34 protein-coding genes and 2 pseudogenes (1 of these 36 only partly in view) are annotated in these 40830 nt (G+C 73.5%); 15 read left to right on the top strand and 21 right to left on the bottom strand.

From position 1 onward, the window contains the following. Nucleotides 1-96: pseudogene (locus tag ACWC9T_RS15430) on the bottom strand (GNAT family N-acetyltransferase); the annotation flags it as partial. Between ACWC9T_RS15430 and ACWC9T_RS15425 the strand changes: the two are divergent. Further along, on the top strand, nt 62-1513 hold the full coding sequence (locus ACWC9T_RS15425) for a carboxylesterase/lipase family protein (RefSeq protein ID WP_449821552.1): 1452 nt from the start codon (nt 62-64) through the stop codon (nt 1511-1513). The pseudogene ACWC9T_RS15430 and the gene ACWC9T_RS15425 overlap by 35 nt on opposite strands. Nucleotides 1514-1554: 41 nt before the next feature. Here ACWC9T_RS15425 and ACWC9T_RS15420 read toward each other — a convergent pair whose 3' ends face one another. The 13 genes from ACWC9T_RS15420 to ACWC9T_RS15360 form a co-directional block, all read right to left on the bottom strand. Continuing rightward, nucleotides 1555-2388: an ABC transporter permease subunit gene (locus tag ACWC9T_RS15420; RefSeq protein ID WP_449821551.1), complete on the bottom strand. Its 834-nt coding sequence runs from the start codon at nt 2386-2388 to the stop codon at nt 1555-1557. Then, complete coding sequence (locus tag ACWC9T_RS15415) at nt 2385-3329, bottom strand: ABC transporter ATP-binding protein (protein WP_449821550.1); 945 nt, start codon at nt 3327-3329, stop codon at nt 2385-2387. Before ACWC9T_RS15415 ends, ACWC9T_RS15420 begins: the two co-directional genes overlap by 4 nt. Before the next feature lie 133 nt (nt 3330-3462). Beyond that, nucleotides 3463-4890, bottom strand: a complete 1428-nt coding sequence (locus ACWC9T_RS15410) for an RtcB family protein (protein ID WP_449821549.1) — start codon at nt 4888-4890, stop codon at nt 3463-3465. Between the two features lie 48 nt (nt 4891-4938). Further along, nucleotides 4939-5346 (bottom strand): archease, encoded by a 408-nt coding sequence (locus ACWC9T_RS15405; protein WP_449821548.1) that lies wholly within the window; start codon nt 5344-5346, stop codon nt 4939-4941. Nucleotides 5347-5522: 176 nt separating this feature from the next. Continuing rightward, the gene (locus ACWC9T_RS15400; RefSeq protein WP_449821547.1) at nt 5523-6761 is read right to left on the bottom strand and encodes a styrene monooxygenase/indole monooxygenase family protein; all 1239 of its coding nucleotides are present in this window, start codon (nt 6759-6761) and stop codon (nt 5523-5525) included. A gap of 96 nt (nt 6762-6857) precedes the next feature. Further along, nucleotides 6858-7610 carry a thioesterase II family protein gene (locus tag ACWC9T_RS15395; protein WP_449821546.1) on the bottom strand — a complete coding sequence of 251 codons (753 nt, stop codon included), beginning with the start codon at nt 7608-7610 and terminating at the stop codon, nt 6858-6860. A 141-nt stretch (nt 7611-7751) separates the two neighbouring features. Continuing rightward, complete coding sequence (locus ACWC9T_RS15390; protein ID WP_449821545.1) at nt 7752-7967, bottom strand: hypothetical protein; 216 nt, start codon at nt 7965-7967, stop codon at nt 7752-7754. Then, entirely contained in the window at nt 7964-8422 is a 459-nt protein-coding gene (locus ACWC9T_RS15385; protein WP_449821544.1) for a hypothetical protein, read from the bottom strand. The genes ACWC9T_RS15390 and ACWC9T_RS15385 overlap by 4 nt, the downstream gene beginning before the upstream one ends. Before the next feature lie 76 nt (nt 8423-8498). After that, entirely contained in the window at nt 8499-9044 is a 546-nt protein-coding gene (locus ACWC9T_RS15380; RefSeq protein ID WP_449821554.1) for a GNAT family N-acetyltransferase, read from the bottom strand. Nucleotides 9045-9179: 135 nt separating this feature from the next. Beyond that, nucleotides 9180-9437, bottom strand: coding sequence for a transposase (locus ACWC9T_RS15375; protein ID WP_449821543.1), 258 nt, complete (start codon nt 9435-9437; stop codon nt 9180-9182). Nucleotides 9438-9496: 59 nt separating this feature from the next. Beyond that, a complete protein-coding gene (locus ACWC9T_RS15370; RefSeq protein ID WP_449821542.1) occupies nt 9497-10123 on the bottom strand; it encodes an AAA family ATPase in 627 nt (208 codons plus the stop codon). 178 nt (nt 10124-10301) lie between these two features. Beyond that, on the bottom strand, nt 10302-11015 hold the full coding sequence (locus ACWC9T_RS15365) for a hypothetical protein (protein ID WP_449821541.1): 714 nt from the start codon (nt 11013-11015) through the stop codon (nt 10302-10304). 365 nt (nt 11016-11380) lie between these two features. Further along, nucleotides 11381-12325 (bottom strand): NADP-dependent oxidoreductase, encoded by a 945-nt coding sequence (locus ACWC9T_RS15360; protein WP_449821540.1) that lies wholly within the window; start codon nt 12323-12325, stop codon nt 11381-11383. Nucleotides 12326-12435: 110 nt separating this feature from the next. On the opposite strand from ACWC9T_RS15360, the gene ACWC9T_RS15355 reads away from it, so the two are divergent. The 3 genes from ACWC9T_RS15355 to ACWC9T_RS15345 all read left to right on the top strand — a co-directional run bounded on the left by ACWC9T_RS15355 (nt 12436) and on the right by ACWC9T_RS15345 (nt 15563). After that, the gene (locus ACWC9T_RS15355; protein ID WP_449821539.1) at nt 12436-13443 is read left to right on the top strand and encodes a GlxA family transcriptional regulator; all 1008 of its coding nucleotides are present in this window, start codon (nt 12436-12438) and stop codon (nt 13441-13443) included. Nucleotides 13444-13685: 242 nt separating this feature from the next. Continuing rightward, nucleotides 13686-15230 (top strand): AMP-binding protein, encoded by a 1545-nt coding sequence (locus ACWC9T_RS15350; RefSeq protein WP_449821538.1) that lies wholly within the window; start codon nt 13686-13688, stop codon nt 15228-15230. Nucleotides 15231-15380: 150 nt separating this feature from the next. After that, nucleotides 15381-15563 (top strand): hypothetical protein, encoded by a 183-nt coding sequence (locus ACWC9T_RS15345; protein ID WP_449821537.1) that lies wholly within the window; start codon nt 15381-15383, stop codon nt 15561-15563. Nucleotides 15564-15570: 7 nt separating this feature from the next. Here the strand turns inward: ACWC9T_RS15345 and ACWC9T_RS15340 are convergent, their stop codons facing one another. The 3 genes from ACWC9T_RS15340 to ACWC9T_RS15330 form a co-directional block, all read right to left on the bottom strand. Continuing rightward, complete coding sequence (locus tag ACWC9T_RS15340; RefSeq protein WP_449821536.1) at nt 15571-16560, bottom strand: ABC transporter ATP-binding protein; 990 nt, start codon at nt 16558-16560, stop codon at nt 15571-15573. Nucleotides 16561-16681: 121 nt separating this feature from the next. Next, the gene (locus tag ACWC9T_RS15335) at nt 16682-19492 is read right to left on the bottom strand and encodes a hypothetical protein (RefSeq protein ID WP_449821535.1); all 2811 of its coding nucleotides are present in this window, start codon (nt 19490-19492) and stop codon (nt 16682-16684) included. Then, on the bottom strand, nt 19489-22806 hold the full coding sequence (locus tag ACWC9T_RS15330) for an ABC transporter permease (RefSeq protein WP_449821534.1): 3318 nt from the start codon (nt 22804-22806) through the stop codon (nt 19489-19491). Before ACWC9T_RS15330 ends, ACWC9T_RS15335 begins: the two co-directional genes overlap by 4 nt. Before the next feature lie 403 nt (nt 22807-23209). Between ACWC9T_RS15330 and ACWC9T_RS15325 the strand changes: the two genes are divergently transcribed. Beyond that, nucleotides 23210-23947, top strand: coding sequence for an ABC transporter ATP-binding protein (locus ACWC9T_RS15325; RefSeq protein WP_449821533.1), 738 nt, complete (start codon nt 23210-23212; stop codon nt 23945-23947). Nucleotides 23948-24002: 55 nt separating this feature from the next. Here the strand turns inward: ACWC9T_RS15325 and ACWC9T_RS15320 are convergent, their stop codons facing one another. The 3 genes from ACWC9T_RS15320 to ACWC9T_RS15310 form a co-directional block, all read right to left on the bottom strand. Further along, nucleotides 24003-25523, bottom strand: a complete 1521-nt coding sequence (locus ACWC9T_RS15320) for an FAD-dependent oxidoreductase (protein ID WP_449821532.1) — start codon at nt 25521-25523, stop codon at nt 24003-24005. Nucleotides 25524-25865: 342 nt separating this feature from the next. Beyond that, nucleotides 25866-27488: an alpha/beta hydrolase gene (locus ACWC9T_RS15315; RefSeq protein ID WP_449821531.1), complete on the bottom strand. Its 1623-nt coding sequence runs from the start codon at nt 27486-27488 to the stop codon at nt 25866-25868. 249 nt (nt 27489-27737) lie between these two features. Continuing rightward, the gene (locus tag ACWC9T_RS15310; protein ID WP_449821530.1) at nt 27738-28070 is read right to left on the bottom strand and encodes a hypothetical protein; all 333 of its coding nucleotides are present in this window, start codon (nt 28068-28070) and stop codon (nt 27738-27740) included. 131 nt (nt 28071-28201) lie between these two features. Here ACWC9T_RS15310 and ACWC9T_RS15305 point away from each other — a divergent pair, with 131 nt between their 5' ends. Beyond that, nucleotides 28202-28876 (top strand): TetR/AcrR family transcriptional regulator C-terminal domain-containing protein, encoded by a 675-nt coding sequence (locus ACWC9T_RS15305; protein WP_449821529.1) that lies wholly within the window; start codon nt 28202-28204, stop codon nt 28874-28876. Nucleotides 28877-28880: 4 nt separating this feature from the next. On the opposite strand, the gene ACWC9T_RS15300 is transcribed toward ACWC9T_RS15305, so the two are convergent. Beyond that, nucleotides 28881-29495, bottom strand: a complete 615-nt coding sequence (locus tag ACWC9T_RS15300) for a TetR/AcrR family transcriptional regulator (protein WP_449821528.1) — start codon at nt 29493-29495, stop codon at nt 28881-28883. Nucleotides 29496-29711: 216 nt separating this feature from the next. Here ACWC9T_RS15300 and ACWC9T_RS15295 point away from each other — a divergent pair. From ACWC9T_RS15295 to ACWC9T_RS15255, 9 genes and pseudogenes are all read left to right on the top strand, one after another. Next, nucleotides 29712-30047: pseudogene (locus tag ACWC9T_RS15295) on the top strand (FAD-dependent monooxygenase); the annotation flags it as partial. A 62-nt stretch (nt 30048-30109) separates the two neighbouring features. After that, nucleotides 30110-30631, top strand: a complete 522-nt coding sequence (locus ACWC9T_RS15290) for a MarR family winged helix-turn-helix transcriptional regulator (RefSeq protein WP_449821527.1) — start codon at nt 30110-30112, stop codon at nt 30629-30631. A 125-nt stretch (nt 30632-30756) separates the two neighbouring features. After that, nucleotides 30757-31245 carry a hypothetical protein gene (locus tag ACWC9T_RS15285; protein ID WP_449821526.1) on the top strand — a complete coding sequence of 163 codons (489 nt, stop codon included), beginning with the start codon at nt 30757-30759 and terminating at the stop codon, nt 31243-31245. Next, nucleotides 31242-32108, top strand: a complete 867-nt coding sequence (locus tag ACWC9T_RS15280; protein ID WP_449821525.1) for an NmrA family NAD(P)-binding protein — start codon at nt 31242-31244, stop codon at nt 32106-32108. The genes ACWC9T_RS15285 and ACWC9T_RS15280 overlap by 4 nt, the downstream gene beginning before the upstream one ends. Nucleotides 32109-32471: 363 nt before the next feature. Continuing rightward, nucleotides 32472-36362, top strand: coding sequence for a Pls/PosA family non-ribosomal peptide synthetase (locus ACWC9T_RS15275; protein ID WP_449821524.1), 3891 nt, complete (start codon nt 32472-32474; stop codon nt 36360-36362). Continuing rightward, a complete protein-coding gene (locus tag ACWC9T_RS15270; protein WP_449821523.1) occupies nt 36344-37780 on the top strand; it encodes a M1 family metallopeptidase in 1437 nt (478 codons plus the stop codon). The genes ACWC9T_RS15275 and ACWC9T_RS15270 overlap by 19 nt, the downstream gene beginning before the upstream one ends. Nucleotides 37781-37851: 71 nt before the next feature. Then, nucleotides 37852-39231 (top strand): serine hydrolase domain-containing protein, encoded by a 1380-nt coding sequence (locus ACWC9T_RS15265; protein ID WP_449821521.1) that lies wholly within the window; start codon nt 37852-37854, stop codon nt 39229-39231. A gap of 373 nt (nt 39232-39604) precedes the next feature. Next, a complete protein-coding gene (locus ACWC9T_RS15260) occupies nt 39605-40435 on the top strand; it encodes a GNAT family N-acetyltransferase (RefSeq protein WP_449821520.1) in 831 nt (276 codons plus the stop codon). Then, nucleotides 40432-40830 carry the 5' end (the start) of a lysophospholipid acyltransferase family protein gene (locus ACWC9T_RS15255; RefSeq protein WP_449821519.1) on the top strand. The gene runs 429 nt beyond the window's last position, so only the first 399 of its 828 coding nucleotides appear in the window; it begins with the start codon at nt 40432-40434; its stop codon lies off the right edge, out of view. The genes ACWC9T_RS15260 and ACWC9T_RS15255 overlap by 4 nt, the downstream gene beginning before the upstream one ends.

Here is a 40830-nt window from a genome sequence, read left to right as displayed (position 1 = left end):
GTCGAGCTCGCGACTGAAGGCCCGGTAGCCCAGGCGTTCGTAGAGGGCGCGAGCGCGCGGGTTGCTCTCCTCGACGCCGAGTTCGGCGCGGGTCATCCGCGGCATCCGCTACGCCCAACCGCCGGTCGGACCGCTCCGCTTCGCCGCCCCCGCCCCGCCCGACCGCTGGGACGGCGTCCGCGAGGCCTACGAGTTCGGCCCCGGCGTCCCCCAGTCCGGCCCGCTGCCCGCCGAACCAGCCCGGGGCACCGACTGGCTCACGCTCAACGTCTGCACCCCCGACCCGGGCACGGCGGGGCTGCCGGTGCTGGTCTGGATCCACGGCGGCGGGTACATCTCCGGCACCTCGGGCGACCCGCTGTACGACCCCACCGAGCTGGCCCGGGCCGGGCTGGTCGTGGTGAGCGTCAGCTACCGGGTGGGCGCGGAGGGTTTCGCGCTGCTGGCGGGCGCCCCGGCCAACCGCGCCTTCCTGGACCAGATCGCGGCCCTGGAGTGGATCCAGCGCAACATCGCCGCGTTCGGCGGCGATCCCGACCGGGTGACCGTCGCCGGCCAGTCCGCCGGTGCCGGATCGGTCGCCGCGCTGCTGACCACGAGCCGGGCCGGCGGCCTGTTCCGCCGAGCCGTCGCCCACAGCGTCCCGGGCAACCTCTGCACCCCCGCGCTGGCCGCCGAAGTCACCGCCGCCCTGGCCGGACAACTCGGCACGGCCCCCACCGCCACCGCCCTGGCCGAGGTCGACCCCTGGCGTCTGGCCGCCGCGGTCACCGACCTCGGAACCGCGCTCCCGAGGCACCTCGCGCGCTGGGGACGGCTGGCGCAGAGCGGCATCGCCACCACCCCGGTGGTCGACGGCGAGCTGCTGCGCGAGGAGCCGTGGGCCGCCCTCGCCGCCGGACGGGCCGACGGGACCGAGCTGCTGGTCGGCCACACCCGCGACGAGTTCCGGCTGTTCAGCGTCCTCGCCGGGCGACACGGCAGTTTCACCGACGAGGAGGCCCGAACCGCCTTGGACCTGTTCGCCCCGCACCCGGCCGGCCCGGACGCCTACCGCACCGCCCACCCGGGGGCCGACGCCGGGGAACTGCTCGAAGCAGTCAGCTCCGACGCCCTCTTCCGGATGCCCTCGCTCCGCCTGGCCGAGGGCAATGCCGCGGCCGGCGGCAGCTCCTACCTCTTCGAGCTGGCCTTCCCCGCCCCCGCCATGGGCGGAGTGCTCGGCGCCTGCCACGGGCTGGACATCCCGCTGGCCTTCGGCACCCTGGACACCGCGATGGGCAGGCAGTTCCTCGGCGACCCGCCCGGCCCGGAGGCCGTTGAGGTCTCCTGCGCACTGCGACAGGCGTGGATCCGCTTCGTCTGCACCGGCGACCCCGGCTGGGCCGCCTACGAGCCGGAGCAGCAACCCACCCGGGTGTTCGACGTCCGCTCCGGGACCGTCCGCTACCCCGAGCAGTCCTCCCGGGCCATCTGGGCGGGGCACACCCCCACCGCCTTCGACCTCGTCTGAGGAGAACGGCGAGAACGGCGAGAACGGCGGGCTCAGCGGAGTCAGATCGCCAGATCCCGTCGCTCCAGCAGCCGGAACGCCGCCAGCAGCCCCAGCAGCCCCACCCCGAGCAGCACTCCCAGCGCCGCCCACGGCACCCCGCCGTGCGCGAGCACGTCGCCCGGCGCGTAGTAGTGGAACGGGCTGAGGTAGCGCAGTGGTTCGGCCGGGGACCAGGCCAGGGCGACGAAGTTGAGCGCGAAGCCGACCGCGCCGAGGGCGACGGCCGCGCCGATCACATGCGCCCGTCTCCGGCTGAGCGCGGACACCGCCAGCACCGGCCCGGTCAGGCAGAACGCGAAGGCGCAGCCCAGCAGTCCCGCGGTGAACACCCCGCCCTCCGGGACGGCGTCGCGCAACTTCGGGGAGAAGGCCACGCCGAGTGCGACGGTCAGCGTGGCGGCGGCGTTGAGCAGCACCGAGGCGGCGACCAGCGCCCCGGCCCGCTCGGCGAGCAGTCGGCGCCGGGAGACCGGACGGGTCATCAGCAGCTCGATGGTGCCGGACTCGACGTCGGCCGCAACGGCGGCGGCGCCGAGCGCGCCGATCGCGGTGAGCTGGAGCGCGATCCAGAACGGGTGGGTGAGCCCGGCGCCGAGCAGGCCCGGGTAACTGGCGATGGAGACATCGCCGTTGGAGCCGCTGAAGGCCTTGAACGCGCCGGGCGGGGTGCGGCGGGCGCCGAACAGCTCGGTGGGCGGGACGGTTCCGGCGATCACCACGATCAGGGTCTCGAAGACCACCATGCCGAGCAGCAGGCTGAGCAGCATCCGGCGCCGCCGGTGCAGGGCGAGCCAGACCAGGGGGAGGCGGCGGCTGACGGTGGCCGCGGTCATCGCGCCTCCTCCCCTTCGACGGCCTCCTGGTCGGTCGAGCGGTAGAGGTCGAGGAAGGCCTCGTCCAGGCCCGCCTCCTCCACGGTCAGGTCGGCGACCGGCAGTTCGGCCAGCAGGCTCCGTACGGCCGGGACCACCTCGTCGGGCGGCACCAGCAGCTCCACCCGTCGGCCGTCCCAGCGCGGCGACCAGCGTTCGGCGGCGCCGAGCGGACGGGCGCCCTGCCCGTCGGCGAAGACCAGGCGCACCCGTCGCGCCCGAGCCTGGCGCAGCTCGGCCACCGAGCGGACGGTCACCAGCCGGCCCAGGCGGACGATGGCGACCCGGCCGCAGGTCCGCTGCACCTCGGGCAGGACGTGGCTGGAGAGCAGTACGGTGCGGCCGGCCACGGTCTCCTCGGCGAGCAGTTCGAAGAAGGTCTCCTGGACCAGCGGGTCCAGCCCCTCACTGGGTTCGTCCAGCACCACCACGGCGGGCCGGTGCTGGAGCGACTGGACCAGCCCGAGCTTCTGCTTCATGCCGCGCGAGTACTCCCCCACCGGGCGGGCGAGGTCGGCCGGTGAGAGTTTCAGTCGTTCGCACAGCTCGCGTTGGCGGGGCACCGGGGCGCCCTGGAGGGCGGCGAGCAGGTCGAGGGTCTGCTGCCCGGTGAGTTCGGGGTAGAGGCGCAGCTCGCCGGGCAGGTAGCCGAGCGCGGGGGCGAGCCGTCGGTGGTCGGCCACCGGGTCCAGGCCGAGCACCCGCACCCGGCCGTCACTGGGGCTGAGCAGGCCGACCAGGCAGCGCAGGGTGGTGGTCTTGCCTGCGCCGTTGGGGCCGAGCAGGCCGAACACCTCACCGGCCCCGACCGTCACGTCCAGGTCCTCGATGCCGATCGTGGCACCGTACCGCTTGGTGAGCGCGGTCAGTTCGATCACTGGTGCGGTTGCGTTCCCCGGCATGCCCACCTCCTGTGGCCGGCTCCTCGGATGCGTGTGGGACATCCAAGCGCGGGCGCCCCGGGCGAGTCGAGAGACACGGCCGGAACTTGTGCCCGCCCTCCTCGCCGTTCCCCCGTTGCCGTCCCCTTGCCGCTCACCCCTTGCACACGCCCAGTGGCACCAGGCGGGCCACCTGCCGGGCCAGCCCCGCGGCCTCGGTGACGGCAGCCACCGCGTCCACGTCCTTGTACGCCTCGGGCGTCTCCTCGGCCAGCGCCCGCATCGAGGTGGGCCGCACCGCGATGCCGCGCGCCTCCAGGTCGCCCTTCAGCCGCTCGCCGCGCACCATCCGCAGCGCCTGGTGGCGGCTCCACACCCGCCCGGCGCCGTGGCAGGCGGAGCGGAAGGCCTCGTTGCCGGGCAGCCCGACCATGACGTACGAGGCGGTGCCCATCGTCCCCGGCACCAGCACCGGCTGCCCGGCCTCGGCCAGGTCGGCGGGCAGGTCGGGGTCGCCGGGCGGCAGGGCGCGGGTGGCGCCCTTGCGGTGGACGCACAGCTTCCGCGCCACCCCGTCCACCTCGTGGGTCTCCAGCTTGGCGAGGTTGTGCGACACGTCGTAGACCAGCTCCAGCCCGACCCCGAGCGCGGTGGCGAAGGCGCGGCGGGCGGCCTCGGAGAGCAGCTGGCGGTTGGCCCGCCCGTAGTTGGCGGCGGCGGTCATGGCGCCCAGGTAGGCGCGGCCGCGCGGGGAGTCGACCGGGGTGCAGGCCAGTTGGCGGTCCGGGAGCTCGATCCGGTAGCGGTGCAGCTCGCGGTCCATAGCGCGGACGTGGTCGGTGCAGATCTGGTGGCCCAGGCCGCGCGAACCGCAGTGGATCATGACGCAGACCTGGCCCGGCCGCAGCCCGAAGGCGGCCGCCGTCCGCGGGTCGTGCACCTTGTCGACGGCCTGCACCTCCAGGAAGTGGTTGGCCGAGCCGAGGCTGCCGACCTGCTGGAGCCCGCGTTCGACGGCCCGGGTGCTCACCTCGCCGGGGGCCGCGCCCGCCAGCACGCCGCGGTCCTCGCAGCGCGCCAGGTCGCGCGGCACGCCGTGGCCGTGCTCCACGGCGTAGCGGGCGCCGCCGAGCAGCAGCTCGTCCAGTTCCTCCGGCCCGGCGAGGTGCCACAGGCCGCCGCGGCCGAGCCCGCGCGGAACGGTGTGGTCCAGCAGGTCCATCAGGCGGCGGATCCGCTCGGCGCCGAGTTCGTCCCGGGAGACCCCGGCGGCGAGCAGCCGGACCCCGCAGGAGATGTCGAAGCCGACCCCGCCGGGCGAGACCACCCCGCCCTGCTCGACGTCGGTGGCGGCGACCCCGCCGATCGGGAAGCCGTAGCCCCAGTGCACATCGGGCATCGCGAAGGAGGCCCGGACGATCCCGGGCAGCGTCGCCACGTTGGCCACCTGCTCCAGCGCCTTGTCCCCGGCGGCCTGCGGCAGCAGCACGTCGGTCGCGAACACCACGCCCGGCACCCGCATCGGCGGGCGCTGCTCGATCCGCCAGCGGCAGCGGCCCGCCTCGGTCAGTACGATCTCCACCTCGCTCACCCCGCTCCCGCAGTGCGCGCCGTTCGCACAGCGCACGTCCTAGACGTCCACGGTGGCCGAGCAGGTCCAACCGTCCGGCCCGGCGCTCAGCTCCAGGCCGTGCAGCGAGACGGCCTTCGGCACGGCGCCGACCACCGCGGCGGTGGCGGCGTCGGCCATCCGGAACCGGACCTCGACGCTCCGGGCGCCGTCCAGGCCCCTGATCGGGCCGAAGGCGAGCGCGACCGGCAGTTCACCGTCGGCGTCCATCCGGTAGATGACCTCCTCCAGCACGCCCGCGAGCAGGTCCGGGTCGCTCACCGCGAGCACGATGCACCCGCGCTCGCCGACGATCCGCGCGCCGGACAGGTCCGCGAAGCTGCCCACGACGGCGAGCACCAGCTCGCCGATGCAGCCCTCGGCCGTCGGCGCCCAGGCCTCCACCCGCAGGTCCGCCGTGTGCGGCACGCTCCGGTGGCCGCGGCCGGACCGGCCCGCGGGCCCGTGTCCGTCCACGAGCGACGCCTCCCGCACCCGTTGCCGTCTTCCCTCCAGCGTCGTCCCAGGGGCCGTCCGGGGGCAAGTGCGGCCAGGTCCTGCCTTGCGGATCCCTGCCGGGTCCGCCAAGACCCACCGGACAGTCCCTAGTTCCCGACCGACGAGAGGTACGCGGCGGTCAGCTCGGGCGTGGCCAGCCAGGCGGCGTGGTCGCTCGGCTCGGCGGAGGTGTTGGCGAGCCGACGGGCGACCTGCTCGTGCTCGGCGGCGGCCGCGAAGACGCCCTGCAGGTGGTCCGGCACGGTCAGCATCGCTGCCGTGAACTCGACGGTGTGGCGGGCGTGTTGCTGCCAGAATCGCTCGGCGGTGCGGCACATCCAGTCCGCCGTGAACGGGGCGTCGCCGTGCTCGACGATCGCCCGCCGGTACGCCTCCGCCGCACGCGCCGCACCGTTGGCGCCCTGGCCGGTGATCGGGTCGTTGACCACCACGGCGTCGCCGAGGCCCAGCACATGGACGGCATCCACACCCGAGCCCAGCTCCGCCACCGGCCGGCGGACCGTCGGGGTCACCGCGCCGCAGAGCCCGGCCCGGGCGTCGGTCGGCTCCGCCTCCCGCCAGAGCTCCGCCTCCCAGGGCAGGTACTCGGCCAACAGCTCGCGGAGCCGGGCCAGTTGGACCTCGGGCGTCGGGCCGTCACCGAACGCGTCCAGCGGCCCGCCGGGCAGCGCCTCCCAGAGCAGGATGTCGCAGGGCCCGGAGAGCGTCAGGGCCGGCTGCAGGTACAGCTCGCCGAGGCCGGGCAGGGCGTGCATCCGCGCCCTGGGGCCGGCGGCCGGGTCGGGCGAGCCCACGCCGTGCGCGTACAGGCAGGAGAGGGATCGCTGCGGCCGGTCGAAGGGCGAGCGGACGGTGTGCCGCTCGAAGATCCCGGCCAGCTCTCCGCGACCGGCCGCGACCACGGTCAGCTCGTGCCCGTGGGCCAGCTCGTGCAGCCCGGCCCGGTCCAGCGAGCGGTACTCGACCCGGCCGCCGCGCTCCGCGAGCAGTTCCAGCCAGCGGGCCAGCTTGATCCGCTGGTCCACCGACTGGGCCGGCTCGTCCAGGGTCATGATGAACTCCAGCGCCCGGGTGGCCGGCGGCGCCGCGAGCACCGCCTCCACCGAGGAGACCGCCGGCGCCTCGCCCGCCCACAGGTCCAGCCCGGCGGCCGCCTCGATCCGCAGCGCCGGGCCGAACATCGCCTGGGTGGACAGCACCCGCCCGCCGCGCACCTGCTCCGGCGTGCGCTCGGCCACCAGCGTCACCCCGTACCCGTCGGCCACCAGCCCGAGCGCGAGCTGCAGGCCGCCCTGGCCCGCTCCGACGACGGCGATCCGACGCATGGGGGCCTCCCGAGGGTTCGCTGACGTGACGTCAGCGAACCCTAACCCAGCCGCCAGGCCTCCGGCAGGGTTCTGACGGCGGTTCCGACGGCGGTTCTAACCGAGCAGATGTGCGATGATCACCCGCACCACGGCATCGACCTGGTCCGCCACGTAGAAGTGCCCGCCCGGGAAGACCCGCAGGTCAAAGCCGCCGGTGGTGTGCCGCTCCCACTGGGCGACCTGCTCGACCGTCGCGTTGCCGTCGCTCTCCCCCACCAGGCCGACGATCGGCTGGGTGACGACGGCGTCCGGGGCGGCGCAGTAGGTCTCGATGGCGGTGTAGTCGGCCCGCAGCGCCGGGACGATCAGCTCGCGCAGCGCCGGGATGGTGAGGATCCGCTCGTCCGTCCCGCCGAGCCGGACGATCTCCTTGAGCATGCCGTCGTCCGACAGCTGGTGCATCCGGCTGTCCCGGGGCAGCGAGGGCGCGCGGCCCGCGGACACGAACAGCCGCTCGGGCCCCGCCAGACCGTCCCGGGCGAAGCACCGGGCCACCTCGAAGGCGACGGCCGCGCCCATGCTGTGCCCGAAGAAGGTGAGCGGCCGGTCCGCCCACTCCCGCAGCTCCCGGTAGGCCTGCTCGGCGAGCTCCGGCACCGAGTCGATCGGCGGTTCCGCGAAGCGGTTCTGCCGCCCCGGGTACTGGACGGCGAGCACGTCCGCGTACGGCGCGAGCGCGTTGGCGTGGTCCAGGTAGTAGCTGGCCGAGCCACCGGCGTGCGGGAAGATCACGACCCGGGCGGGTGCGGAGTCGGACGGGTTGAACCGGCGGAACCACGGGTTGTCGACGGCGGCGCTGCTGGGCATGCGGGGTGTGGCCTCTCTCCGTGACGGACTCTGCTCTTCCCAGTTTCGCAGTGCGCTCGCGGCGATGGGGGCGATTACGGTGTGTTACCCGGATCACGCCCTCAGGTCACACCCGTCCGTCACGCGCCCTCAGCCCCCTCCTCAGTCCTCCTCCGACTCGTCCACCAGGCCCGCCCAGGGGTCGACGGCCGGGTCGGGTTCGGTCACCCAGCCGGCCGCCAGGACCAGCCCGGAGAGGCGGTGGACGGCGAGGAACCCGAAGGGGCGGGCGAAGCTCACCCGGGCGAGCCGCTGAAGGTACGGCGGCGGCCGGTAGGCGCCCGCGGCGCTCCCGGCCGCCGCGCTCAGGGCGGTCACCGAGGAGGCCCGGAACCCGCGCCGGCCGAAGGTCGCGGTGGCCCGCTGGCGGGCGCTGTTCCGTCGGTCTCCCGCACCGCCCAGGCGTCCAGCCGCTTGCGGTCCTGCTCGGCATCGCCGGTCAGCCGCCCGTGCACGTCCGCCGGCAGCCCCGCCCGCCACTCCGGGCGCAGCCGCAGCCGGTCGTTCGTCCAGAGCCCCAGCGCCGTCCGAACCGCCGGGATCCCCCGCAGCAGGCCCAACATCTCACGGGCGCGCTCCGCGGCGACCACCGACGGCAACCCGAGCGCCTCCACCAACTCGCCCTGAACGGGGACGCTCCCGGCCGGTGCCAGCAACCCGAGCAGCGGCCACACCCCGGCCGGCATCAGCACCGTCCCGCCCTGCGGGTCGAGCTGCTCCAGCCAACGCTCTCCCAACCCGTTGGCTGCCCGTACGACCTCGGCCCTGCTCATGCGCTCCCCCGTGCTCGGCCCTTCAGCGCACCGAGCGTAGGGCCGAGCGACTACGCGCGGCGAACGGATTTCCCGCTCACGCCTGACGACGGGCCAGATATTCCACGCGGGTCAGTTCGTGGACCCGCACGACGCGGCCGTTACCCGGGACGGTCGTCTCGCGTTCGGGCCGCAAGCCGAGCTTGGCCATGACACGCTCGGAGGCGGAGTTGCCAGCCTGGGCGATGCTGATGATCCGCTCCAGGTCGCGCCCCTCGAACGCGAACCGCAGCACCGCCGTCGCCGCCTCGGTGGCGATGCCCCGACCCCAGAACGGTCGGCCGAGCCGCCAGCCGATCTCGACGGCGGGCAGCACCTCGGGCAGGAAGGACGGAACGGCCAAGCCCGTGAACCCGACGAGTTCACCGGTCGCCCGCAGCTCCACCGCGAACAGGCCGAAGCCCTCGATGTCCCAGCCCTTCTCAATCCGCTCGATCGCCAGCCGCGTCTCCTCCAGGGTGAGGACCCTCCCGTCGCGGATCCACCGCATCACCTCGGGGTCCGCATTCACCGCGGCCATCGCCGGCACATCGCTCTCGCGCCAACGACGCAGGACCAGACGGGAGGTATCGATCGTCACCATCCATCCATCCTCCCCTTCCGCCACCGCGATTCAACGCGATCGAGCCAGGAATCCCGTGGCTTTAGCCATCAGGAGGAACGGCTTCCCTGAGCTGGGCGGCGCGGAGCGCCGCCGCGTCGCTCCGAGTCGCCCAGCTCAGTCGGGACGCTTCCGGTCCTCGATGTATTCCTTGGTGATCGACAGCGGGGCAGCGCCGCAGGATGCGGCGAAACAGGCAGGGGACCGGAAGTGGTCTCCCCACAGGTACTTGCGGATGTGGTCGTCGTACTCCTGGCGGAGCCTGGGGGCAGAGACGCCCTTGAGGCTGCCGGCCGCGCTCGCCGTTGAACTCGCGCAGCTCGGCGCGGAAGTGGGCGCACACGTCCCGCGCGGCCGGTTGGGCGCTACCTGCAAGCTCGGCCGTCCACGGCCGAGAAGCCGACGCCCTCTGGACTCCGCGCCCGCAGCCAACCTCAACGCGCGGCACCGAACCGAACCGCCTCCGCCCGCGAACGGGAGACCCCATCAAGCAGCAGCACCGACACCGCCTCCGGCGTCGGCATCGACCCGCCCACTGCAAACGCCGCCAACAGCCGCTCCAGCCCCCGACGGTGCCGGGCGAACACCCGGGCCGAGGCATGCCGCCCACGCGCCCGCTGCCCATCAAGCGCGGCGTCCGCGCCGACATCCAACAACACCAGATGCAGCTCACGCCCCTGCCGCTCGGCCTCCCGCGCGAGCCACCGCCGCATCCACGCCCGGCTGCCGCAGTCATGCACCAACATCGGCCCACCCCGCCGCACCGACCTGCGCAACAACCGGAAGTGCTCCACCCGCGCCCACGGACGGTACACCCCGTACGGCAGCCACCCCGGCATCACCGCCTCACAAGCCTCGTGCACCGCCCGCGGATCCACCGCCCGCACCACACCCCCTCCCCCGCACCAGCGCCGCAGCAACGTACTCTTCCCAGCCCCCGGCAGCCCGGACACCACCACCACAGCATCAGTCGGATACGCCACCACGAAGCCCGCCCCACCAGCTCCCCGCAGGTCCACCACCCCCCGCGGCGCCACCATCACATCCACCTCGCCGCCCACCACTCCCCGTTCGCATCCGACCGGGAACCCTAACAACACCCTCTGCCCGCCCGTCACGCCCGATCTGCGGTCCCCGTGGCGCCGCGGCCGCCACGGATGACCGAAGAACTCGGCGCGTGGATCGTGAACGGGATCGTGACGGGCGGGGCGAACGAGTGGCTGAGCCGCGTGAGTTCGGTCATCTCCGGGCAGGTCGCGGTGAGGGTCCCGAATCGCCGCTCGACGCGGACGGCAACGCGCACCCGCCGCCGTCATTCACAAGATCGCCATCGCGATCTGGCACGTCCTGCACGACAAGGCCGGATACCGCGGTCTCGGCACCGACCACGTCACCCGGCGCGACCCCGAACGCGCCACGCGCCGCGGTCAGCGTCAGTCCAGTCCCGGGTAGTAGCCCCGTTGGTACGGCGACAGCCCCGAAGACGGTCAACTGGCCCCCGCCGCGGCGGATCTGGCAGACCTGTTCCCTGCGGCATTCGGTGCAGTTGGTCCGTCCACGGGGCTCGCTGGGCACCCACCCACGGCCACCGCATCCGCGGCACCACCCGAGGCCTCCGCACTCGTAGCAGAGTACGTAACCGGGCGTGACAGTCTCCGGCGTCCGCACCGGATCCGGCCACTGGAACGGTTCCGGCGGGTGAAGCGCCAGCGCCGGCGTCTGCCCGCTGAACATCACGGCGGACGTGTGGTCGCCCGTCCGGATGCGGATGCCATTGCCGTCACGGCGGGCGACGACCACGCTGCAGCGCTTCCCGCCGTCGTATTCCTGCGACGTCGTGACGCCCCAACCGGCCGAACCGAGGAGGACGGCCGCACGGGAGGCGGTCTCGGCAGCGGTGACGGTCACGGGACGTTCGCCGCGGAACACGGCCGAATAGTCCTGCGCGCGCACGCCGCCGAGCTGGGCAACGCAGCGGCTCGTGCCAGTCGGCGACCGACGGCTCGTCGAGGAACAGCCGGCTGAGGTCGGCGCCAGGGGTCAGGTCAGTGATCAGGTCGACCAGTTGCCCACGCAGGGACCGGCCCAGCCGGTCCAGCTCGCCCCGCGCTCCTGAAGTCTCAGCCACGACAGCCCCTTGGTGCCGGAACGCATCACGGGGCCCGGCGCCCGGGCCCCTTCCGGGTCTTCGCCCCGAGCGAAATCACCCTGCTCACGCTGCGCTCGGGCGGCACGTCGCCGGCCGCGTGACGCACCGGAGCCGTCGGAAGAGTCGGCTGGCGCGTCTCGTCAGGCGACGGGCGATGGATGGCGTCCCGTCAGTCGATGGTGAGCACCAACTTCCCCGTGACCCTTCCGGTTTCGCCGAGCTCGTGGGCCTTGGCGGCGTCCGCCAGCGGGAAGACGGCGTCGACATGGACCTTCAGCCTGCCGGTCTCGACCAGCTCCGTGATGGCCAACAGCGCCCTCCGGTCGGGCTCGACCAGCATGAAGCCCGAACGGATGGAGCGCGCGGCCGCGGCCGCGGCGAGCGCCTCGGTCTCGCGGGCCGGGAGGGTGATCAACGTGCCGCCGTTCCGCAGGACCGACAGCGAGCGTTCCTGGTAGGCCCCGGCGATCGGGTCGATCACCACGTCCACCTCGGAGACCACCGACGCGAAGTCGACATCCCGGTAGTCGATCACCTCGTCCGCGCCCAGGCCCCGTACGAATTCGTGCTTGCCCGCGCTGGCCGTGCCGATGACGTGCGCGCCGTACGCCTTGGCGATCTGAACCGCCAGGTGCCCGACGCCTCCTGCCGCCGCGTGCACCAGGACTCGCTGCCCCTCCCGCAGGGCCGCCGTGTCCACCAGGGCCTGCCAGGCCGTCAGCGCGGCCAGCGGCAGGGCCGCCGCCTGTACGTGGTCGAGTCCGGCCGGCTTGGGGGCGAAGTGGCGTGCCGGAGCGGCCACGTACTGGGCGTAGCCGCCGACCATCCGCGGGAAGCCCGGCATTCCGTACACCTCGTCGCCCGGCCGGAAGATCGTCACACCGCGGCTGACCGCCTCCACCACGCCCGAGACGTCCCACCCCACGATGCCGTCCCCGGGGACGTACAGGGCGCCGACCGCCCGGGTCTTCCAGTCCACCGGGTTGACGCCGGCCGCGTGCACCCGGACCAGGATCTCCGTCGGACCGGGTACCGGCCGCTCCCGTTCCACGACCTTCAGGACCTCCGGCCCGCCCGGCTCTTCGAAGGCCACGGCCAGCATCTTCTCCGCCATCCTGAATCACTTCCCGTCTCGTTCGCGGTTGATCAGCGCTTGCTCCAGCCTGACGCCGCCGATCAACCGAAACCAGTGGCCAGATTGCCAATAAGTGAGAGAATCTGGCCATGCAACAGGCCAGGCACCGCGTCGTCATCCTCGCCCTCCCCGGCGTCATGCCCTACGAACTCGGCATCCCCGCAAAGGCCTTCGGTCTCGCCTACGGCCCGGACGGGAGCCGGCTCTACGAGGTGCTCACCTGCACCCCGGACGGCCGGCCGGTGCAGACCAGCAATGACTTCTCGATCGCCGTCGAGCACGACGCGAGCGTGATCGCCACTGCCGACACCCTGATCGTGGCGCCCATCAACGACCCGATCGGCAGCAGCGACCCGCTCGCGGAACCGGTCGCCGCCGCTCTGGCCCAGCTCAGGCCCGGGACCCGCCTGGTGTCGATCTGTACGGCCTCCTTCGTCCTCGCCGCCACCGGACTGCTCGACGGCCGGCCCGCCACCACGCACTGGTGGTACACCGAGCGCTTCCGCAAGCTGTACCCGCGGACCCCGCTCGACCCCGATGTGCTCTACGTGGACGACGACGACGTGCTCACCTCGGCCGGCGCCGCCGCCGGGATGGACCTCTGTCTGCACCTGATCCGCCGCGACCACGGCAGCGAGATCGCCAACCAGGTCGCCCGCATGTGCGTCGTTCCGCCATGGCGCGAGGGCGGACAGGCGCAGTACATCGCCCGCCCCGTCCCCGATGCGACCGGCAGCGACACCGCCCGGGCCCGCGAGTGGGCCCTCCGACAACTGCACCAACCCATCCAGCTGGCCCAGTTGGCCACCCAGGCGGGCATGAGCGTGCGCACCTTCAGCCGTCGTTTCCTCGCCGAGACCGGCCAGACCCCCGGCCAGTGGCTCACCACCCAGCGGCTCGAACTCGCCCGCAGGCTACTGGAGTCCAGCGACCTGCCGGTGGACCAGGTCGCCGAGCACGCCGGGTTCGGCAGCGCCTCCTCCCTGCGTCAGCACCTGGCCGCTGCGATCGGCGTCTCACCTGCCGCGTACCGCCGCACCTTCCAGGGCCGGAACCACGACCCGACCGGCCCTCAGCCAGTCAGCCCCACCGGCTGACCCCGGCGACGGCGATACCGGAGGAGTCCCACCGCCTCCGCGGCACGAGCGCGTGTTCACCGTTTTGACGAAGCCGACGAGCGGAAGTCCTGGCAGCGGCCGTTCGTCCTGCTGGTCGTCGCCCTGGTGTGATCCCCCCGCTACCGCCGCAACCCCCGCTACCGCCGCGACCGCCGCGACCGTGGCGCACTCGCGGCGCCGGCACCACTAGGCTGACGCTCCGTCAGACAGGGAGGGTGGGCATGACAGAGGCAGGTCCGACGTACACCGGGCTGGTGCTGGACGGACTGGCGCGGGACCCGGGGCGGGTGGCGCTGCGACGCGGGGACGAGGCGCTGACCGGCCAGGACTGTCTGGACGCGGTGTTCCGGATGGCCCGTGCGCTGGAGCGGGCGGGGTTGGGGCGCGGGGACGGAGTGACGGTGCTGGCCGGGAACCGGCCGGAGGCGCTGTTGGTGCGGCTGGCGGCGAACCTGATCGGGTGCCGGGTGGCGATGCCGCATCCGGAGAGTCCGGTTCCCGAGCTGGTGGCGCTGGCCGAGTTCGTCGAGACGACGGCGCTCGTGTTCGATCCGTCGGCCTGCTCCGCCGCGGCCGACGCGATCGCGCGAGCGCTTCCGTCCGCCGGCCTCTTCGCCCTCGGCCCGACGGCACTCGGCGCGGACCTGCTGGAGCTCGCCGCGGCCTGTTCCCCCGCACCCTCGCAGCCGCGGTACGAGCCCGAGGACGTGATGGCCGTGCGGTTCACCAGCGGCACCACCGGACGGCCGAAGGGCGTGCTGCGCCTCTTCGCGCGCCCGCCGCGGCCCGCGCTGCTGTCCGGGGCGTCGTTCCTGCTCTGCACGCCGCTGTGCCACGGCGGCGGTACGACGGCGGACTTCGCCCTGGCGGCGGGCGGCACGGTGGTGCTGCAGGAGGGCTTCGACGCCGGCGAGGTGCTGACGGCGATCGAGCGGCACCGGGTGTCGCGGGTGTACCTGCCGCCGCATCTGCTCTACGCGCTGCTGGACCACCCGCTGCTGGCCACGACCGACACCGGCAGTCTGCGCCGGGTCGGCTACACCGGCTGTACCCCCTCGCCGCGCCGGCTGGCGGAGGCGACCCGGCGGCTGGGGCGGGTACTGCACCAGACCTACAGCCTGACGGAGTGCGGTCCGGTCTCCCGGCTGAGCCCGGACGAGCACCTGGCGCCGCGGCTGCTGATCACCGCCGGGCGTCCGTACCCGGACACCGAGGTGCGCATCCTGGACGAGGAGGGCACACCGCTTCCGCCCGGCCGGACCGGGGAGATCTGTGTGCGCACCCCGACCGCGATGGCCGGCTACTGGCGCGACCCTGAGCTGACCGAGCGGGTGCTGCGGGACGGCTGGCTGCACACCGGTGACCTGGGCGGTCTGGACGCGGCCGGTTTTCTGACGGTGGCCGGGCGGCGGGACCCGATGGCGATCGTCGAGGGGCACAACGTGTTCCCCCTTGCGGTCGAGGAACCCCTGCGGATGCACCCGGACGTCCGCGAGGCGGTGATGTTCGCGACCACCGACCCGGACCGTCTGGAGCGGGTGAACGCCGCGGTGGCCCTCGCCCCGGGCGCGCGGGTGACGGCGGAGCAGCTGCGCCGCTGGGTGGGCGAACGCGGGGACCCCCGGTGCACTCCGGACGCGGTTCTGCTCCTCCCCGCGATCCCGCTGAACAGCCTGGGCAAGCCAGACCTGCCCGCGCTGCGCGCCCTGGTGGACGAGCGGGCCGGACGGCCCGTCACCGCCGCAGGGGCGCGCGAGGGGGTGTGACGCGCCCCGTCAACGCTTCGAGCGCCCGCGCAGGCGACCTCTCGCGCGGCGGTCGGCGGGAAGAACCGACCGTGGGCACTCGACCGTGCGGGCCGAACTGCCGAATCACCTCGGCGGCGTTCCCTCGCACCGTCACCAGGAGGCACTACCTTGACCTGGCTACGCGTCCTCACCGCACTGGGCATCCTCGCCGTGGCGGCCACCGCCTTGCTCGTCTTCGCCCGCTGCACCGCCACCTCCCGGGGGGAGCGCGACGCCGAGGCCGCGCCGCCCGACCTCCGGAGGCACGCCGAGGGCAGCGGCCTCTTCCAGCGGATGAGCGGCGACGGCTGAGGCCGTGTCAGTGCCCGGCCAGATCGTCCGGCCGGACCTCGATGTGGTCGGCCGCGAGGTCCACCGCCACCCGGTGCTCCATTCCGAGCGCCTCCAGGAACTTGACCGGCAGCTGCACCCGACCGGTGCGGTCCAGCATCACGTACTCGCGTTCGTTGATCGACTCCTCGCCGTGCTCGTCCGTCACGGTGCGGCGCAGCACCTCGCTGCTGGTCCGCCCGTCCCTGATGGCGACCGTGCGGCGCACCTCCCCCGCGACCATCGGGTCGTGGGTGACGATGACCACGGTGGCGCCGAGTTCCCGGTTGACGGTGCGGAAGGCCTCGAAGATCACCGCGCCGGTCTCGGAGTCCAGCTCACCGGTCGGCTCGTCGGCGAGCAGCACCGGCGGGTTGTTGGCCATCGCCACCGCGATCGCGACCCGCTGCTGCTGGCCGCCGGACAGCTCGTTGGGCCGTCGGTGGGCGAGGTCGCCGATCTCCAGGGCCTCCATCAGCTCGGCCACCCGCGCGGTCCGTTGCTTCGTTCCCCCGGCCCCGGACCGGCGGCCGCGCAGCTGCATCGGCAGGGCGATGTTCTCGGCGGCGGTCAGGAACGGCAGCAGGTTGCGGGCGGTCTGCTGCCAGATGAAGCCGACCACCTCGCGCCGGTAGCGCAGCCGCTCCTTGGTCGACATCTCCAGCAGGTCGCAGCCCGCCACGGTGGCGGTGCCAGCGGTCGGCACGTCCAGTCCGGCGAGGATGGTGAGCAGGGTGGACTTGCCGCTGCCGGAGGCGCCGACCAGGGCCACCAGGTCGCCCTGCCGGATGGTCAGCTCCAGGCCCTGCAACGCCTGGACCTCGATCCCCTCGGCGCTGAAGATCCGCACCAGCCGGTCGCAGACGATGGCCGCCCCTTCGCCGTACGCCTTGGGCGAGGCGGCGGCGAGGGCCCGCTTCCGGAGCTCCTGCAGGCTGGGGGCCTCGGCGGCCGGCCGCTCCTGGGGGGTGCTCTTCACGGCTGGTCTCCTGTCTCGACGGTCTGGTTGGTCTGTCCGGTACCGGCGGTCCGGCTCGTCCGGACGCTCCGGCAGGTACCGGTGGTCCCCACTGCGGCGGCCCGTGCCACCGGTCGCGGTGTCACGACTGCTCCCCCGCCCGCAGTTCGGTGGCGATCTGGCGCCGGCCTGCGACCAGCGTCTCCAGCACCACCCCGAGGCCGACCAGCAGGGCCAGGCCCGCGGTGGGGAGCAGCACCGGCATCAGCACGGGGGTGATGACCTCCCCGACCCTGGCGCCGACCAGCGTCGAGATGTCGAAGGCGCCGCCCAGCAGGGCGACTGCCGCGACCGCGACCAGGCCGCCGCCGACGGCCGCCGTGAAGGTCTGCGGCAGCGCCTCCGTGACGATCAGCGCCAGCCCCTGGCGAGGCCGCAGGCCCATGGTGCGCAGCCGGGCGAGCAGCGCCGTGCGGTCGGGCGCGGCCCGGAACAGCGTCAGCAGCACGGCGAGCAGGGCGAATCCGGCCCCGGCGGCCGCCGCGTACCAGAACAGGCGCCCGGCGGCGTGCTGCAGCGGGTCGTCGGCGAGCACGGCGGCGGTCTCCCGGCTGCTGTGCACCGTGTAGCCCGCGGGCAGGCCGTGGGTGGCCTTGCCGACGGCCGCGGCGTCGTCCGCGATCAGCTTGGCCAGACCGACCGGCTGGGCCCCGCCGTTCTCCCGCAGGGCCGTCCTGACCCCTTCGGGGTCGACATCGCCGACGGCGAACCACTTGTTCACCCGCTTGGCGTCCGGCAGTCGATCCCAGGCGGGGCCGGCGGGAACGACGACGAACGGCTTGCCCGGGTCCGGCAGCGCGGGGGTGGCGCCGACGGTCCCGGCTACGGTGAGGCGCAGGTCATTGCCGTTGGGCGTGCGCACCTGGGACGACCCTGCGGCCAGGCGTTTGGCCAGGTCGCGACTGACCAGGGCGGGCACCGGGGTGTCCCGGCCGCCGGACGTCCCGGCCAGCTTCGCCGGATCGAACTCGCCGACCCCGAGGGTCCGGGCGATCTCGGCGTACGCCGCCGGATCGACCACCATCACCAGGTAGGCCTCCGTGTAGTTCTGGTCGGCGTCGACGATGCGGGTCTTGGGCTCGACCCAGACCGCGGTCGAGGCCCGGACGCCCGGCAGCTCGCCGGCGGCCTTGGTGAACGACTCGGTCAGGGTGGCGTAGCCCGGGAGGGAGACGCCGATGTCCCCGCCCGTGGCGATCCGCGCGGCCCGGGTCCGCACGTGATCGACGGTGTCGAGCACGGTGGCGCCGAAGCCGGTCGCGGTGACGGCGATCAGCAGGGCGAGCAGCGGCAGCGCGGAGGGCTTGCGGCGTCCCGAGCTGTCGCGGGCGGCCCGGGCCAGGCCGAGGAAGCCGATCAGGCCACGGCCCCGGCCGGCGAGGGCGGCCAGCCAGCCGACCACCACCGGCTCGATCCGGGCCAGCAACAACCCGCCGGTGACGGCGAGCAGGAGCGGGGCGGCGACCAGCAGCGGGTCCAGCCCGGCGCCGGTGCCGACGCCCCGGCGCCGGACCTCCGCCACGGCCGCTACGGTGACCGCCAGGACGGCGAGTTCGCCGACCAGTCGGCGTCGGCCGCCGGCCGCCCGCCCGCGCGCCCACAGCAGGGCCGCGCGGGCCGGGAAGGCCAGCAGGGCGATCAGCGTCGCGACCAGGGCCGCCAGCACCGAACGGTCCCACCGGGGGGCGGGCAGCAGCATCAGGGCGAGGGCCGTTCCGAGTACGGCGGCCGGCAGGACGGTGACCGCACCCTCGCCGATCAGCCGTCGCAGCACCCCGGCAAGGGAACCGCCGCGGGCCCGGAGCAACCTGATCTCGGCGGTGCGCCGGTCGGTGGTGAGGGCGGCGGACAGGAACAGCACCACGGTGGCGACGCCCGCCACGCCGGCCGGACCGATCGCGCTGAGCGGCAGCGAAGCCTGGTAGCGCTCGTCCGCCCGGGTGAGGATGTCCGGCAGGTTCGAGCTGGTGTGCAGGTCGGCGCGCCCGGTCGAGCCGGCCAGCGCGGTGGCGTCGCGCCCGGTCAGGATGGAGCTGATGACGCTGCGGGTGCGGTCGAGCTGGTCGGCGTGCAGCGAGGCGGGGTCGACGGGCAGTCGCCAGAAGTTCTCGCCGCCCAAGCCCCAGCGGGCCATCGCGGGCAGGCTGCCGCCGTCGACGAATCCGCTGGTCATCCAGTGCTCGTGCTCGGGGGTGGCGTTCACGCAGGCGCGGGCCGGGCAGCCGAGGTTGTCCCAGAACGGATCCAGCGGGTCGTTGAGCTGGTAGAAGCCGACCACCACGGTGGTCCGCTTGGCGCCCGAGCCCTCGACGCCGTTGTCGATGACGTCACCGAGCTTGATGTGGATGGTCTCGGCGCCCTTCTTGCTGATCACGATCGGCAGCGGACCGCCGGCGTCGCCGGGGGTCGGCCAGGTGCCGTCGGTGAGGGTGGCCCGGGCTGCCAGATCGTGCAGGTAGAGCAGGCCGAGGACCGGGTCGGTCTTCTTTTCCGCGAAACGGACGTACTCCGGATTGCCCATGCCGCGGTCGCCCAGGGCGCGGGCGCCGTAGGCCTCGCCCGACCGGGCCAGCGTCAGCTCTCGGCCGACCGTCTCGATCAGGTTCTGCTGCACCCGGTCGAGCTTGACCGCTTCGTCGTCATCGAGGACCTTGGAGGTGGTCTGCAGGCTGGTCGAGTTGAGACCCTTCTGGCTGACGTAGTCCTGGAGCGCCGCGTCCGCGCCCCGGTCCGCGATGCGGGGGAAGGCCGCCGCCAGGAAGACGGTGACGAACGCGAGGGCCGCCATGAGCAGCGCGGCCAGCGGGTTCGCCCGCAGCCTGGTGCGGACCCAGCGCGCGGGGCGGTGGGCGGTGTCGGGGGTGGGCACACGGGTGCCGGCCTGGGTGGTCACATCTCCTCCACGTGGCGCAGCCGGTTGGCCACGTCTCGACGGCGGCGTCCGATGAGGAAGGCCGACAGCAGCGGGGCGACGGCGATCGCGGCCGCGAACAGCAGGGCCTGGCCGACGGGCAGCTCGATCAGGGCCTCGGGTATCGGTGGGCGGGCGGCGGGCGTCAGGACGACGAACGGAACGATCAGGTGGACGAGCAGGGCGCCGAGGGCGAGCCCGACGGTCCCGCCGAGTCCGACCAGCAGCGTCTGCTCGGCGGCGACGGTGCGGGCGACCTGCTTGCGCGGCGTGCCCAGGGCGAGCAGCAGCGCGGAGTCCCGGGCGCGCTCGTGGGCGGAGCCGGCCACGGCGGCGACGAAGCCGATCGCGGCGAGCAGGGCGGTGACGAGCGCGATGGCCATCAGCGCGTTCTGCGGGGCGGCGCCCACCGGGTCGCTCAGCATTCCTTCGGAGACCTCGTCGTAGAGCTGGACGTCCTGGGAGCCCGGGGCGGCCCGCAGGGCGGCGGCGGCCTCGGCCGGAGCACGGTCGCCCGGCCCGGTCGCGGGCAGCCACCACTCGGCGCGGCTGGGCAGGACCCGGCCCTGGGCCGCCAGCAGCCGCGCCACGGTGCCGAGGTCGACGACCAGTGCGTTGCGACCGGTCGCCGGCACGGCCTGGACCACCCCGCTGATCTTGACCTGGACGACGGCCCCGGCGAACGGCACCCGGAGGACATCGCCGACCGAGCCGCCGACGAGCTTCAGGTAGTCCTGGGTGGCGACGCCGGTCACGACGCTCGGCGCCTCCACGCCCGAGATGCCGAGGACGGCCCGCAGGGAGACCTTCGCTGAGGCATAGTCGACGGTGAACAGCCGCCCGGCGTCGGCCGGTTCGGGCCGTACGGTGACCGGCGGCGCGACCCCGCGCTGGAGTGCTGGCCCGTCGACCACGTCCCCCTTCCAGGAGAGGCCGGCCGGCACCGGAACGTCGGTTGCGGGCCCGTCCGCGCTGTCCGAGACGGCCAGCCGACCGACGGTCACCTCACCCACGACCCGGTCGCTGAAGGAGACGGTCGCCCCGACCAGGGTCAGCGGTGCGGCGACGGAGCCTATCGGGGCGTCGACCAGCGAGCTCAGCGGGGCCGAGGCGCGCTGCTCGCCGCTGACCGGGAGGTCGGCGAACGGCGCCTTGTGGACGTAACCGAAGCGGTCCCGCAGCAGCAGCGTTACCTCCGGCGGGGACGGGAGCGGCGGGTGCAGGCTGTTGTTGTCGAACACCTGCCGGATGGCCAGGTCGGCGTCGATCCGCAGCGGGCGGCCGGGCAGCGTGACGCCGGCCTTCGCGCCGGTCGGCGCCGGCTGGGCGAGCGTGCCGAACACCTTCGCCCGGTCGACCCCACCGAGCAGGTCGTCGCGGTACGGGACGCGGTCGGCGAGGGCGGCGGAATCCACCGCGAGCACCTGCCCGTTGCCGTTCGACAGCGCCTGGTCCTCGCGGTCCACCGGGATCAGCCGGTCGCCGCCGGGCAGTGCGCCGAAGTGGCCGCCCTGGCCCATCAGCGTGGTGTGCGAGGCGGAGATGCGCACACCGCCGGCCGTGTTGAAGGACGCCTGGTCGTACTGGGAGGCTGTCCAGGTGGCGTGCTGGCCGAGCGCGAGCACTCCGGTGGCCACGGCCATCACCAGCAGCAGCACGGGCCCGGTGGCCCGGGCGGGCTGACGAGCCAGCTGCCAGCCGACCATGGCCGGGCCGAGGCCGCGGCCCCGGGCGGCGACCCGGGCGCCCAGCCGGGCGACCAGGGGCAGCAGCCGCAGCACCACCAGGGTTCCCGCGCACAGCGCCAGGGTGGGGGTGGCGACCAGCAGCGGGTCGACACCGAGCCGGCCGGAGGAGTCGGTGGACAGTCCGCCGCCGTACTGGTCGAGTTGCTGGTAGGCGAGCACGGCCAGGGCGAGCAGCGCGAGGTCCCCGCCGTTGCGGGCGATGCCGGAGACCACCGCCTGGCGGCGGCCAGCCTTGCGGCGCAACGCGGCACCGGCGCCGCGCAGCAGGCTGGGCACGCTGGCCAGCGCGATGCACAGGAGGGTGCAGACCACGGCCACCGGCCAGAGCGTCCAACTCGGCCGGGTGTCCAGGGTGACCTGGTGGGAGCGGCCGAGGCCGGCCAGGACGCGGACCAGGAACGGGGTGAGCAGGGGTGCGAACACCGCGGCCGGAAGGGCGAGCAGCACCGACTCCAGGGCGGTGAAGCCGCCGAGCCGGGTACCGGAGGCGCCGCGGGCGGCGAGCAACTCGTTCTCCCGCTCCTGGCGGGCCGAGATCAATCGGACGACCAGCAGCAGGGCCGCGGTGGCGAGCACGGCCAGTTGGAGGGCGCCGATCAGCAGGGTGGACCGGGCGACCATCAGACTGGCGGACAACTCACTGATGACGTTCGGAAGTTCGGTCGTCGCAGTCAGTGACGAGGTCTTCCGCAGCTCCTCGGCCAGGCCCTGGGCGCGATCACCGATGGCCTCGGCGGCGTCCTGGTCGACACCCGCGAAGTCGGCGTCGAGCACCCAGCCGCGGCTGCTCTGCGGCAGGCCGCCCGCGGTGAAGACGCTCTGATCGACCATCATCGGGCCGAAGGTGGTGAAGCCGCCGACCTCGACCTCGTGCCCGCCGACCGGGTCGATTCGCCAGTACGGGTCGAACGGGTCGACGGCCCGGTAGGCGCCGGTGACCCGGACGGTCAGCGGTTTGCCGTCGAGCCGGTCGGCGAGCTGGACGTCGGCGGGCAGCGCCCGTTCGCTGAGGCCGAGCCGGGTCAGCATGGTCTGCGGCACGGCGGCCTGCGGGGCGGTGGACTGGACGGGCCCGGCGGCGACGCCCGGCCAGGCGCCGGCGACCAGCCGGGCCCGGCCGCGGTCGACGTCGGCGAGGACCGTCAGGTCGACCTTCGCCCCGGCGGACTGACCGCCCGACGCGGCATCACCGGCCGTGCCCGCTGCACCCGCCGTGCCCGCCGCGGCGCCGGCGACCGGCAGGCCGTAGGAGCGGCTGCGCAGGAGGCTGTCGGTGCGCACCGGCAGGTCGCCGAAGAACTTCCGCCGGTAGCCGGCGAGTGCCTCCTCGTCCTTCGTTCGCTGGTCCAGCCCGTGTTCGACGGTCACCACCACGGTGGTCCGGGCATGGCCGGGGCCTTGGAGCGCCTGCCGCAGACCGGCCTGGCCGACACCGCTGTTGAAGGTGACCAAGGCGGTCAGCACCGCCGTGGTGACCAGCACCGTCAGCAGGACGGCGGCAGCCAGCGGCAGTCGCCCGCGCAGTCTGCGCACGACGAAGCCGAACATCAAATTCCTCCCCCGGTTGCGTCCCCGGTCGCATCCCGGCCCCACCCATCAATCCGATCCGAGCACAGAACGGCCACAGACGGACACCCCACGGGCACACCGGCGCAGTGATCACCGGCAATCGGTCGCCGGATAGCGGACGATGCTGTCAGATTCGATCGGGGAACGGAAGGGACTTGCGCGAATCAAGTAAGTAATGAACAAATTCTCTGCATTGGCAGCACCCTCGCCGGGGAGGCCGTGCCAAAATGCCATGCACACTTCACAACTCCAGCTTCACCGCACTCCTTTGACCAGGACTTTCACTTTCTCGACTTTTCCGCTCGGGATCGTGAACCCGCGCAGCCATCGCACCCGTTGACCCGAGCAGAACCGGGTCGCCACGCCCACAGGGGGACGCCGAATGACGCAGCACCAGGCCGACACCGCAGCCGCCACGACCACCGCGCCGATGGTGGCCGTGACCGACCTCCGGCGCAGCTTCGGCACCGGTGAGCGGGCCGTCCACGCTCTGCGCGGCATCAGCTTCTCGATCGAGCGCGGTGAACTCACCGCACTCAAGGGCCGGTCCGGCTCCGGCAAGACCACGCTGCTCAACCTGGTCGGCGGCCTGGACGCGCCGACCGGCGGCGCCATCGCCCTGGACGGCATCGACCTCGCCGGACTGGACGAGGACGGCCGCCTCGCCCTGCGCTGCGAGCGGATCGGCTTCGTCTTCCAGTCCTTCGGGCTGATCCCGATGCTCACCGCCGCCGAGAACGTCGGCGTCCCGATGCGGCTGCGCAGGGTCCCGGCCGCCGAGCGCGAGGAGCGCGCGCACACCCTGCTGGCCCTGGTCGGCCTGGCCGACCACGCCAACCAGCGCCCCGGCGAACTCTCCGGCGGCCAGCAGCAGCGCGTCGCCATCGCCCGCGCGCTGGCCAACGACCCCGGTCTGATCATCGCCGACGAGCCCACCGGACAGCTGGACTCGGAGACCGGCCGCTCGATCATGGAGCTGCTGCGCGCGGTGGTCCGCAGCGAGGGCGTCACGGTGTTGGTCGCCACCCACGACCCGACGCTGATGGGGCTCGCCGACCGGGTAATCGAGCTCCGCGACGGGCGGATCGTCGAGGAGGAGGCGGCAGAGCAGGCGGCGTAGGGGCGGTCGGACCCGGGGGCGTCGGGCTCAGCTGCAGCACATCACAGGTCGCCGGTCAGGCCAGGGGCGGTCTGATCGACTGAGCGTGGTGGAACACCTCCTCCCCGTCCCAATAGGCCTTGGCCCGCTGCAGTCGCGGGTAGTTGCCCTTGTAGTAGAGCCTCGGGTAGGCCGGGTCCGGCTGGTCCACCGTGCCCAGGTCGACGTCCGGATAGTTGATGTAGGCGCCGTCCGTCGCGGTGTCGATCTCCGGGACGCCGCCGGTCTCCCGGTAGACGTCTCGGTACAGGCCGGACAGGTACGCCAGGTGGGCGGCGTCCTCGGCCGGATCGGTCCAGTAGGTCTGGTACTGCAGCTTCATGATGGAGTCACGCTGCGCCACGGCCGTTTCCTCGGGCCGACGGGCGTTGATCCGGCAGCCGTAGGAATCGATCTGCACCAGCGTCTTCTTGAGGTCCGCCCCCTCGACGTCCCTCGTCAGCCAGTCCCAGAAGACGGCGACCTGCCCCGGGCTGAACGGCTCCCGGTGGTAAGCCGATTTGTACTTGCCGCGCTGGTTGTCGCCCGACGGGTTGAGCGTCATGGTCGCCTGGAACCAGGGCATTTGCCGCCGCCTCTCCGGGTACGGCAGGAACAGCCCGCCGACGCTGTGGGTCTGGGCCACCGAGCGGGTCGCCATCCCCTGTTCGACGGCCGCGACGAACTCGTCCAGCGGCGCCGGGTCGTCGCCGTCCCACTGGCTGAACAGCACGACGTTCCCGTTGGACCGGTGGGTAAGTTTGAGGATCGCGAACAGCCCGTCGTAGACCGACTCCTGAGCGCCGCTGTGCTCGGCCAGGAAGGCCCCGAAGTTGCGCAGCAGCGTCTCGAAGTCACTCGGCCGCCCGACCAGTTCGTCCCAGGGCCAGGCGACGCTGCTGATCCAGACCCGCGGCGGCGGCTGCGGCGCGTCCGCGGTGAAGTGGTAGCGCAGTACCACCCCGAAGTTCCCACCCCCGCCACCGGTGTGGGCCCAGAAGAGGTCGTGCTCCGGCGAGTCCCGCACGTCCTCGCAGTGGGCCTTCGTCACCACGGCGTTGCCGCCCCGGACGGTGACCACGTCGACCTGGACGAGGTGGTCCACGGTGAGTCCGTGCCGCCGGGAGAGCACTCCGAAGCCGCCGCCGCAGATGTGTCCGCCCGCACCGACCGAATAGCAGGAGCCGGCGGGCAGGGTGACGGCGTACTCGCGGAACAGGGTGGTGTAGACGTCCCAGTTGGTGGCACCGCCCTCGACGCAGTACGTGGGTCGGCCGAACTTGTCGGTCGAGGCGGCCACGCCGCGCATCGTGCTGAGATCGAGGATCACGCCCCGGTCGTTGTCGACGAAGCCCTCGTAGCAGTGCCCTCCGCCGCGGACGGTCGGGCGCAGCCCGCGGTCCATCACCCGGTTCAGCTCGGCCACCGCGTCGGCCTCGTCACCCACCAGCCGGATGTAGGCGGGACTGCTGCGCCAGCGTTGGTTGAAGCCCTGGCTAAGCGTCCGGTAGCGGGGATCGCCGGGCAGGATCGACCGCCCGGAGAATTCGTGTCGCATGCTCTTCCCCCACTTTCTCACGTTCGAGAGAGTCTGGTGGGTCGCACGCTAACACGGGTATTCGACTTTGTGAATCCATCGACAAATAAGTGTGACAGTACGCCACATCCTGGAATTCATCGGCGGTCTGCCGCAGCCGCCATCCGGGTCTCGATTGTCAGTGGCGTCGACTACGGTCCACCACAACCCCACAGAATGCGTTCCACGGGAGGTTCGATGACGATCTTCTGCCGCGTTGTCCGCGCACTCCGGGGCCTCGGCCGGAGAAGACGGCCGTGGTGGCCGGCGGGGCCGACCACCACAGCCCCGGCCTCAACGGCCGGGCGTTCGAGAGGAGATCCCTCAGACCGCCGGGAAGATCTCGGCGTCCGGCTTCAGCAGCTGGCCCGGCTGCGGCGCGGCGCCGTCCACCAGGTAGCGGGTGACCAGCCCGTTCAGCGCCTTGCTGCGGCCAACGGCGCAGTGCTCGATCGAGTCGACGCTGACCAGCACGGCGTTGCCCAGCTCCTGCTGCATGCGCTGGGCGAACTTGTACTGGGTGGCCGGGTCGTAGAGGTTGCCGATCACCATGACGGTGTTGGAGGTCTTCTTGTTCCACGGGCCGCTGAAGCGCTCGGCGTCCCGGGCCGGGGCCGGCCAGCTCGCGCAGGCGGGGGCGTCGAAGGCCTGGTAGCGGCCGAAGGTCGGGGACTCCTGCTCCCAGGCCCGGGCGACGTTGGCGAACACCCGGTCGTTCGACGGGTAGGGCTTGTCCTGGCAGTTGACGCCCATGTAGGAGTCGTCGGCGGTGTACTCGGAGTCGGCCGGGGCCTCGCGCAGCGCGCGCGGGACGTTCACCGTGAGCTGGTTGGCCTCGTCGTCCGGGACGGTCGCCTTCGGGGCCAGCGGGGCGACCGCGGCCGGCTTCTGCATCACCTGGTAGGTGGCCTGCAGCGACTTCGCCAGCGGAGCCAGCTTGGCCTGCGAGTACAGGGCGCTGGCCACCTCGCTGGTGAAGCTGCTCAGGGTCACCTTGGAGCCGCTGGACAGCGTGATCGGGCTGGTCCGCAGGTGGTCGCGGAGCTCGTCGAACTTGGCGCGGGTGTCGCCGTCGCCGAAGGCGCAGCGCGGGGCGCCGGCAGTCTGGCAGCGCTTCAGGAACTCGTCCAGGGCCAGCTCGAAGCCGTCCGCCCGCTGGCGGTCGTACTCCAGGCCGTTGTGCAGGCGCAGGTTGGGGTCGACGTTTCCGTCGATGATGATCGCGCGCACCTTGTTCGGGTACATGTTCGCGTACGTCGAACCGATCAGGGTGCCGTACGAGAATCCGGCGAAGGTGAGCTGGGAGTCACCGACGGCGCGGCGCATCCGGTCGAGGTCGCGCACCACGTTGATGGTCGACATGTGCTCGATCAGCGGGCCGGCGTTCTTGCTGCAGGCGTCGGTGTAGTCCTGGTCCGCGTCCAGGGTATCGTCGATCTCGGCCTTGCTGACCGGCACGCCGACCATGCGGTTGTTGACCGCGTCGGCCTCTTCCTGGGTCTTGAAGCACTTGAGCGGGTTGCTCCGGGCCACACCGCGGGGGTCGAAGCCGACCAGGTCGAACTTGGACTGCACCTCGGCGCCGAAACGGGTGGTGGTCGCCCACATGTAGCCGCTGCCGCCCGGGCCGCCCGGGTTGAGGAACAGAGAGCCGATCCGCTTCGACGGGTCGCTCGCGCGCCGCCGCATCATGGCGATGCCGATCTTCTCGCCGGACGGGTTGTCGTAGTCCAGCGGCACGGGGTAGACGGCGCAGTCGTAGATGCCGGGGTCCGGCTTGCTCGGGTCCGGGTTGCACGGCTTCCAGTCGACAGGGTCGACCTTCGCCTCGGCGGCTGCGGCACCCGGCGCCTGGTCGAACGGCGCGGCGGACGCGGCGACGGCGGTACCGGTGACAAGGGCGAGCGCGCAGGTGACCGCTCCGGCCAACGTGGATATGCGGGACAAGGAACCTCCTCCGTACTGAAAGGGCGGCCCCAGACTGTCAGCCGGAGATCTCCGTGTGAAGACCTCGAAGCGGCAGAAATGTTCCCTACTTCACGTCATACATGGCCGGAACATTCTGTGAATGAACCAACTTGACGGTTGATTGACCTGATCGTGGTTCAATGCGCGACGGCTCTTCGCGCCAGCGGCCGGCGGCGGTAAGCCGGGCCGCGGGTCTCCGGCGTTGCCCGCGGCCCGGGGGGTCGACCGCTATTCAGCGATCGGCCGCGACAGGTTGTCCTCGGCAACGACCTGGTAGACCGCGTTCAGGCTCGGCGGGCCGACCAGGTCCTTGATCCGCTCGAAGCGACGCTCCTCGACCGGGGCGAGCTTCTCCATCCACGCCTGCATGGACTCCGGCCCATGGTCGCCCTCGATGAGCGCGATGGTGATGACCTCCCGCGAGTCCTCCAGCGCGGTGGCGGTGATCAACCGGGTGCGCGGGTCGTCCGGGAACACCTCGTCCGGGATCCAGGCCTTGCGGAACTCCCCGTACTCCACACCCTCGTTGAGCTTGCGCACCATGACGGCGACGAGCTGCATGACATCCTCCCCCAACGTGTTTCTTGCAGTGCAAGAATCCGACGTCGACTATTGTTTTCTTGCGCTGCAAGAGTTGTCAAGGCCCGCCCGGGACCACCCGCGGGGCCACCCGGGACTCAAAGGAGGAGCAGATGTCGGGCCGACGCACACGCCCCAGGACGGGCCTGACCCGCGAGAAGATCATCGATGCCGCCCTCGCCTACGTCGACGAGCACAGCCTCGCCGCCCTCTCCAACCGCAAGCTCGGCGCGGCGCTCGGCGTCGAGGGCATGACGCTCTACTACTACGTCCCCAGCAAGGCCGCCCTGTTGGACGGCATGGTCGAGCGCATGCTGGAACTCTCCGCCGGGGACCTCTTCGCCGAACCCAGCGGCCCCTGGACCAACGTGGTCCGGGACTTCGCCGTCGCGCTGCGCCGGATGCTGCTCGACCACCCGGCCATGCTCACCGTGATCGCCACCCGCCCAGTCGCCACCCCCGCCGCGCTCGCCCTGCTCGAACGCGGCGTCGCCGTGCTGCGCGCGGACGGCGTTCCACTGGCCGACGCGCTCAACGTGCTGAACTCCGTGGTCCGGTGGACCCTTGGACACACCCTGGGCGAGGTCGGCGAGACGCCCCACCACGAAGGCACCGAGCCGCAACGCGAGGAGTTCGCGGACCTGGACCGGGGCATCTACCCCCACCTGGCCCAGGCCTTCTCCACCGGCGAGGGCCTCGACTCCGAGCAGTGCTTCCACCGCACACTGCGCATCCTGCTCGCCGGCTACGCCGCCGAGTTGGAGCTCGTGCAGGAGGGCGGCTCGTGACCGGCTAGCCTCCGTTCGCGCCGCGCAGGGCGGCCGCCACCAGGTCCTGGATCTCGTCCGCCCCGGCCTCCCCGCCTCCCACCAGGCGGTCGAAGACCAGTCCGTCGACGCAGGCCAGCAGGGTGGCGGTGCGCCCGTCGGGGTCGGGGACGCCCCGACCGGCGAGGAAGGCGCGGACGACGGGCCGCCCCGCGTTCTCCCGCGGCACGAGGATCTCCCGCAGCTCGGGATCACGCACGCTCTCCACCGCGCAGGCGTACCGCGCCAGCGACCTCCGCCGACCCTCGCCGGTCAGCCGATGCCGCATCAACTCACAGATACCATCGGCCAGTTCACCCTCCGAGCGGATCACCACACGCTCCCCCATGGCCTGCAGCTCGCCTTGGTCCAGCTCAACCAACCGGCGCACCAGGGCGGCGAGCAGCGCCTGCCTGGTCCGCAGGTAGGCGGAGGCGGTGCCGACCGGCAGACCGGCCGCCGCATCGACCGCCCGGCGGGTCAGCCCCCGCACGCCCGCGTCCGCCAGCACACCGATCGCCGCGTCCGCCAGCACGGTCCGCCGATCCGGCCGCCCCGACCGACCGGCACCACCCTGCCCCTGCTCCACATCTCGCCGCATCCCCCCTTTCTACCGGCACCGGCCCGCGGGGCGCCCACCCGGGCGGCCGAGGGCCGCTGTGCACAGATCACCGAGCGGCCGCTCACCGGACGTCCCGGCAGACCCCGGACGAGCCCGGCAGCGCCGAAACAGCCCACCCCCGCCCGCCCGATGAGCCCGTAGCACGCTCCTTCTACGGCTGTAGAAGGCAGCGCGACGACACGGGAAGGACCGGGCATGAGCAGCAACAGCGCGGTGGTGATCGGGGGCGGGATCGGCGGATTGGCGACCGCGATCGGGCTCCGGCTAGCGGGGTGGGACGTGACCGTGGTCGAGCGGGCAGCCGTCCTGGACGATGCCGGGGCCGGGATCTCGCTCCACGCCAACGGCATGCGGGCGCTCGCGACCCTCGGGGTGGGCGAGGCCGTCGAGGCGGCCTCCCGTCGGCAGTACACCGGTGGGACGCGGACGCCGGACGGGCGTCGGCTCGCCGGGCTCACCCCGTCCGGCGCGATGGTCCGGACCGTCCTGAAGCACGCCGACTGGACGCCACCCCGGATCACTCCCCGTGCCGCCTAGGCACGATCCGTCGAACTCACTTGACCGGCGATCTGATTAGGCGCCATATTATTTCCATGACGCCGCACCACGGGGCCGAGCCGGCCTCCCCCACCCTCGACCAGGCCCGCCGCCAGATCGCCCGCTACGGCCTGACGGCCGACCCGCAGGCGATCCTGGTCGCGACCCGGCTGATGGCGGCGGGCGCCCGGCTCGGCCAGGCCGGCGAGGTGCACTTCGGCCGCTTCGGACTTTCCACCGGCCGCTACCGCCTGCTGTCCGACCTGGAGGACCACGGCGGCGAGAAGTCACCCTCCCAGCTCGCGGCCAGCCTCGGGGTGTCCCGGGCGACCGTGACCGGGCTGGTCGACGGCCTGGAGCGGGAGGGCCTGGTGGCCCGCCGCCCGTCCACCGAGGACGGCCGGGGCAATGTGGTGATCCTCACCGTACGCGGCGCCGACAAGCTGCGCGACCTCGCACCCGAGCACTTCGCCCGGATGCAGTCGCTGGTCAGCGACCTCTCCGTCGAGGAGCGGGCCACCTTCCTCGACCTGCTGGCGCGGGTCGTCGCGGGCATCGACGCCCTCACCGAGGACTGACCCAACCCACCCCGAAGGCGGGCCGAGGCGGCCCGCCCTCATTCGCCCAAACAGTTAGGCACCTAAGCATCAATACTTAGGCACCTAATCAAAACCGGGACATCAGAACCGCACAAGGAGGACCCATGAGCAAGAAGGCCCCCGGCGCACCCCCGCCCTTCGTCGTGTGGCGGGAGGTCCTGACCGCCTACGCCATGCCCGCCGTGACGGCCGGCCTCGGCGGAGCGGTCACCCGGCAGCCACAGCTGGTCGCCGCCGCGCTGACCACCATCGGCGGCACCTCCGCCGCCGTGGCCGCCGCCCTCGGCTCCGTACTGCGCCGCCGCCCCGCCCGCACCCGACCCGCCCGGACACCCCGCGCCCTCGCGGCCGCCGGGCTCGGCCTGGCGGCCGCGACGCTCGCCCTGGCCGTGGGCCTCGCCGCCGCGCACTGGCTCCCGCAGATCCCGCCACTCGCCGACAGCCCCTGGCCGCACCGATTGCCGGTCGACCTGCCGGTCTCCTCGGCGATCGCGGCCACGATCACCACCTGGCGCTGGCGCGGCAGCCGCCCCGCCCGGGAACCGCAGCACCGACTCCACTCCGCAGCCCGACCCGAAAGGCAGACGTCGTGATCGTCATCATGGGCGCCAGTGGCGCCACCGGCGGCGCCACCCTGCGCCGCCTCGCCGCCCTGGGCGCCCCGAGCCGTGCGCTCAGCCGCGACCCCGCCCGGCTGGCCGCCGAGCTCGACGACCGCACCCTCGCCCGCACCGAGACCCTCGCGGCCGACGCCGCCGACCCGGACTCGCTGCGGGCGGCCTTCCGCGGCGCGCACCAGCTGTTCCTCACCATGGCCAATGGCCCGCACCAGGTCCGGCACGAGCTGAACGCGGTCGGCGCGGCCGTCGCCGCCGGCGTGGAGCACATCGTCAAGGTCTCCGCGCCCGCCGCCGAGGCGGACTCCCCCGTCGCCGTCTCCCGCGGCCACCACCTGATCGAGGAGCGCCTGCGCTCCTGCGGCGTCCGCACCACGATCCTGCGGCCGTACGCCTTCATGCAGAAGCTGCTGCTCCTGGCCCCCGGCATCGCCGCCGCCGGGGTGGTGCACGGCGCGATGGGAGGGGCGCGGTGCAACTACGTGGACGCCCGGGACATCGGCGACCTCGCGGCCGAGGTCCTCACCCGCCCGGAGCTGGGCGGCGACACCTACCCGCTCACCGGCGGGCGGGCGTACAGCCACCCGGAGCTCACCGCCCTGCTGGGCGAACTGCTCGGCCGACCGGTCCGTTACCTCGACCTGGCCCCGGCCGAACTGCACGCCCACCTGACCGGCTGGGCCGGAATGCCGGACTGGCTGGCCACCCACGTGGTCGAGATCCAACAGCTGGCGGTGGTCCGCAAGGAGTCACCCGACGACACCTTCACCCGCCTGGTCGGGCGCGCCCCGCGCACCCTGGAGGCCTTCCTCGGCGAGCACCTGCACCGCTTCCGCTGAGCACCCGTCGGCGGGCCGGGCCCGAGGCCGAAACGCCGGCCCGCCACCCGAAGGGAGCAGCATTCGGTGTGGCATGGATCACCATCAGGAATTCATTCTGACGTTTTCGTCAATTCGACTGATGTCCCGTCACATTCGCTCCACAAGGCATCAGTTGTTGACTGATCATTCGTCAGATTCGGTCATTCCAAGTTGAGTTGAGCCGAGTTTCCACTCCTGCCGTGGCGGAATCCCGGGGCTACCATCGGTCGGGTTGTCCCCTCCGGCCCCGGGGTGGGGGCCACCCGGTCAGGCGGTGCTCCCACCGCCCCAAGGGCCGGGCATCGGTCGGAACGGGGCGAGGACGAGGAGCGCACGGCTGCCATGACCGCTGAACCGATCCACCCGGAGCAGTACGCCGAGCCACTGCGGGCCGAACCGGCGCGCGCGCTGTACCCCGGCCGCCCGGCAGCCGCCCCGCGCACCCTGGTGGACGTCCTGGACGCCACCGTGCGCGCCCACCCCGACGAGCCTGCCCTCGACGACGGTCGCACCGTGCTCAGCTACCGTGCCCTGGCCGTCGAGGTCGAGCAGCTGCGCCGCCGGCTGGCCGCCGCCGGGATCGGCCCCGGCGACCGGGTGGGCGTCCGGGTGCCCTCAGGCACCAACGACCTCTACGTCTCGGTCCTGGCCGTGCTCGCCGCCGGGGCCGCCTACGTCCCGGTGGACGCCGAGGACCCGGACGAGCGCGCCCAGCTGGTCTTCGGCGAGGCCCGGGTCGCCGCCGTGCTCGGCGCCGAGCGCGCCGTCAGCACCACCGTGACCCGCGCAGCCGTCAGCGGGCGCCGCCCCACCCCGGGCGACGACGCCTGGATCATCTTCACCTCCGGCTCGACGGGGAAACCCAAGGGCGTCGCCGTCACCCACCGCAACGCCGCCGCCTTCGTCGACGCCGAGGCCGCGCTGTTCCTCCAGGAGGAGCCGATCGGCCCCGGCGACCGGGTGATGGCCGGCCTGTCGGTCGCCTTCGACGCCTCCTGCGAGGAGATGTGGCTGGCCTGGCGCCACGGCGCCTGCCTGGTGCCCGTCCCCCGCTCGCAGGTGCGCAGCGGCGCCGACCTCGGGCCCTGGCTGGCCGAGCAGGAGATCACCGTGGTCTCCACCGTCCCCACCTTGGCCGCGCTCTGGCCCGCCGAGGCGCTCAACGAGGTCCGGCTGCTGATCTTCGGCGGCGAGGCCTGCCCGCCCGAGCTGGTGCAGCGCCTGGTCACCGAGGGCCGCGAGGTGTGGAACACCTACGGCCCGACCGAGGCCACGGTGGTCGCCTGCGCCGCGCTGCTGACCGGCGAGGGGCCGGTCCGGATCGGCCTGCCGCTGGACGGCTGGGACCTCGCCGTGGTGGACGAGGCCGGCATGCCGGTCGCCCCCGGCGGCACCGGGCAGCTGGTCGTCGGCGGGGTCGGCCTGGCCCGCTACCTCGACCCTGAGAAGGACGCCGAGAAGTACGCGCCGCTGTCCTCGATCGGCTGGGAGCGCGCCTACCGCAGCGGCGACCTGGTCCAGGCCGACCCGGCCGGCCTGCTGTTCCTCGGCCGTGCCGACGAGCAGATCAAGCTGGGCGGCCGCCGGATCGAGCTCGGCGAGGTGGACGCGGCGCTGCAGGCGTTGCCCGGCGTGGCCGGCGCGGCCGCGGCCGTGCGGACCGCGCGCGGCGGCAACCAGCTGCTGGTCGGCTACCTGGTGGTCCAGGACGGCTTCGACCGCGAGCAGGCCGTCGAGCGACTGCGTGCCGAGCTGCCCGCCGCCCTGGTGCCGCTGCTCGCCCCCGTCGACGCCCTGCCCACCCGCACCTCCGGCAAGGTCGACCGCGACGCGCTGCCCTGGCCGCTGCCCGAGCTGGAGGCCGCCGGGCCGAGCGAGCAGCTGTACGGCACCGAGGCCTGGCTGGCCGAGCAGTGGGCCGAGATCCTCGGAGTGCAGGTCACCAGCGCGCGCGACGACTTCTTCGCGATCGGCGGCGGCAGCCTGGCCGCCGCCCGGCTGACCACCCTGCTGCGCACCCGCTACCCGAGCGTCGCCGTGCTGGACATCTACCAGCACCCGACGCTGCGCAAGCTCGCCCGGCGCCTGGAGCGCACCGCCGCCGAGGGCGGCGAGGCCCGTACCGTCGCCCTGGTGCCGACCCGGGCCAAGCTGCTGCAGCTGCTCCTGCTGATCCCGCTGTTCACCGTGGTCGGACTGCGCTGGACGGTCGCCCTGCTGGCGGCCGGGAACCTGCTCTCCCACCTCGGCGACTACCCGTGGGCGCCCACCACCCCCTGGTGGGCGGTCGGCGCGGGCGCGCTCGCGCTGTACACCCCGCCGGGGCGCCTCGCGATCGCGGCCGGCGGCGCCCGACTGCTGCTGCGCGGGCTGCGCCCCGGCAGCCACCCGCGCGGCGGATCCGTGCACCTGCGGCTGTGGGCCGCCGAGCGGCTCGCCGAGCTGAGCGGTGCCACCGCGCTGTCCGGTGCCTGGCTGGTCCGGTACGCCCGCGCGCTCGGCGCCAAGGTCGCGCCCGAGGTGGACCTGCACTCGCTGCCGCCGGTCACCGGGATGCTCAAGCTGGGCCGGGGCTGCGCCGTCGAGGCCGAGGTGGACCTGTGCGGCTACTGGCTGGACGGCGACCTGCTGGAAGTCGGCCAGGTCAAGGTCGGCTCCGGCGCCGCGGTCGGCACCCGCTCGACGCTGCTGCCCGGCGCCCGGGTCGGCAAGCGCGCCCAGGTGGTGGCCGGCTCCAGCGTCATCGGCCAGGTGCCGACCGGCCAGCGCTGGGGCGGCGCGCCCGCCGTCAAGCTCGGCCGGGCCGAGCGGACCTGGCCCAAGGAGCGACCGGCGCGCCGCGCCCGCTGGGCCGCGCTGTACGGCGTCGGCGGCGCAGTGCTCAGCCTGCTCCCGGTGCTGCCCGCGGTGGCCGCGCTGGCCGCGCTCATCCGCTTCGTCGGCCAGGGCGCGGCCCTCGGCCCGGCACTCGGCGGCGCGCTGCTCGGCCTGCTGCCCGCCACCCTGGCCTTCGGCGCGGTGTACGCGGCGCAGCTGGTGGCGCTGGTGCGACTGCTGAGCATCGGCCTGGTGCCGGGGGTGCACCCGCTGCACGGCCGGGTCGGCTGGCAGGCGTGGCTGGTCACCCAGCTGATGGACCAGGCCCGGGAGGTGCTCTTCCCGCTGTACGCCGGGCTGGTCACCCCGCTGTGGCTGCGGGCGCTGGGGATGCGGGTCGGACGGGGCGCCGAGGTGTCCACGGTGCTGGCGCTGCCCAGCCTGACCACGGTCGGGGACGGCGCGTTCCTGGCCGACGACACCCTGATCGCACCGTACGAGCTGGGCGGCGGTTGGGTGCGGCTCGGGGAGGCGAAGGTCGGCGAGCGGGCCTTCCTCGGCAACTCGGGGATGACCGCGCCGGGCCGCACGGTGCCCAAGCGGGGCCTGGTGGGCGTGCTGTCGGCGGCACCGGAGAAGGCGAAGAAGGGCGGCTCGTACCTGGGCATGCCGCCGATGCGGCTGCCGCGCGCGGCGGACCAGGCGGACCAGAGCCTGACCTACGAGCCGCCGGCCCGGCTGCTGTGGGCGCGCGGACTGGTCGAGGTGGCCCGGCTGGTGCCGGTGCTGGCCTCGGGTGCCCTCGGACTGCTGACGGTGGCGGCGCTGTCCCGGCTGGCGTACTCCTGGTCGCCGCTGGCCGCCGCCCTGGTCTCGGGCCTGGTGCTGCTGGTGGCGGGCGGCGTGGCCTGCCTGGTCGCGGTGGCGGCCAAGTGGCTGCTGGTCGGACGGTTCCGGGCGGTGGAGCACCCGCTGTGGAGCGGCTTCGTGTGGCGCAACGAGCTCGCCGACACCTTCGTGGAGGTGCTGGCGGTGCCGTGGCTGGTCGGCGCGGTGCCGGGCACCCCGGTGCTGAACCTGTGGCTGCGGGCGCTCGGTGCCAAGGTCGGGCACGGCGTGTGGTGCGAGAGCTACTGGCTGCCGGAGGCCGACCTGGTCACCCTGGGGGACGGGGTCAGCGTCAACCGGGGCTGTGTGGTGCAGACGCACCTCTTCCACGACCGGATCATGCGGATGGATACTGTGGTCCTCCGCGAGGGCGCCACCCTGGGCCCGGGCGGGATCGTGCTGCCCGGCAGCACGGTGGGCGCGCGAAGCACGCTGGGCCCGGCCTCGCTGGTGATGCGCGCCGAGTCCGTCCCCGCGGACACGCGGTGGCTGGGCAACCCGATCGAGGCGTGGCAGACCACGTCATGACCACCCCTGAGACGCTCGCTGGCACGACCACCCGTACGACTCCCCGTCCCGGCCCGCAGGAAGCGCCCGTCCCCGTGAAGTCCAAGCACGTCCCGCCGGCCGTCGGCGGCCCGGACCCGTACTTCCCCGCCAGCGGCGACCACCGCTACCGGGTGCACCGCTACGAACTCGCGCTGGACTACCGGCCCGGGCCCAACCGACTGGCCGCCTCGGCCCGGCTGAGCGCGGTGGCGGACGCGGCGCTGGCCGAGTTCGCGCTCGACCTGGCCGAGTTCCGGATCGGGCGGGTACTGGTCGACGGCAAGGCCGCCCGCTACACCCACCGCGGCGGCAAGCTGCGGATCCGCCCGGTGAAGGCGCTGGCGGCGGGCGCGGCCTTCACCGTCGAGGTGCACTACACCGGCAACCCGCGCCCGGTGCGCAGCCCGTGGGGCGGCCTGGGCTGGGAGGAGCTGACCGAGGGCGCCCTGGTGGCCAGCCAGCCGGTCGGCGCGCCGTCCTGGTTCCCGTGCAACGACCGGCCCGCGGACAAGGCGACGTACCAGATAGCGGTCACCACGCCGTCCCCGTTCACCGTGGTGGCGATCGGGCGGCTGCTCACCCGGACCACCCGGGCGTCCAGCACCACCTGGGTGTACGAGCAGGGCGCGCCGACCTCCCCGTACCTGGTGACCGTGTCGATCGGGCACTACGTGCCGGTACCGCTGGCCGCGCGCCCGGCCGCCCCACGGACCGGGTACGTGGCGCAGACCGGGTACGTGCCGCAGCCGCTGGCCGAGGCCTTCGCCCGGGACTTCGCCCGGCAGCCGGAGATGATGGCCTACTTCGCCGGGGTCTTCGGGCCGTACCCGTTCGGTGAGTACGCGGTGGTGGTCGCGGACGAGGAGCTGGACGTCCCGGTGGAGGCGCAGGGCGTGGCCACCTTCGGCACCAACCACCTCGGCGGCGGCTGGGAGCGCGAGCGGCTGATCGCGCACGAACTGGCCCACCAGTGGTTCGGCAACAGCGCCTCGATCGCCGACTGGCGGCACATCTGGCTCAACGAGGGCTTCGCCAAGTACGCGGAGTGGCTCTGGTCCGAGCACTCCGGCGGCCCGGGCGCGGCCGTGCACGCCGCCGCCGCGCACCGGCTGCTGGCCGGGCTGCCGCAGGACCTGCGGCTCGGCGACCCGGGCCGCAAGCTGATGTTCGACGATCGGCTGTACCAGCGCGGCGGCCTGGTGGTGCACGCGCTGCGGCGGGCGCTCGGCGAGAACGCGTTCTTCGCGATGCTGCGGGACTGGGCGGGCATCAACCGGCACGGCGTGGTCGCCACCGGCGACCTGCTCGCGCACGCCTCCCGGTACACCACCGCACCGCTGGGCCCGCTGTTCGAGGCCTGGCTGGAGCGGCCCGAGCTGCCGGCGCTGCCTGGCTGACGGCTTGATCCGGCAGGTCCGGGGCTCGGCTGGGCTACTGTCCGTCCATGTCGATGAGTTCAGACGATCAGATGACCGATCAGCTCGACGAGCTGCTGCCCACCACCCGCCGCGCCCTGCTGCACCGAATCGCCGTCGCCCAGGCAGAGGGCCGTACCCCCTCGTTGGTCGCCGGGGTGGTCCGGGACGGGCGACTGGTGTGGAGCGGCGCCCGCAGCATGATCGACGGGCACGCGCCGACGCCGGACGTCCAGTACCGGATCGGCTCGCTCACCAAGACCTTCGTCGCCGTACTGGTACTGCGACTGCGCGACGAGGGCCTGCTCGACCTCTCCGACCCGCTGGCCCGCCACCTGCCGGGCACCGCGGCCGACGACGCGACCCTCGCCCAGCTGCTCGCGCACTCCGGCGGGCTCGCCGCCGAGACCCCCGAGCCCTGGTGGGAGCGGACCGAAGGCTCGCTGCGGCCCGGACTCGGCGACCTGCTGGAGCGGGAGAACCCGCTCAAGCACCCTGCCGGACGCCGCCACCACTACTCCAACCCCGGCTACGCGCTGCTCGGCGCCCTGGTGGAGAAGCTGCGCGGCGAGCCCTGGGGCGAGGTGCTGCGCCGCGAGCTGCTGGCACCGCTCGGCATGGACCGCACCACGCTGCTGCCCGAACACCCGCACGCCGGGGGCTTCGCCGTCCACCCGTGGGCCGACGTCATGCTGCCCGAACCGCTCACCGACACCGGTCTGATGGGCCCGGCCGGCCAACTCTGGTCCACCGGCGCCGACCTGGCCCGCTGGGCGGCCTTCCTCGCCGCTGGCGACGACAAGGTGCTGCGCGCCGAGTCCCTCGCCGAGATGCGCCGACCCGCCGTCGGCCCGGACGACGCCGCCTGGACCTCCGGCTACGGACTCGGCCTGCAACTGCGGCGCCACGAGGGCCGATTGCTGTACGGCCACTCCGGCTCGATGCCCGGCTTCACGGCCGGCCTGTGGGTCAGCGAGGACGACGGCCTGGCCGCCTTCGCCCTGTCCAACGCCACCAGCGGCGCCAAAACCCCGCTGCTGGCCGCCCAGTTGATCACCACCACCGCCGAGCACGAGCCCAGGCTGCCCGAGCCCTGGCGCCCGCTGTCCGAGGTCGACGAGGACCTGCTCGCGCTCACCGGCCCCTGGTACTGGGGCGCCGCACCCAACGCCCTGCGGCTGAAGGCCGACCACGTCCTGGAGCTGACCGAACTCGCCAGCGGCCGCCGGGGCTCGCGCTTCCGGCCCCAGCCGGACGGCACCTGGATCGGGCTGGACAACTACTACGCCGGCGAGACCCTGCGGGTGGTCCGGGGCGCCGACGGCACGGTCAGCCACCTGGACGTCGGCTCCTTCGTCTACACCCGCGAGCCGTACGGGCCGGCCGGGGTCGTCCCGGGCGGCGTCGACCCGCAGGGCTGGCGGGCCGTTTGACCCCGCCGGGCCTCGCCGCGACAGCGAGCGTGACACCGAACGGTCACGACGGTGTGGACGGTGTGACGGCCGGGCCCTGAGAGCGGTCCCGTGACCGGGGGGATGTGACGGCGGGGGCGCACAATGCAGGTGTGCACCCCCGTTGTCCACCCCGGGCGAACGGCCGCCCGGTGCCCGGCAGATGACCGCCAAGCCACGCGTGGTCCCATTCAGCAGGTGCACATCTGCGATCCGCCGGGCCGCAACGTGAATGCCAACCGGCTTGGAGAGACATACGGGGACCGGTTCGCGTCCATGCCCAACGTCTGCGGGCCGGGACGGTGCCCTGGCAATTCCACGGCACCGCCGATCGTGCTGCCCTGGAGGGTCCGCCATGACCACCGTCCCCACGTACGCTCCGTCCGCAGTCGCCCCCACGCACGACACCCCGGCGGTCCCCGCGCCTCGCCACCAGGCGGCCCCGGCCGCCTACACCGTCAGCCTCGCCCGCGACGAGGACGACGTGCGCGCCGCCCAGCGGCTGCGCCACCAGGTCTTCGCCGCCGAACTCGGCGCCGCCCTGCACAGCCCGGTCGCCGGGCTCGACGTCGACCCCTTCGACGAGTACTGCGACCACCTGCTGGTCCGCGAGGGCGAGCACGGCGCCGTCGTCGGCACCTACCGGCTGCTGCGCCCCGAGGCCGCCCGGCGGGCCGGACGGCTCTACTCCGACGGCGAGTTCGACCTCTCCGCGCTCGCGCCGGTGCGCCCCGGCCTGGTCGAGCTCGGCCGCTCCTGCATCCACCCCGACCACCGGGGCAACGGCGCGGTCATCAACCTGATGTGGGGTGGCATCGCCCGCTACCTCGCCGACACCGGCAACACCTGGGTCGGCGGCTGCTGTTCCATCGACCTGGAGGACGGCGGCGCCACCGCGGCCCGGGTCTGGGACACCGTCAGCGCCAAGCACCTGGCCCCCGAGCAGTACCGGGTCACCCCGCACCGCCGCTGGGACGCCACCGGCGTGCCGCGCGCCGAGCGCGGCGCCCTGCCCGCCCTGCTCCGCGGCTACCTGCGCCTCGGCTCCTGGGTCTGCGGCGAGCCCGCGTACGACCCGGACTTCGGCTGCGCCGACCTGTACGTGCTGCTGTCGCTGGAGCGCACCGACCCGCGCTACCTGCGGCACTTCCTGTCCGGAGCAGCCGCCCTGGGCGCCTCGTCATGAGCGTCTGGCTGCCGACCGCGCCCTGCCGGCCCGAGACCTGCCTGGGTGAGCGCGCGCCGGAGGTCTCCCACCTCCGGCGGGCGCTGCGGCTGGCCGCCTGCCTGACGGCGGTGCTGGCGGGTGTGCTGCTCAGCCTGCCGGTGCGGCTGCTGCCCCACGGCGCCCGGGACCGGCTGATCCGGCTCTGGGCGCGGGTGCTGCTGCGCACCCTCGGGGTGACCGTCCGCCTCGGCCCGCCCGGGACACCCGTACCGGGCAGGGCGGTCGGCGGCGGGGCGCTGGTGGTGGCCAACCACGTGTCCTGGCTGGACATACCACTGCTCGCGGCCGGGCGCCCGGGGCGTTCGCTGGCCAAGACCGAGGTCCGACAGTGGCCGGTGCTCGGGCGCCTGGTG

This window comes from Kitasatospora sp. NPDC001159 (assembly GCF_053598235.1).
Note: the sequence above shows the minus strand (reverse complement) of the source record. Positions and strands in the feature narration are given on the sequence as shown.

Bases quoted from the DNA above. Each gene is read 5' to 3' on its own strand.
- ACWC9T_RS15420 (WP_449821551.1), bottom strand. From the start codon at position 2,388: ATGACCGCGGCCACCGTCAGCCGCCGCCTCCCCCTGGTCTGGCTCGCC.
- ACWC9T_RS15415 (WP_449821550.1), bottom strand. From the start codon at position 3,329: ATGCCGGGGAACGCAACCGCACCAGTGATCGAACTGACCGCGCTCACC.
- ACWC9T_RS15400 (WP_449821547.1), bottom strand. From the start codon at position 6,761: ATGCGTCGGATCGCCGTCGTCGGAGCGGGCCAGGGCGGCCTGCAGCTC.
- ACWC9T_RS15395 (WP_449821546.1), bottom strand. From the start codon at position 7,610: ATGCCCAGCAGCGCCGCCGTCGACAACCCGTGGTTCCGCCGGTTCAAC.
- ACWC9T_RS15385 (WP_449821544.1), bottom strand. From the start codon at position 8,422: ATGAGCAGGGCCGAGGTCGTACGGGCAGCCAACGGGTTGGGAGAGCGT.
- ACWC9T_RS15380 (WP_449821554.1), bottom strand. From the start codon at position 9,044: ATGGTGACGATCGATACCTCCCGTCTGGTCCTGCGTCGTTGGCGCGAG.
- ACWC9T_RS15360 (WP_449821540.1), bottom strand. From the start codon at position 12,325: ATGGCGGAGAAGATGCTGGCCGTGGCCTTCGAAGAGCCGGGCGGGCCG.
- ACWC9T_RS15355 (WP_449821539.1), top strand. From the start codon at position 12,436: ATGCAACAGGCCAGGCACCGCGTCGTCATCCTCGCCCTCCCCGGCGTC.
- ACWC9T_RS15350 (WP_449821538.1), top strand. From the start codon at position 13,686: ATGACAGAGGCAGGTCCGACGTACACCGGGCTGGTGCTGGACGGACTG.
- ACWC9T_RS15330 (WP_449821534.1), bottom strand. From the start codon at position 22,806: ATGTTCGGCTTCGTCGTGCGCAGACTGCGCGGGCGACTGCCGCTGGCT.
- ACWC9T_RS15325 (WP_449821533.1), top strand. From the start codon at position 23,210: ATGACGCAGCACCAGGCCGACACCGCAGCCGCCACGACCACCGCGCCG.
- ACWC9T_RS15320 (WP_449821532.1), bottom strand. From the start codon at position 25,523: ATGCGACACGAATTCTCCGGGCGGTCGATCCTGCCCGGCGATCCCCGC.
- ACWC9T_RS15310 (WP_449821530.1), bottom strand. From the start codon at position 28,070: ATGCAGCTCGTCGCCGTCATGGTGCGCAAGCTCAACGAGGGTGTGGAG.
- ACWC9T_RS15305 (WP_449821529.1), top strand. From the start codon at position 28,202: ATGTCGGGCCGACGCACACGCCCCAGGACGGGCCTGACCCGCGAGAAG.
- ACWC9T_RS15300 (WP_449821528.1), bottom strand. From the start codon at position 29,495: ATGCGGCGAGATGTGGAGCAGGGGCAGGGTGGTGCCGGTCGGTCGGGG.
- ACWC9T_RS15290 (WP_449821527.1), top strand. From the start codon at position 30,110: ATGACGCCGCACCACGGGGCCGAGCCGGCCTCCCCCACCCTCGACCAG.
- ACWC9T_RS15285 (WP_449821526.1), top strand. From the start codon at position 30,757: ATGAGCAAGAAGGCCCCCGGCGCACCCCCGCCCTTCGTCGTGTGGCGG.
- ACWC9T_RS15275 (WP_449821524.1), top strand. From the start codon at position 32,472: ATGACCGCTGAACCGATCCACCCGGAGCAGTACGCCGAGCCACTGCGG.
- ACWC9T_RS15265 (WP_449821521.1), top strand. From the start codon at position 37,852: ATGACCGATCAGCTCGACGAGCTGCTGCCCACCACCCGCCGCGCCCTG.
- ACWC9T_RS15260 (WP_449821520.1), top strand. From the start codon at position 39,605: ATGACCACCGTCCCCACGTACGCTCCGTCCGCAGTCGCCCCCACGCAC.